Origin of the sequence: Pseudomonas abietaniphila (genome assembly GCF_039697315.1) — a bacterium.
Classification (GTDB): domain Bacteria; phylum Pseudomonadota; class Gammaproteobacteria; order Pseudomonadales; family Pseudomonadaceae; genus Aquipseudomonas; species Aquipseudomonas abietaniphila_B.
The window spans coordinates 4,247,509-4,305,179 of the sequence record NZ_CP155619.1; the positions used below are offsets into that span (position 1 = coordinate 4,247,509).

Sequence of the window (57,671 nt, forward strand, 5' to 3'; positions counted from 1 at the left end):
GGGTGATCCCGGCGAGCATCGTTGGCGGTGCGCTGACCGGCGCGCTGTCGATGTTTTTCGGCTGCAAACTCATGGCGCCCCACGGCGGCTTGTTCGTGTTGCTGATCCCGAACGCGATCAACCATGCGCTGCTGTACCTGCTGGCGATCATCGTGGGCAGCGTGGTGACTGGCGTGTTGTATGCCGTGTTGAAGCGGCCGGAAGCGGTGGAGCTGGACGCAGTGCCCGCTGGCGCTTGATTCACCGACGCTGAAAACCCTGTGTGAGTGAGCTTGCTCACGAAAGCCGATGTTCAGGCGCTGCATGTGCGGCGGATGTACTGGCCCCTTCGTGAGCAAGCTCACTCACACAGGGACCGCGTGATTCCGTTTGCCTTGCTGACTGTCACATTCCTCCAACAATCCATTGTTAGGTTCCTTTCTTTGGCATTCGCTTGAGGGGGAAACAATGACTCAGTTCGACCTGACACGCCGTCGCATCATTCAGGCCGCTGGCGCCGGATTACTTTTGCCGGGTCTGGCGCCCGCCGTAATCGCCTCGGTCAAGGACCGTCCGAAAATGACCGACGGCGTGCAGTCAGGCGACCTGCAGGGGGATCGCGCGATGGTCTGGAGCCGCAGTGATCGGCCCTCGCGCATGGTCGTCGAGTGGGACACCCGCAGCATGTTCACTAACCCGCGCCGCACGGTTTCTTTGCTGGCCGATCAGCGCACCGATTTCACTGCACGCGTCGAGCTCACCGGGCTGCCAACCGACCAGGCCATCTTCTATCGCGTGTTCTTCGAAGACGCTCAGACCGGCGTTGCCAGCGAGCCGTGGTTCGGGCATCTGCGCAGCGTGCCTCAGGCCCGTCGCGACATCCGTTTCGTCTGGAGCGGCGACACCGTTGGCCAGGGTTTCGGCATCAACCCGGACATCGGCGGTATGCGCATCTACGAAGCCATGCGACTGCGTCTGCCGGACTTCTTCATTCACAGCGGCGACACCATTTACGCCGACGGTCCGGTGCCTGCCGAAGTGGTCACCGAAGGCGGACGGATCTGGCGCAACATCACCACCGAAGAGAAGAGCAAAGTCGCCGAAACGCTCGATGAATACCGTGGCGCTTACCGCTACAACCTGATGGACGAAAACCTGCGTCGCTTCAACGCTGAAGTCCCGCAGATCTGGCAGTGGGACGACCACGAAGTGAGCAATAACTGGTCGCCGAGCAAGCAGCTGGACGACCGCTACAAAGTGAAGGACATCCAGCTGCTGGCGTCGCGCGGACGTCAGGCGTTTCTGGAGTACGCGCCGATGCGTCTGCAATCTGCCGATAACGGCGGTCGGGTGTACCGCAAGCTCAGTTACGGTCCGATGCTGGACGTGTTCGTGCTCGACATGCGCAGTTACCGCGACGGTAACGACGCCAACCTGGCCGACAAGCCCGGTCCGACCACGGCCTTTCTCGGGCGTCAGCAACTGGACTGGCTCAAGCGCGAACTGCAGGCGTCCGGCGCGCAATGGAAGGTGATCGCTGCCGACATGCCCATCGGTCTGGGTGTGCCGGATGGCGAAATCAGCCCGGGCGTCATGCGTTGGGAAGCGATCGCCAATACCGACAACGGCGCGCCAAAGGGGCGTGAGCTGGAAGTCGCCGAGCTGCTCGGTTTCCTGCGTCAGCAGAAAATTCGCGACACGGTGTGGCTGACGGCCGACGTGCATTACTGCGCCGCGCATCACTATCACCCGGACCAGGCAGTGTTCCAGGATTTCGACCCGTTCTGGGAGTTCGTCGCCGGGCCGCTGAACGCCGGCAGCTATGGACCGAACACGCTGGACAAGACCTTCGGCCCTGAACTGGTGTTCCAGAAAGCCCCGCCTGCGCAGAACACTTCGCCGTTTGCCGGGTTTCAGTTTTTTGGCGAGGTGAACATCGATGGGCAGAGCGGCGAGATGACCGTGACCCTGCGCGATCTGGATGGGGTTTCGGTGTTCGAGAAGAAGCTGGCGCCTGCTCAGGTTTGATCAAAAATTGAATGAATAGCACCGTGTAATTCTGTGGGAGCGAATTCATTCGCGATTGGCCCTTGCATGTGCCACATCTGTGTTGCATGTACCACCGCATCGCGAATGAATTCGCTCCCACAGAGAAGCTGGTCACCTTCAATGACTGCGGTTGTACGATCACTGCGCAATTCCCGGTAACACTCTCCGTCCCGCTGGCCTATCATTAGGCACCTAACGACGGCTCAGGGTTTGGCGTGCATGCTGGCAATATTTCTGGAAACCCTGAACATCACGGCACCGGTGTTCGCCATGTTGTTTCTGGGCGTGGTGCTTAAACGCGTTGGCTGGATCAACGACAGCTTCATTCACACCGCGTCCTCGCTGGTGTTCAACTGCACGATGCCGGCGCTGCTGTTTCTCGGCATCATTCACGCCGACCTGCACGCGGCCCTGCAACCGGGCGTGCTCATTTACTTCATCGTTGCGACCCTGGCGGGCTTTGCCCTCGTCTGGGGCTGGGCGATTTATCGCGTGCCGTTCGTGGAACGTGGCATCTATGTTCAGGGTGCGTTTCGTGGCAACAACGGCGTGATCGGTCTTGCGTTGGCCGCGAGCATGTACGGCGACTACGGCATTTCCCTCGGCGCCATTCTCGCGGCGCTGGTGATCCTGTTCTACAACACGCTTTCCACCGTGGTTCTTGCGGTCTACAGCCCGGTGATCAAGTCGGACCCGTGGAGCATCTGCAAAAGCGTCTTGGCCAACCCCTTGATCATCAGCATTGTCGCCGCGACGCCATTCGCGTACTTCGGCATCGGCCTGCCGAAATGGCTCGACACTTCGGGCAGTTACCTCGCACAAATGACATTGCCGCTGGCTCTGATGTGTATCGGCGGCACGCTGTCGCTGAAATCGCTGCGCGAAAGCGGCGGACTGGCGGTCAGCGCGAGTCTGATGAAGATGGTCTGGCTGCCGCTGATCTGCACCATCGGCGCGTGGCTGCTGGGCTTCCGGCATGCGGAGCTGGGGATTCTGTTTCTGTACTTCGGCGCACCGACCGCCTCAGCGAGTTTCGTCATGGCGCGGGCGGCGGAAGGCAATCACGAATTGGCGGCCTCGATCATCGTCATGACCACGCTCGCCGCGGCGGTGACCACCAATATCGGGATTTTCATTCTGCAGTGGGGCGGCTGGATTTAGATCCTGAGGGCGCATCAAGCTGTAGGAGCGCGCTTGCCCGCGATGGGGGGGGCAGCACCGCATTTGTTGGCTGACATGATGCAACCGCGGGCAAGCGCGCTCCTACCGATCACAAAATCCTGGCAGATTTTGAATCAATGCTGCCGACGCCACGTCCTGACTGTCCCGATCAGAACGCACACCCCCAACACTGGCAGCGCGTAATGAGTCATCAGCCGTTCCAGCCGTCCCGCCAGCGGCATGCCCGTGGTGAACGAGACGATATGCAGGCCGTACACCGCATACAGTCCCAACAGCAGCAACCCTTCCACTCGGGTAATCCGATAACCCGAATAGAACAGCGGCAGGCACAACACCGCGACGCCCAGCATCACCGGCAAGTCGAAATCCAGCGCGTTGGGTGAGATCGACAGCGGCCCGGAGGCGATCAGCGACGTGATGCCCAGCACGCCCAGCAGGTTGAACAGGTTGCTGCCAATGATGTTGCCGACCGCAATGTCCCGCTCCCCGCGCAGGGCGGCGACCAGCGAGGTCATCAAGGCGGGCAGGGAGGTCGCGACCGCGATCACGGTCAGGCCGATCACCCGTTCCGACAAGCCAAGGTCCTGAGCGACGACCACAGCCGCGCCGACGAGCAAATGGCTGCCCAGAATCAGCAGCGTCAGCCCACACGCCATCAGCGTCAGCTTGCCCAGAATCGGCCACACCTTGCGCTTGGGTACGGCGTCGGTGACCTGGAAATGCCGTGCACCGTGGGCAAACTGGCGGATCACGACCGCGAGATAAACGGCCATCGCGATTAACAGAATCACGCCGTCCAGACCGCTCAGGACACCGTTCCACGCCAGCGCGGCCACCAACGCCGTGGCGCCGATCATCAAGGGCAGGTCGACCCTGACCATCTGCCGCGCCACGCGCAGCGGAATGATCAACGCCGACAGTCCGAGCGTGACGAGAATGTTGAAGATGTTGCTGCCGATCACGCTGCCCACGGCGATGTCCGTGCTGTCGGTCAGCGCCGCTTGCAAGCCGACCGCCATTTGCGGCGCACTGCTGCCTAGCGCGACAACGGTCAGACCGAGGAACAGTGGACGTGTTTTGAGCAGGGCAGCCAGAACCACGGCGGCACGCACCGACAGTTCGGCACCGATGATCATCATCAGCAGCCCGCCGATCAGTTCGATCAGCGTGGGCAGCGAAAGGGTAGAGAAGGCGAGAATTCAGGGCACCTTTCGGTCAGGGTCAGTCGTCAAGGGCTTGCACCCGGACTTGGGCGGTTCCGCTGCGCAGCATACCCAATTGTTCGGCGGCTGCACGCGATACGTCGATCAGCCGGCCGCGAGTGTGTGGACCACGGTCGTTGATGCGGACCACGACCTTGCGATCATTGTCCAGGTTGGTGACCTGCACGCGGGTGCCGAACGGCAGTTGGCGATGCGCGGCGGTCAGGGAGTTCTGGTCGAAACGTTCACCGCTGGCGGTGCGCTTGCCTTGATGTTGGGCGCCGTAATAGGAGGCGCCGCCTGTTGCGTTGTAGCCGTGTGGATCGATGATGCCTTCACTGGCGCAACCGGCCAGCAGAGAAAACAGGGCGCAAGCGCCGAGGAACCGCCACATGGGTCACCGTCCTTTGGAAAATTTTGCACATGACCTGTAGGAGCGTGGCTTGTCCCGCGATCGGCTGCGAAGCAGTCGTCAAATCGGTAAATGCGGTACATCAGGACCCTTTGCATTTGCTGATCTGCTGCCGCTTCGCGCCAGATCGCGGGACAAGCCACGCTCCTACAGTTCAGACCGATGCTGACTGGATCAACCTTCCAGCTTGCGCTTCAACAGTTCGTTGACCTGCCCCGGGTTGGCCTTGCCTTTGGACGCTTTCATGGCCTGCCCGACGAAGAAGCCGAACATCTTGCCGCGTTTGGCTTCATCGGCAGCGCGGTACTGTTCGACCTGCTCGGCGTTGGCAGCCAGCATGTCATCCAGAATCGACTCGATGGCGCCGCTGTCGGTTACTTGCTTCAGGCCGCGTTTCTCGATGATCTCATCAGCGCTGCCTTCGCCGTTGGCCATCGCCTCGAAAACCATTTTGGCGATCTTGCCGGAGATGGTGTTGTCGGTGATGCGTTGCAGCATGCCGCCCAGTTGCTCGGCGCTGACCGGCGATTCGTCGATTTCCACGCCTTGCTTGTTCAGCAACGAACCCAGCTCGACCATGACCCAGTTGGCGGCCAGCTTGGCGTCGCCCGCAATGCCGACCACCTTCTCGAAGTAATCCGCCTGTTCGCGGCTGGAAGCCAGCACGCTGGCGTCGTATAGCGACAGGCCGAACTGCGACTGGAAGCGCTCGCGTTTCTGTGGCGGCAGTTCCGGCAGCAGGGCGCGGGTTTTTTCCAGGAACGCGTCCTCGATGATCACCGGCAGCAGGTCAGGATCGGGGAAGTAACGGTAGTCGTTGGCTTCTTCCTTGCTGCGCATGGCGCGGGTTTCGTTGGTGTTCGGGTCGTACAGGCGGGTTTGCTGGATGACCTTGCCACCGTCTTCGATCAGGTCGATCTGACGTTGAATCTCGCTGTTGATCGCTTTCTCGATGAAACGGAACGAGTTGACGTTCTTGATCTCGCAGCGGGTGCCGAACTCGACCTGGCCTTTCGGGCGAACCGACACGTTGCAGTCGCAACGCAGGGAGCCTTCGGCCATGTTGCCGTCGCAGATGCCCAGGTAGCGGACCAGCGCGTGCATCGCCTTGACGTAGGCAACCGCTTCCTTGGCCGAACGCATGTCCGGTTCGGACACGATTTCCAACAGCGGCGTGCCGGCACGGTTCAAGTCGATACCGGTCATGCCGCTGTAGTCTTCGTGCAGGCTCTTGCCGGCGTCTTCCTCAAGGTGGGCACGGGTGACGCCGATGCGCTTGATGGTGCCGTCTTCAAGGGTGATGTCCAGATGACCCTTGCCGACAATCGGCAATTCCATCTGGCTGATCTGGTAACCCTTCGGCAGGTCCGGGTAGAAGTAGTTCTTGCGGGCGAACACGTTGTGCTGACCGATCTCGGCATCGATCGCCAGGCCGAACTTGACCGCCATCTGCACGGCTTCCTTGTTCAGCACCGGCAACGTGCCGGGCATGCCCAGGTCGACGAGGCTGGCCTGGGTGTTCGGCTCGGAGCCGAACGTGGTGGCGCTACCGGAGAAAATCTTCGATTGGGTCGTGAGCTGGGTGTGAATCTCCAGCCCGATGACGACTTCCCATTGCATGCGTTTTCTCCTTAGAAGCCTTCAGGCGAGCGAGTGTGCCAGTCGGTAACCAGTTGATATTGGTGAGCGACGTTGAGCAGGCGACCTTCCTGGAAGTACGGCGCCAGCAATTGCACGCCCACCGGCAGACCGTCGGCAAAACCGGCCGGCATCGACAGGCCCGGCAGGCCCGCGAGGTTGGCGGTGATGGTGTAGAAGTCTTCCAGGTACTCGGCGATCGGGTCGGCGTTCTTGGCGCCGATCTTCCAGGCCGGGTTCGGCGTGGTAGGGCCCAGGATCACGTCGACTTCGGTGAAGGCGTTCATGAAGTCGTTCTTGATCAGACGACGAATCTTCTGCGCTTGCAGGTAGTAGGCGTCGTAGTAACCGGCGGACAGCGCGTAGGCACCGACCATGATCCGGCGCTGCACTTCAGGCCCGAAGCCTTCGCCGCGCGAGCGCTTGTACAGGTCGGTCAGGTCTTTCGGGTCTTCGCAGCGATAGCCGAAGCGCACACCGTCGAAACGCGACAGGTTGGAAGAGGCCTCTGCCGGCGCGATCACGTAATAAGCAGGGATCGCGTGCTGCAGGTTCGGCAGGCTGACTTCCTTGACCACGGCGCCGAGCTTTTTCAGCTCTTCGACGCTGGCCATGACCAGATCGGCGATGCGCGGGTCGAGACCGGCACTGAAGTATTCCTTCGGCACACCGATGCGCAGACCTTGCAGCGAGGCGTTAAGGCTGGCGCTGTAATCCGGGACAGGCTCGTCAATGCTCGTGGAGTCATTGATGTCGAAACCGGCCATGCCTTGCAGCAGCAGGGCGCAGTCTTCGGCGGTGCGCGCCATCGGGCCCGCCTGATCGAGGCTGGACGCGTAGGCGATCATGCCCCAGCGCGACACACGACCGTAGGTCGGTTTCAGGCCGGTCAGGTTAGTCAGCGCCGCAGGTTGGCGAATCGAACCGCCGGTATCGGTGCCTGTCGCGGCAGGTAACAGACGAGCGGCAACCGCCGCCGCCGAACCACCCGACGAGCCGCCCGGCACGTGAGCCAGGTTCCACGGGTTTTTCACCGCGCCGTAGTGGCTGGACTCGTTGGCCGACCCCATGGCGAATTCGTCCATGTTGGTCTTGCCCAGCGTCACGGTGCCCGCCGCTGCCAGCTTGGCAACGACGGTCGCGTCGTAGGGCGCCTTGAAGTTGTCGAGCATCTTCGAGGCACAGCTGGTGCGGATGCCCTTGGTGCAGAACAGGTCCTTGTGCGCCAGCGGGGCGCCCAGCAGGGCACCGGTTTCGCCCGCCGCACGACGGGCGTCCGCGGCCTGGGCCTGAGTGATGGCCAGGTCTTCGGTGACGGAAATGAAGCTATTAAGCTGCGGGTCCAGCTGGGCGATGCGCGCCAGCAGGTTGCGGGTCAATTCTTCGGAAGAAAACTTTTTATCGGCAAGTCCGCGAGCGATCTCTGCCAGAGTCATTTGATGCATTGCAGGCTCATTCCCTTAGTCGATGACTTTCGGAACCAGATAAAGGCCGTCTTCGACCGCTGGTGCGATGGCTTGATAGGAATCGCGATGATTGGCTTCGCTGACCACGTCTTCACGCAGCCTTTGCGAGGCTTCAAGCGGGTGTGCGAGGGGTTCGATACCGGTGGTGTCGACCGCCTGCATCTGGTCAACCAGCCCTAGAATGCTGTTCAGTGCTTCGGTAGTACGCGGGATATCGGCGTCATTGAGCCCCAGTCGGGCCAGATGAGCGATTTTTTCCACGTCGGAGCGATCAAGCGCCATGGGGTTCTCCAGTGGAATGCGTACGGGATGGACCGTACGTCAGATTGCGGAACACTACGCTCTTTAAACGGTCATAAGGCCGCGATCGTCGAGGGTAGCGCTCGGAAAAACAGCCAATTTAGCATATTGGCTCCTTGCCCAAAATCCCTGTCGTTGTTAGAGTTTGCCGCACTTTTTTACCCACGCGTTCCCTAGGGTCCCTTTCCCATGTTCAAGAAACTGCGTGGCATGTTTTCCAGCGATCTTTCCATCGACCTGGGCACTGCCAACACCCTTATTTACGTGCGTGAGCGCGGTATTGTCCTGAACGAGCCATCGGTTGTGGCCATTCGGACCCACGGAAATCAGAAAAGCGTCGTTGCTGTCGGGATGGAAGCCAAGCGTATGCTGGGCCGTACTCCGGGCAACATCGCTGCCATTCGTCCGATGAAAGACGGCGTCATCGCCGATTTCAGCGTGTGCGAAAAGATGCTCCAGTATTTCATCAATAAAGTGCACGAAAACAGCTTCCTGCAGCCAAGCCCTCGCGTGCTGATCTGCGTACCGTGCAAGTCGACCCAGGTAGAGCGTCGCGCCATTCGCGAATCGGCCCTGGGTGCCGGCGCACGTGAAGTGTTCCTGATCGAAGAGCCAATGGCCGCCGCCATCGGTGCCGGTCTGCCGGTCGAGGAAGCACGCGGGTCGATGGTCGTCGACATCGGTGGTGGTACTACCGAAATCGCCTTGATCTCCCTGAACGGTGTGGTTTACGCCGAATCCGTGCGCGTCGGCGGCGACCGTTTCGACGAAGCGATCATCACCTACGTGCGTCGTAACTACGGCAGCCTGATCGGTGAATCCACCGCTGAACGCATCAAGCAGGAAATCGGTACTGCCTACCCGGGCGGCGAAGTGCGTGAAGTCGACGTACGCGGCCGTAACCTGGCCGAAGGTGTTCCACGTGCCTTCACCCTGAACTCCAACGAAGTGCTGGAAGCGTTGCAGGAATCCCTGGCAACCATCGTTCAGGCCGTCAAGAGCGCGCTGGAGCAGTCTCCGCCAGAGCTGGCATCGGACATCGCCGAGCGCGGTCTGGTCCTGACCGGTGGTGGCGCCTTGCTGCGTGACCTCGACAAACTGCTGGCTCAGGAAACCGGTCTGCCGGTGATCGTCGCCGAAGACCCGCTGACCTGCGTGGCACGCGGCGGTGGCCGTGCGCTGGAAATGATGGACAAGCACACCATGGACCTGCTCTCCAGCGAATAACTCGCCGGAGCGCTACCCTGATGAGCTCGACAGGCAGCATCTCCCGGTGCTGCCTGTGCGTGTTTGATTTGTTGACGTCCTGCTGTTGTATTGAAAGCCTGATGCTGCAAATCTGACGCCCCTGTATTTCCATCAATCCGCACCAGGCCGGTTTCATGTCGCATGAATAAGCACAGCCAAACACAAGCATCCCTGGAAGGAGCGGCCCATTAAACCGCTTTTCTCAAAGGGCCCGTCGCTGGGCGTTCGTCTGTTGGTGCTGGTCGTCCTGTCTGTGGCCGTCATGGTCGTGGACGCGCGCTTCACGCTGCTCAAGCCTGTTCGCAGTCAGATGTCGCTGGTCCTGATGCAGTCGTACTGGATCGCCGACTTGCCTGAACGTTTGTATCAGGGCGTTGCCAGCCAGTTTGGCAGTCGCACCGAACTCGCCGCCGAAAACGAAAAACTCAAGACCGAAAACCTGCTGTTGCAAGGCCGCCTGCAGAAGCTCGCCGCCCTGACCGAGCAAAACGTTCGCCTGCGCGAGTTGCTGAACTCTTCGGCGCTGGTCAACGAGAAGGTCGAAGTCGCCGAGCTGATCGGCATGGACCCCAACCCGTTCACGCACCGCATTATCATCAACAAAGGTGAGCGTGACGGCGTGGTGCTGGGCCAGCCGGTGCTCGATGCACGTGGCCTGATGGGCCAGGTGGTCGAACTGATGCCGTACACCTCGCGCGTACTGCTGCTGACCGACACGACCCACAGCATCCCGGTCCAGGTGAACCGTAACGGTTTGCGCGCCATCGCCAGCGGCACCGGCAACCCTGAGCGTCTGGAGCTGCGCCACGTGGCCGACACCGCCGACATCAAGGAAGGCGACCTGCTGGTGAGTTCCGGTCTTGGGCAGCGTTTCCCGGCGGGCTATCCGGTGGCGACGGTCAAGGAAGTGATCCACGACTCCGGCCAGCCCTTTGCGATCGTTCGCGCGGTGCCGACGGCCGCCCTGAACCGCAGTCGTTATCTGTTGCTGGTGTTTTCTGACGGTCGTTCTCCTGAAGAACGCGCCGCCGACGCCGCGCAACAGCAGGAGTCGCTTGACCGTCAGGCCGCCGACCCTGCCGCCGTGCCTTCGGCCACCGTGCCGGGCGCCGCGCCAACGGCGACACCGAACAAACCGGTCGTGCCGGCCACGGTGCCCAAGCCTGCAGCGACGGGCCACAGCGCTTCGCCAACGCCGGCAGCAACAACGCCTGCCGCAGCCCCTGCGTCTGCCGCGACGCCTGCCAAGCCTGCTGCGAGCAAACCGGCCGCCAAGCCGGCCGCGAAGCCCGCCGCACCTAAACCGGCCACGCCGGCTGCCACTCCGGCAGCGCCGCGCGAGAGGGAAGAATAATGGCTCGTCACGCTCCCGCACGAAACGGCTGGGTGGTCTGGCTGACCTTTGCCATCGGTCTGCTGCTCAGCGTCTCGCCGCTCCCGCAATTCATGGAAATCTTTCGCCCGCTCTGGCTGGCGCTGCTGTTGGCGTTCTGGGCACTGGCCTTGCCACACAAGATCGGCATGGTCACCGCCTGGATGCTGGGCTTGGCCGAAGACGTCTTGTATGGGACGTTACTGGGACAGAACGCGTTGATCCTGACGCTGATCACCTTCCTGGTCCTGTCGTTGCAGCAACGCTTGCGCATGTTCCCGATGTGGCAGCAATGCCTGGTGATTCTGGTGATTTTCGGCCTCGCGCAGCTGGTCCAGCTGTGGCTCAGCGCGCTGACCGGCAACCGCCAGCCGACCCTTGCGCTGGTACTGCCCGCGTTGGTCAGTGCCTTGCTCTGGCCGTGGGTCAGCTACGGACTGCGCGGCCTGCGCCTGCGTTTGAAGATCAATTGACGTGCAGATCATCTGATTGACCTGTGGGAGCGAATTCATTCGCGAGATGTCGGTGCAGCCGATGGAGAGATATCGCCTGACACGACGTCTCGCGAATGAATTCGCTCCCACGGGATATGGCTCGGGCAATGTCTGGCAGATGTCTTGTGAAAAACCGGATCGATCTGAACACCGACGTGCTCTTCGCCAGTTCTCACGCAACGCCTAAGCTGAAAGTCAATGACACGGAGACGTCCCCATGCCACAACTGCTTCTCGCCTCCGGCTCCCCGCGCCGTCGTGAACTGCTGACGCAAATCGGTGTGCCGTTCACCACGCTCAGCGCGGACATCGACGAAACCCCGCTCCCTGACGAAACCCCTGCCGCTTATGTCGAACGTCTGGCCCGTGGCAAGGCCGACGCCGGTCTGCTGCAGCTCGCCAACGACCCTGCCTATTCCGTCGCCTGCGTGCTGGGCGCCGACACCGCCGTGGTGCTCGATGGCCGCATTCTCGGCAAACCCGCCGATGAAGCCGAGGCATTGGCCATGCTGGCCGGGCTGTCGAACCGTGAGCACGAGGTGCTGACCGCCATCGCCGTGGTCGATGAACAGCATTGCGAAACCCGCGTCGTCAGCAGCCGTGTGCGTTTTCGTTCCATCTCCACCGAAGAAGCCCGCGCCTATTGGGCCAGCGGCGAGCCCCGCGACAAGGCGGGCAGCTACGGCATCCAGGGACTGGGCGCGGTGTTCGTGGAGCACCTCAGCGGCAGCTATTCTGCGGTCGTTGGCTTGCCGTTGTGCGAAACCGCAGAAATCCTGCAGCGTTTCGGCATACCCTGTTGGCAATGCCTGGAAGGTGACAAGCCATGAGTGAAGAGATTCTGATCAACATCACGCCGATGGAGTCGCGCGTGGCCGTCGTTGAGAACGGGGTTTTGCAAGAGGTTCATGTCGAGCGGACCCAGCGTCGCGGGATCGTCGGCAACATCTACAAGGGCAAGGTGGTACGCGTGCTGCCGGGGATGCAGGCCGCATTCATCGACATCGGTCTGGACCGCGCCGCGTTCATTCACGCCTCGGAAATCTCCATGCGTGAAGGCCCGGCCGTCGAAACCATCAGCTCGCTGGTCCATGAAGGCCAGAGCCTGGTGGTGCAGGTCACCAAAGACCCGATTGGCAGCAAAGGCGCACGCCTGACCACTCAACTGTCCATTCCGTCGCGCTATCTGGTGTACATGCCGCGCACGGCGCATGTCGGTATTTCCCTGAAGATCGAGGACGAAACCGAACGCGAACGCCTGAAACAGGTGGTCAGCGATTGCGTGGCCAAGGAAGGGATCAAAGAGAAGGGCGGTTTCATCCTGCGCACGGCAGCCGAAGGCGCCGGGGCGGATGAGATCATGATGGACATCCGTTACCTGCGGCGGCTGTGGGATCAGATCGGCGAACAGATCAAGACCATCAACCCGGCCAGTGTGATCTACGAAGACCTCGGTCTGGCGCTGCGGACCTTGCGTGACCTGGTCAGCCCGCGTATCGAAAAAATACGCATCGACTCCCGTGAAACCTTTCAGAAAACCACGCAGTTCGTGGCCGAACTGATGCCGGAAATTGCCGATCGTCTCGAACACTACCCGGGCGAGCGGCCGATTTTCGACCTGTATGGCGTTGAAGACGAAATCCAGAAGGCGCTGGAGCGCAAGGTTCCGCTGAAGTCCGGCGGTTATCTGGTGATCGACCCGGCGGAAGCGATGACCACCATCGACGTCAACACCGGCGCGTTCGTCGGTCACCGGAATCTTGAAGAAACCATCTTCAAAACCAACCTGGAAGCCGCCACCGCGATTGCCCGCCAGCTGCGTCTGCGCAACATCGGCGGGATCATCATCATCGACTTCATCGACATGGAAGACGGCGAGCACCAGCGTCAGGTCCTGCGCACACTGGAAAAGCAGCTGGAGCGCGACCACGCCAAGACCAACATCATCGGGATCACCGAGCTGGGTTTGGTGCAGATGACCCGCAAGCGTACCCGTGAGAGCCTTGAGCAAGTGCTGTGCGAGCCGTGCAGCAGTTGCCAGGGTCGTGGCAAACTGAAAACCCCGGAAACCATCTGTTACGAGATCTTTCGCGAGATCCTGCGTGAAGCCCGCGCCTATCAGGCGTTGGGGTATCGGGTGCTGGCCAACCAGAAAGTCGTGGATCGATTGCTTGATGAGGAGTCGGGAAACGTGGCCGAACTCGAGGTGTTCATCGGCAGAACCATTCGCTTCCAGGTCGAAACCATGTATTCCCAGGAACAATATGACGTTGTGCTGCTCTGAGAGTGCTTGAAAGCAGTGGAGCGGGCTGGGGAAGCCCGTCCTCGTGCCGCTGTTGAAATCATAAAACCGAACCCGAGCGGCCGTTGGCAAGGATGCCCTTCAAAGAGAACGATGCGTGGCGAATGAGTTTTTTCCGGACGAACACACACCTGCACGATTGAGCCGGATGCCTTGTGCAGGCTCTCTGCACGGAGGTTCGGCGACATGGAGCGTCTGACCCGTTTCCTGGCAGCTCTGACGCGTTGGGGCCTGAGCCTGTGCGCGCTGGTTTTGGTTCTGGTGGCGTTGTACGTCAGCGTGGGCCGTGAACTCGTGCCCATGGTCGCCGAATACCGCGCCGACGTTGAAAGCAAGGCCGAGGCGGCGGTCGGCATGCCCGTCAGCATCGGGCGCCTGGAAGGCAGCTGGAGCGGATTTTCACCGATCTTCGTCGCGCGGGATGTGATGGTCGGCCAGGGTGCCAACACCGTGCGGCTGGACCATGTGAGGGCAGTGCCTGACCTGTGGGCGAGTGCCAAAGCGCGTCAGGTGCGCATCGCCCGGCTTGAACTCGACGGCCTGCAACTAGGGCTCAAGGAGGACAAGGACGGTCATTGGGCGCTCCAGGGCCTTCCGGTTCAGGATGACAAGCCTTTCGACCCGGAACAGGCGTTGAAGCAAATGCAGATGATCTCGCAGCTGTCGGTGTTCGACAGTCAGATCACCCTGCAACCTTATGAGCAATCCCCGCTCACCCTGACCTACGTCAGCATGACCCTGAAGACCGGAAGCTTTCACCAGCGTCTGGATGCGCGCGTCACCTTGCCTGACGGTCAACCGTTGTCGCTCAACGTGCGTTCAAAAGTGCGCGCCAGCGAGTGGCGAGACGGCGAGGCCGAGGCGTACCTGAGCCTCCCGCAGAGCGACTGGGCGAAATGGTTGCCGAAGAGCCTGACCCGTGACTGGAAGATCAAGAACCTCAAGGCCGGTGGTGAGTTCTGGCTGACGTGGGGCAAAGGTACGTTGCAGACCGCTGCTGCGCGGTTCAACGCGCCACAGTTCAAGGGCGCCTATGCCGACCGCAAGGCCTCGAAGATCGACAACCTGGCGCTCAACGCGTGGTTTCAGCGCAACGACAAAGGTTTTACGGTCGCGGCCAATTCGCTGGCCATGGACATTGCCGGCAAGCGCTGGGAAAGCCGGGTTGATCTGACACAGACCGCAGCCACGTCCGACAACGAAGAGTTGTGGCACGTCCAGGCCGACCGGATGGACCTGACGCCGGTCACGCCGTTGCTGGACTCGCTCGCACCGCTCCCGGACAAGTTGATGGTGGTGCTCGATCACCTGAATTTCACGGGCGGCGTGCGCAATCTGCTGCTCGACTATCGCCCGCAGGCAGAAGGGCCCAAGCGCGTCAGCTTTGCGGCGAATCTGGACAAGCTGGGCTTCGACGCCTATCACGGCGCGCCGGCAGCCGGAAACGTCAGCGGTTCGATCAGTGGTGATCTGGGGCAGGGCGAACTGCGCCTGAACACCGATGACTTCATGCTTCATCTGGCGCCGATCTTCAACAACGAATGGAAGTACCGGCATGCCGAGGCACGCCTGACCTACGCGCTGGACGATCAGGGCTTCACGCTGATCGCGCCGTACATCAAGGTCCTCGGCGACGAAGGCAAGATCGCCAGTGACTTCCTGATCCGTCTGCATTTCAACCACGATCAGGAAGACTACATGGACCTGCGCGTGGGCATGGTCGATGGCGACGGCAAATACACGTCCAAGTACCTCCCCGCGATGCTCAACCCCGGCGTCGATCAATGGCTGCGCACGGCCGTGCTGAGCGGCAACGTCAAAGAAGGTTTCTTCCAGTATCAAGGTTCGATCAACCACGATGCACCGGACGTGGCGCGCGTCATCACGCTGTTTTTCAACGTACAGAACGCGAATCTGGCGTTCCAGCCAGGCTGGCCGCAGCTGACCGGCGTGGACGGCAACGTGTTCGTCGAAAACAGCGGTGTGCGGATCCGTGCCAGCAAAGGCCAACTGCTGGGCACCCAGGTCAGCAACGTCGCCGTGGATGTTCCCCACACCCCGGCTGGCCAGCCGGGCCATCTGCTGGTGGACGGCGACTTCAACGGTAGCCTTCAGGACGGCATGAAGATTCTGCAGGAGGCGCCCATCGGCACCGGCCAGACGTTTGCCGGATGGCAGGCGGAAGGTCCGCTGCAGGGCCATATCAATCTCGATGTGCCACTGGTCAAAGGACAAGAGCCCAAGGTCGCCGTGGACTTCAACACTGACAGCGCTCACTTGAGGCTGGCAGACCCCGTGCTCGATCTGACGCAGCTCAAGGGAAATTTCCGCTTTGACTACGCCAAAGGTCTGAGCGGCAAGAACATCAAGGCGATGGCGTTCGACAAACCGCTCAGCGCCGACATCTTTGCCGAGGGCAAACCCGGCGCCCCGGTGACGCGTATTGCCGCCAGCAGTCAGATCACCATCAAGCGTCTGACCGACTGGCTGAATGTCACGCAACCCCTGCCGGTCTCGGGTGACCTTCCGTACCAGGTGCAGGTCACGCTCAGCGGTGCCGACAGCCAGTTGCTGATCAATTCCAATCTCAAAGGGGTGACGGTCGATCTGCCTGCGCCGTTCGGCAAGGCTGCCGATGAAACCCGCGACACCGATTTCCGGATGAATCTGCAAGGCCCGGAACGGCGCGTCGGCGTGGGGTACGGCAATCTCGCCAACTTCGCGTTCGCGGCGCCGGCGGGCAAGTTCGCGGACGGGCGGGGCGAGTTGTTCCTGGGCCAGGGCGGTGCGATTGTTCCGGATGCCAAGGGCCTGCGGGTTCGGGGATCGTTGTCCGAGCTGGACATCGCGCCGTGGCAGGCGATTGCCGAGCGTTATGCCGGCAATGATCCGGGCGGCAGCGCCAAACAGCTGCTGAACAGCGTTGACCTGCAAATCGGCAAGCTTACGGCCATGGGCACGACACTCGATCAGGCCGACGTGCAGCTCAAGCGCAGTGACGCGAGTTGGGGCCTGTCGCTGGACAGTTCGAAAATCAAAGGTTCAGCCACGCTGCCGGATAACAAGGCAACGCCTGCTGACATCAATCTTCTTTACGTGAAATTGCCTGCGCCGGACCCGAATGCGGCAGTGGTCGAAAACGCGCCGGACCCATTGGCCGATGTCGATCCCCATAACATCCCGGCGCTGAACATCAAGATCACCCAGCTGTTCCAAGGTGATCAACTGGTCGGTGCCTGGTCGCTGAAGGTCAGGCCGACACCGAACGGTATTCAACTGAGTGATCTGAACCTGGGCCTCAAAGGCATCAACCTGTTGGGCAATGGCGGCTGGGAAGGCACGCCGGGTGCGACCAGCAGTTGGTTCAAGGGTCAGGTGGAGGGCAAGAATCTGGCCGACGTGCTGAAAGCGTGGGGTTTTGCGCCGACGGTGACCAGCCAGGAGTTCGAAATGAATGCCGATGGCCGCTGGCCGGGCTCGCCTGCGTGGGTCGGGCTCAAGCGTTACTCCGGCACTCTCGATGCGACGCTCAAGAACGGACAGTTCGTCGAGGTTGAAGGTGGCGCTCAGGCGCTCCGAGTGTTCGGTCTGCTTAACTTCAACTCCATCGGGCGTCGTTTGCGCCTCGACTTTTCGGACTTGCTGGGCAAAGGATTGAGTTATGACCGTGTGAAAGGCCTGCTGGTAGCCAGCGACGGCGTCTATGTCACCCGCGACCCGATCACCATGATCGGCCCGTCGAGCAACCTGGAGCTCAATGGCACGCTGGACATGGTGCGGGACCGCGTCGACGCCAAGCTGCTGGTGACATTGCCGGTCACCAACAACCTGCCTATCGCCGCGCTGATCGTTGGCGCTCCGGCCATCGGTGGTGCGTTGTTCCTGGTCGACAAATTGCTGGGTGATCGCGTCGCGCGGTTCGCCAGTGTCCAGTACAAGGTCGAAGGTCCTTGGAAAGAGCCTAAGATCACGTTCGACAAGCCGTTTGAAAAGCCGCAATAGTCAGAAGCCATTGGCGCTCGATGGCAATCGGGGTCAATAAAGGTGGTGCGGTTCTATCAATCAAGGAGCAACCATGTCCTTTGCAGTGATTCAGATGGTCAGCCAGAGCGATGTCGAGGGCAATCTGGCTCAGGCGCGCGCGCTGCTTGAGCAGGCCGCGGCGTCGGGGGCGAAGCTGGCCGTGCTGCCGGAAAACTTCGCCGCCATGGGCCGTCGGGACGTCGCTGCCATCGGTCGGGCCGAAGCGTTGGGCGAAGGTCCGATCCTGCCATGGTTGAAACTTGCCGCTCGCGACCTCAAGTTATGGATTGTCGCCGGGACAGTGCCGCTGCCGCCCGAAGGTCGGCCGCAGAGCAAAGTCACGGCGTGTTCGCTGTTGATCGACGATCAGGGTCAACAGGTGGCGCGATACGACAAGCTGCACCTGTTTGACGTGGACGTGACGGACAACCGTGGTCGGTACCGCGAGTCGGACGACTATGCTCATGGCAGCAATGTGGTGGTTGTCGATACGCCGGTGGGCCGGTTGGGACTGACCGTGTGTTACGACCTGCGCTTTCCTGAGCTGTACACCGCCCTGCGTGAAGCAGGGGCTGAATTGATTACCGCGCCGTCGGCCTTTACCGCCGTGACCGGCGCGGCGCACTGGGAAATCCTGCTGCGCGCACGTGCCATCGAAACCCAGTGCTACGTGCTGGCGGCTGCGCAGGGCGGGATTCACCCGGGCCCGAGGGAAACATTTGGGCACGCGGCGATCATCGATCCATGGGGCCGCGTGCTGGCCGAGCAGGCACAGGGTGAAGCCGTGCTGCTGGCGGAGCGAGACAGTCAAGAACAAGCGTCCATACGGGCGCGAATGCCGGTATCGAATCACCGGCGATTTTTTTCGCAGGACGCCTTGCGGCCTGCCAACACCCCGGAGTGAATATGAGCAACGTGTCCTCTGTCAGCGAACACCTACTGGCGCCAGGCGGCCTGAGCATCGACAGCCTGCAATCGGTGCTGGGAGAGCTTGCCGGTCCCGGGATCGACGCTGCCGACCTGTATTTCCAGGGGCAGATTTCCGAGTCCTGGGCTCTGGAAGACGGCATCGTCAAGGAAGGCAGTTTCAACCTCGATCAGGGTGTCGGCGTGCGTGCGCAATCGGGTGAGAAAACCGGGTTCGCCTACAGCAACGCGATCACCCCGGAGGCCCTGAGCCAAGCGGCCCGCGCCGCGCGCTCGATCTCCCGCGCCGGGCAGAACGGTCGTGTACAGGCCTTCACTACGCAGGACGTCGCTCAGCTGTACGCGCCGGACAACCCGCTGGAAGTCATGACCCGCGCCGAGAAAGTCGAGCTGCTCAAGCGCGTCGACGCTGCCACCCGAGCCCTTGATCCGCGCATTCAGCAGGTCACGGTGAGCATGGCCGGTGTCTGGGAGCGCATTCTCGTGGCATCGACCGATGGTGGTCTGGCGGCCGACGTGCGTCCGCTTGTGCGCTTCAACGTCAGCGTGATCGTCGAGCAGAACGGTCGTCGCGAGCGTGGCGGCCACGGCGGCGGCGGGCGTACCGATTACCGTTATTTCCTCGCTGAAGACCGCGCCATGGGCTATGCCCGTGAAGCGCTGCGTCAAGCGCTGGTCAACCTGGAAGCGATTCCGGCGCCGGCCGGTACACTGCCTGTCGTCTTGGGCTCGGGCTGGTCCGGCGTGCTGCTGCACGAAGCGGTCGGTCATGGGCTGGAAGGCGATTTCAACCGCAAGGGCAGCTCAGCCTACAGCGGTCGCATGGGCGAAATGGTCGCGTCCAAACTCTGCACCATCGTCGACGACGGCACACTGGCCGGTCGTCGTGGCTCGCTGAGTGTCGATGACGAGGGCGTTCAGACCGAGTGCACCACCCTCATCGAGAACGGCGTGCTCAAGGGCTACATGCAGGACAAACTCAACGCCCGCCTGATGGGCGTCGCGCGCACCGGTAACGGCCGTCGTGAGTCCTACGCCCACCTGCCGATGCCGCGCATGACCAACACCTACATGCTGGGTGGTCAGAGTGATCCTGAGGAAATCATCAAGTCGGTGAAGAAAGGCATTTATTGCGCCAACCTTGGTGGCGGTCAGGTCGACATCACCAGCGGCAAATTCGTGTTCTCCACCAGCGAAGCCTATTTGATCGAGGACGGCAAAATCACCGCACCCGTCAAAGGCGCCACGTTGATCGGTAACGGTCCTGAGTGCATGAGCCGGGTGTCGATGGTCGGCAACGACCTGTCGCTGGACAGCGGTGTGGGAACCTGTGGCAAAGATGGGCAGTCGGTGCCGGTGGGCGTGGGTCAGCCAACGCTGAAGATCGATGCGATCACGGTTGGCGGGACAGGCGGGTAAGGAGCGACATTGCACCTGTAGGAGCGCGCTTGCTCGCGACGGCGGTGTGTCAGTCGACATCAAGGTGTCTGGCCTGACGCTATCGCGGGCAAGCGCGCTCCTACAGGGGCGCGGCAGATTTAACGCAATCCGCGTTTGGTTTCGTCCAGTTCGCGGATGTATTTGAAGATTTTGCGGGTCGCGGTCGGGGCCTTGTTTTGCTTGGCCTCGTGCTGGGCCTGACGGATCAGCGAACGCAGTTGCTGACGGTCGGCGTCCGGGTATTCGTTGACGAACTGTTCCAGCACGTCATCGGTACCGGTCACCAGGCGATCGCGCCAGCGTTCAAGGTTATGAAAGCGCTCGTTGTACTGGCGCGTGGAGGCATCGAGTTGATCGAGCAGGACCAGGATTTCATCCAGGTTCTGATCGCGCATCAGCCGGCCAATGAAGGAAATGTGGCGTTTGCGCGCAATGTGCGCGGTGTGCTTGGGAGCATCGGCCAATGCCCGACGCAACTCATCGGTCAGCGGCAGCTTGGCAAGCACATCGGGTTTGAATGTCGTCAAGCGTTCGCCCAGGTCCACCAGAGCGTGCAGCTCTTTTTTGATCTGGGTTTTGCTTTTCTCTCCGTCAAAGGAGTCGTCGTAAGAATCAACCATGGGGGCCGTCCGCAAATAAACGCCGCCATGATAACGAGTCAGGGGCCAATTGTCCGGCCCAGTGGGCACTTGGTCAGTGCCGAAACCGGAATTTGATGGAGAAAGTCATGAGTGCATCAGAAAGCGTCGGCCCGCAGGCCTTGCCGGCACTGCAACAACAGGTCGAACAGATCGTCGCCGAAGCCAAGCGTCAGGGCGCGACCGCCTGTGAAGTCGCGGTGTCGCTGGAGCAGGGACTGTCGACATCAGTTCGCCAGCGCGAAGTCGAAACCGTCGAGTTCAACCGTGACCAGGGTTTTGGCATCACCTTGTACGTCGGCCATCGCAAGGGTTCAGCCAGCACCTCGGCCAGCGGGCCGGATGCGATCCGCGAAACCGTGGCCGCTGCGTTAGCCATCGCCAAGCACACTTCCGAAGACGAAAGTTCAGGTCTGGCGGATGCCGCGTTGATGGCCAAGGAACAGCCGGATTTCGACCTGTTCCACCCTTGGAACATCAGCCCGGAGGAAGCCATCGAGCGCGCGTTGATCTGTGAAGCCGCTGCGTTTGATGCGGACAGCCGGATCAAAAACGCCGACGGCACGACGCTCAACGTGCATCAGGGCTGCCGCGTGTATGGCAACAGCCACGGCTTCATTGGCGGTTACGCCTCGACCCGCCACAGCCTGAGCTGCGTGATGATCGCCGAAGGCGAAGGCCAGATGCAGCGCGACTACTGGTACGACGTCAATCGTCAGGGCGAGCTGCTGATGGACGCAAAACTCATCGGCAAAAAAGCCGCCGAGCGTGCCGCAAGCCGCCTGGGCGCGCGCCCGGTGCCGACCTGCGAAGTGCCGGTGTTGTTCTCGGCGGAACTGGCGGGCGGTCTGTTCGGCAGCTTTTTGGGCGCCATTTCCGGCGGCAATTTGTACCGCAAGTCGTCGTTCCTGGAAGGCGCCATCGGTCAGCGCCTGTTCCCTGAATGGATGACCATCGACGAGCGCCCGCACTTGATGCGCGCAATGGGCAGCTCGGCATTCGACGGTGACGGCCTGGCCACCTACGCCAAACCCTTCGTCGAGAATGGCGATCTGGTGTCCTACATCCTGAGCACCTACTCGGGCCGCAAACTGGGCCTGCCAAGCACCGCCAACGCGGGGGGCGTGCACAACCTGTTCGTCTCCCATGGCACTGAAGACCAGGCGGCGTTGATCCGTCGCATGGGCCGCGGCCTGTTGGTCACCGAATTGATGGGCAGCGGTTTGAACATGGTCACCGGCGACTATTCACGTGGCGCGGCGGGTTTCTGGGTCGAGAACGGCGAAATTCAGTTCCCGGTTCAGGAAGTGACCATCGCCGGCAACATGAAGGACATGTTCAAGCAGATCGTCGCCGTGGGCAGCGATCTCGAAATGCGCAGCAACATCCGCACGGGTTCCGTGTTGATCGAGAAGATGATGGTGGCCGGGAGCTGATTGCGTCCTTCGCCCAGCATCACCAAGGCCTGCCTCGTGCAGGCCTTTTTTATGCGCGCGCGCTCGCTGTTTCCGCTGAAACCTGTGGGAGCTGCCGGAGGTTACGACCATGGCGAAGCGGTCTTCTGACGCACCACATTCCCCCTCGTCCCTGAGCCTGTAGGAGCTGCCGGAGGTTACGACGGTGGCGAAGCGGTCTTCCGACACCCCACATTCCCGTCGTCCCTGAGCCAGTGGGAGCTGCCGGAGGTTACGACGGTGGCGAAGCGGTCTTCTGGCACACCACATTCCCCGTCGTCCCTGAGCCAGTGGGAGCTGCCGTAGGTTACAACGGTGGCGAAGCGGTCCTTCTGACACACCGCGTTCCCCGTAGTGCCTGAGCATGTAGGAGCTGCCGGAGGTTACGACGGTGGCGAAGCGGTCTTCTGACACACCACATTCCCCGTCGTCCCTGAGCCAGTGGGAGCTGCCGGAGGTTACGACGGTGGCGAATCGGTACTTCTGACACCCCACGTTCGCCCCCGTCGTAAGTCCCGGCAGCTCTCACCGAGAGAGCGGGCAGGCATTGAATGCGCATTCTCGCACCGGTGTCATGCCAATGTCGGGGTTGTTTTGATTATTAAACTCATTTAATAATGAATATCATTCGCTAGGTTTGAAGCTTTGTCGCCAAGCCCTGCCGATCATCGACGTCGCCTGAAACACTCGGCGCTGGCGCTACCCGATCTGTCGCTGCGGTCGCATCCTGTCCTTCGGAGTCCATTGACATGCCGTACACCTTGCCTGCCTTACCCTATGCCTACGATGCCCTTGAGCCGCACATCGATGCGCAAACCATGGAAATCCATTACACCAAGCACCACCAGACCTACATCAACAACCTCAATGCCGCCGTCGATGGCACCGAATACGCCGAATGGCCGATTGAAAAACTGGTCGCCAGCGTCGCTCAGTTGCCTGAAAAACTGCGCCCGGCCGTGATCAACCAAGGTGGCGGTCACGCCAATCACTCGTTGTTCTGGGACGTCATGAGCCCCAAGGGCGGCGGTCTGCCAACCGGGCCGCTGGCCAAGGCCATTGACGAGCAACTGGGCGGTGTAGAGGCCTTCAAGGACGCGTTCACCAAAGCCGCGCTGACCCGTTTCGGCAGCGGCTGGGCCTGGCTGAGCGTAACCCCGGAAAAGACACTGGTCGTGGAAAGCAGCGGCAATCAGGACAGCCCGTTGATGAACGGCAACACGCCGATCCTCGGTCTGGACGTCTGGGAGCATGCGTACTACTTGCGCTATCAGAACCGTCGCCCGGAATACATCGCTGCGTTTTATAACGTCGTGAACTGGGACGAAGTCGCCAAGCGCTATAACGACGCGCTGGCTTAAATCCCCTGACGAGAAGTAGACGCTCTATGCCTTCGGATTTGCTCACCCTTAGCAGCGCACGCCTGTTTCGTCTGGCCATCGGTTCGATCCTGTTGCTGGTGGGCACGGGGCTGCTCATCGCCCAGGGGCTCTCATGGTTGACCCTTGAACCCCGGATGCTGAGGGCGCTGGAAGGCGGAGCGTTGTGCGCCTTGGGGACCGCCCTTGGTGCTGTTCCGGTGTTGGTCATTCGCCGGATGCCGGTGGCGGTTTCCGACGGGCTGCTCGGCTTCGGCGCGGGCATCATGCTCGCCGCCACGGCGTTTTCTCTGATCGTGCCGGGATTGAGCGCTGCTCAAGGCCTGGGTTTCTCACCATGGGGCGCGGGTGCGCTGATCAGTCTCGGGATTCTCGCGGGCGCCGCAGGGCTGTTTATTGTCGACACGTTGGTTTCCCAAGGCTCGCATGGGTCCAGCGCCGGGGAAAAACCGGCGATCCCGTCGAACATCTGGCTGTTCGTCATCGCGATCATCGCCCACAACATTCCGGAAGGCATGGCGGTGGGCGTCTCGGCGGGCGGCGGTCTGGCGCATGCCGACAGTCTGGCCATGGGCATCGCGTTGCAAGACGTGCCGGAAGGCCTGGTGATCGCGCTGGTGCTGGCGGCTGCGGGCATGCCACGGCTGAATGCCTTTTTGATCGGTGCGGCATCGGGTCTGGTCGAGCCGGTGTTCGCCGTACTCTGCGCCTGGCTGGTTGAGGTCGCCGCGCTGCTGTTACCGCTCGGCCTGGCGCTTGCAGCCGGGGCGATGCTGTTGGTCGTGACCCACGAGATCATCCCGGAGTCACGCCGTAACGGCCACGGCAAAATCGCCAGTTTCGGGCTGCTGGCGGGCTTCTGCCTGATGATGGTGATGGACACGGCGTTGGCGTGATTGTCAGCCGCAACGTGATCTCTCGCGATAAAAACCCTTATAATCCTGCGCCTATTCATCCTGATGCGAGATCCGCCGTGAGCTTACCGCCGTGCCCAAAATGCAGTTCCGAGTACACCTACGAAGACGGCGCCCAGTTCGTCTGTCCGGAATGCGCCCACGAGTGGTCCGCTGACAGCGGCGCCGACGCTGGCGATGACGTCAAGGTCATCAAGGATGCCGTCGGCAATACCCTGCAGGACGGCGATACCGTCACCGTGATCAAGGACCTCAAAGTCAAAGGCTCTTCGCTGGTGGTCAAGGTCGGCACCAAGGTCAAGAACATCCGCCTGGTCGATGGCGATCACGACATCGACTGCAAAATCGACGGCATCGGCGCCATGAAGCTGAAGTCGGAGTTTGTGAAGAAGGGGTGATGATCGTTTGATCACCGCATAACCCCTTGTAGGAGCGTGGCTTGTCCCGCGATCTGGCGCGAAGCGGCAGCAAACCCGGCTAACCCGGTGCCTCAGATACAACCAAGGCGCCTGATTTTACTGGCGGTGCCCGCCAGATCGCGGGACAAGCCACGCTCCTACAAGGTTGTTGCGATATCGCAGTCAGCTCAATGACACAGATATGGCTGACAAGGCGGAGCGCCACCCCGGCAAGCTCCCACATGATCGTGGTGTAACCGCGGCCTCAACTCGGCAAATTGATCCCGAACGTGTTCTCCCCGTGCTCGCTGCGCGCAAACACGGTTCCGCCATGCATCAACGCAATCGCTTTGACGATGGCCAGCCCCAGGCCATGATTGGCGCCGCTGTTGCTGCGCGACGCATCCACCCGATAAAAGCGCTCGAAGAGCTTGGGCAGGTGTTCGCCCGAAATCTGCGCACCGGGGTTGGTCACGCTGATGCTGACGTGATCGCGTTCATCCTTGATGTCCACATGAATGACTTGCCCCGGCGAGGTGTGCTGAACCGCGTTGTGCAGCAGGTTGATCAACGCGCGCCGCAGGTGAGCCTTCTCGAACGGGACATGCGCGTCGCCACGTACCTGAACCTGAACCTGCGCGTCCTCCAGAATGAAATCCAGATAATCCAGCGTCGTCGCCACTTCCTCGGCCAGCGATGACTGAGTCAGCTCGGTGGCCTTGCTGCCCTGATCGGCGCTGGCCAGAAACAGCATGTCGTTGATGATGGAGCGCAGCCGCTCGAGCTCTTCCAGGTTCGACTGCAGGACCTCGAAGTAATGCTCAGCAGAACGTCCACGGGTCAGCGCCACCTGCGTCTGACCGATCAGGTTGGTCAGCGGCGAGCGCAGCTCATGGGCCACGTCGGCATTGAACGACTCCAGGCGGGAATAGGCCTGCTCGACGCGCTCCAGCGTGGAGTTGAACGAGGTCACGAACTGATCCAGTTCCGGCGGCAGCGGCGACAACTGCAAACGCCCGGACAAACGTGGGGGCGCCAGTTTTTGCGCCTCCAGCGAGAGGTCGAACAACGGCTTGAGGCCGATGCGCGCGACCCAGTAACCCAGTGCCGAGGCCAACGCGATACCGATCGCCGCCAGGCTGATCAACGCGATCAGCAACGAATGCTGGGTCTGCCAGAACGTCTCGGTGTCGATAGCGGTCAGGAAACGCAGCGGCGGGCGTTGGTCCTTGGCCGGGAACTGGCTGACCAGCACTTTGAACGGATAATCGTGACCGTTCAGGTTCAAATCGCGCATGCCCAACGGGCCATTGGCGAACGCGCGAATCTGCGCATCGGGATTGCCGAATTCATAGGTCGGGTTATCGCTGACGACCCAGAAGCGCAGCCGTTTGTCTTCTTCGCTGAGCAGCTTGAGCTTGGCGTTGATCTTCGCCCAGTGCTCCGGCGTGCCGTAACGCTGCACGGCGGATTCAAGCACGCTGTAGCGCGCGTCCACCTCGGCTTCCGGCAACAGACCCAGCCCCTTGTCCACTTGCAGGTACAAGGCCCAGCCGATCAGCAGGAACACCAACAGCGCCACGAGCGCGAACATGCCGCTCAGGCGCAGGGCGATGGAGTTACTCGACACGGCGGCTCTCCAGCACGTACCCCATGCCACGAATTGTGTGCAGCAGTTTCTGTTCGAACGGGCCATCGAGCTTGGCGCGCAGGCGCTTGATCGCGACCTCGACGACGTTCGCGTCGCTGTCGAAGTTGATGTCCCACACCATCTCGGCAATCGAGGTCTTGGAGAGGATTTCGCCCTGACGTCGGGCCAGGACGCTGAGCAGCGAAAACTCCTTGGCCGTCAGGTCCAGGCGAGCGCCGGAACGGGTCGCCTTGCGGCTGATCAGGTCGATCCACAGGTCGGCGACGCTGATCTGCACCGGCTCATGACCGCCGCTGCGGCGGGTTAGTGCCTGCAAGCGGGCGACCAGCTCCAGGAACGAAAACGGTTTGCCCAGATAATCGTCGGCCCCCTCACGCAGCCCACGGATGCGGTCGTCTACGTTTTCCCGGGCGGTGAGCATGATCACCGGCGTCTGCTTGCGCGCCCGCAAAGCGCGCAACACCCCGTAGCCATCCAGGCCCGGCAGCATGACGTCGAGAATGATCACGGCGTATTCGCTTTCCAGCGCCATGTGCAGCCCTTCGATGCCATCCCGGGCAACGTCCGTGGTGTAACCCTGTTCGGTGAGACCGCGATGCAGATAATCGGCGGTCTTTTCTTCGTCTTCGATAATCAGGACACGCATCGGTCCACTCTCACTTATTCGATTCTTGCCGTCGGGTGCTTCGTGTCAGTGTTTACTTTTCAGCCACCAGCATGGGCGTCGGTTTCTTCTCCGTTGGCGGAGGCGTCGGGGTGGTGGTCGGGTGCCTGCGGTGGAAGATTCGCTCCAGTTGCAGGTAAATCACTGGCGTGGTGAACAGCGTCAGCGCCTGACTCACCAGCAAACCGCCGACGACCGCGATGCCCAGCGGTTGACGCAGTTCAGCCCCGACACCATAGCCGAGCATCAGTGGCAGTGCGCCAAGCAGCGCCGCCAGGGTGGTCATGATGATCGGCCGGAAGCGGGTCACGCACGCCTCATAAATGGCGTCCTGCGGCGACAGGCCGCGATGCCGCTGCCCCTCGAGGGCGAAGTCCACCAGCAGGATGCCGTTCTTCTTGACGATACCGATCAACAACACAATACCGATCAAACCCATGATCGAGAAATCCTGCCCCATCAACCACAGCATCAACAGTGCGCCGATGCCGGCGGAGGGCAGGGTGGAGATGATGGTCAGCGGATGCACGAAGCTTTCGTATAGCACGCCGAGAATGATGTACACCGCCACCAGCGCGGCCAGGATCAACCAGGGTTGGTTGGCGAGCGAACTCTGAAACGCCTGAGCGGCGCCCTGGAAGTTGCCGATGATCGAGGCCGGCATGCCGATCTCGTTCTTGGCCTGATCGAGCAGCACGACGGCATCACCCAACGCTACGCCCGCCGACAGGTTGAACGACAGGTTGGCGGCCGGGAACATGCCGTCGTGAGCGATCGACAGCGGCCCCATTTTCGGTGCGCCGACTTTGGCGAGCGCCGACAGCGGCACCATTTCGTTGGTCAGCGGTGAGCGCAGATAGAAGTAATTCAGGCTTTCGGCTTTGCCGCGTTGCTGCGGTTCGAGTTCCAGAATCACTTTGTACTGGTTGATGTCGGTCTGGTATTCGTTGATCTGACGCTGCCCGAACGCGTCGTACAGCGCCTGATCGACATCCGCCGTGGTCAGCCCGAAGCGGGCGGCGGCGCTGCGGTCGATGTCCAGATGCGTCACGCTTCCGCCCAGTTGCAGGTCGTTGGACAGGTCGCGGAAGGCAGGAATCGAACGCAGCTTTTCAGTCAGCTTCTGCGTCCATTCGTTGAGCAGCGCGCCATTGTTGCTCTTGAGCACGTATTGATACTGCGCGCGGCTCGGGCCGGAACTCAGGTTGATGTCCTGGCCCGCACGCAGGTACAGGACGATACCCGGAATCTTCGCCAGCTTGGGCCGGATGCGATCAATGAACTCACTGGCCGACACGTCGCGGTCACCGCGATCTTTCAACGCAATCCAGACACGGCCGTTGGCGATGGTCTGGTTGCTGCCGCTGACGCCCACCGAGTGAGAGAAGGCTTTTACGGCCGGGTCGGCAGCGATGATTTTCGCCAGTTGTTTGTGTTTCTCGACCATGTCGGGGTAGGAAATGTCCGCGGCCGCTTCACTCGTGCCGAGCACCATGCCGGTGTCCTGAACCGGGAAGAAGCCTTTGGGGATCAACACATACCCAGCCACCGCGAGGACCAGCGTCACGCCGAAAATACCCAGCATCATGCGCTGATGGGCGAGGGCGAAACGCACGCCACGGGCATAGCGCGCCACCAGGCGTTCGCCGAAACCCGGATTGGCATGGGCATCATGTTTCGGCGCACGCATGAACAACGCGGCCAAGGTCGGCGCCAGCGTCAGCGAAACCACTACGGAAATCAGAATTGTCGAGGTTGCGGTCAGGGCAAATTCCTTGAACAGCCGACCCACCACGCCGCCCATGAACAGCAGCGGAATGAACGCGGCAATCAGCGAGAAGCTGATGGACACGACAGTGAAGCCGATCTCGCCTGCGCCCTTGATCGCCGCACCACGCATGCTTTCGCCGGCTTCCAGGTGTCGATGGATGTTCTCCACCACAACGATTGCGTCGTCCACCACAAAGCCGACGGCCACCACGATCGCCACCAGCGTCAGGTTGTTCAGGCTGAAACCCATGACGTACATCAGCGCGAAACTGGCGACCAGCGACACGCCCAGCACGGCCGTCACGATCAGCGTCGCGGAGAGCTGACGAAGGAAAATGGCCATCACCGCAATCACCAGCACGATGGCGATCAAAAGCGTCATTTCCACTTCGTGCAAGGACGCGCGAATGGTTTTGGTCCGATCGCTGAGCACCGTGACATCGACCGAGGCCGGCAGCATTTCCTGCAACCGGGGCAGTTCACCCAGTACGCGATCCACGGTCTCGACGATGTTCGCGCCAGGCTGGCGGAACACCACGATGTTGACCCCTTGCTGATCGCCGGACCAAGCGTTGACGTAGGCGTTTTCCGAGCCGTCGACCACCCGCGCTACGTCACGCAGATGAACCGGGGCGCCATCCTTGTAGGAAACGATCAGTTGGTCATAGTCCTTGGCCTGAAAAAGCTGGTCGTTGGAGGCCAGGGTGGAAACACTGTTCTGGCCGTACAGCGCACCTTTGGCCAGGTTCAGGCTTGTCTGCTGCAACGCGGTGCGCAGGTCGCCAAGGGTCAGGCCAATGGACGCGAGCTTTTCCGGCGCCGCTTGCACACGAATCGCCGGGCGTCGCTGGCCGGTGATCGAGACCTGGCCAACGCCGTTGATCTGGCTCAGTTGTCGGGCCAACAGCGATTCGGTGACGTCGCTCAGCTCGGTCGCGGGCATCAGGTTGGAGCTGACGCTGAGAATCAGAACCGGGCTGTCGGCGGGGTTGACCTTGCGCCAGGTTGGCGCAGTCGGCAGATCGGCAGGCAGACGGCCCGAGGCCGTGTTGATTGCGGCCTGCACTTCCTGCGCGGCCGTGTCGATGCTCTTGTTCAGCACGAACTGGAGGGTCAGGTTGGTCGAGCCGAGCGCGCTGCTCGACGTCATCTGGGTCATGCCGGGAATGGCACTGAACTGCACTTCAAGGGGCGTGGCCACCGAAGACGCCATGGTTTCCGGGCTGGCGCCGGGCAAGGTCGCCGAGACCTGAATGGTCGGAAATTCCGCTTCCGGCAACGGCGCGACCGGCAGGCGAGGGAACGCGATACACCCCAACAGCACCAACGCAAAGGTCAGCAAAACCGTGGCAATCGGATGATTCACGCACCAGGCGGAGATCGAACCGTGGCCTTTCATTTCGCCGCCCCTTTTGCGCTGCTGGCAGCGGCCAGCGTATCAACGCCCTGCGCCTTGACCACTTCGATGCGTGAACCGTCCTTAAGGCGTGACTGGCCGTCGCTGACCAGTACGTCGTTGACGTTGACCCCTTTGATCAGCATCAGGTCGCTGTCCTGGTACTCGACTTTGACGGGGACGACTTCGACCTTGTCGCCTTTGACGCGGTACACGTAATGCTGATCGATGCCGCGCTGCACCACTTGCGGCGGCACCTTCAGCGCATTGCGATCCAGCGCGGTCTGGATACGCACCGTCACCAACTGACCGGGCCAGAGTTTTTCGGCGGCGTTGTCGAACGTGGCCTTAGCGCGGATGGTGCCAGTGGTCGCCGCGACCTGGTTGTCGATCAGCGTCAGTTTGCCTTCGCCGAGCAGGGTGCCTGTCGCGCCTTCGCCGAGGTAGGCGTTGACCGCGGCTGGCGTTGTGGAAGCGAGCAGGTCGTGCAGGGTAGGGAGCATCTGTTGCGGAAGGGAAAACTCGACCGAGACCGGATCGATCTGCGTCACCGAGAACAGACCGGTGGCATCGCTGACCCGCAGGAAGTTGCCTTCGTCGACGTTGCGAATCCCGACACGACCGGTCACCGGAGAGCGGATCTGGGTGTAGGAAAGCTGCACTTGTGCCGCATTGATCGAGGCTTGATTGCCTTGCGCGGTGGCCTTGAGCTGATTGACCAGGGCTTGCTGCTGGTCGTATTGCTGCTTGGAAATGCTGTTGTCGACGGTCAGCAACTTATAGCGTTTGAGGTCCACCTGGGCCATATCGAGTTGCGCCTGGCTCTGACTCAGTTGCGCCTTGGCCTGCTCCAGCGCAGCGCGAATGGAACGGTCGTCGATGGTCGCCAGTAGATCGCCCTGTTTGACCTGCTGCCCTTCCTTGACCATCAAACGGGTCAGGATGCCGTCCACTTGCGGACGAATCACCACGCTTTGCAGCGACAACACCGACCCGATGCCGGTGACATAGCGCGGCACGTCCTCTTCAACCACGTTGATCACCTGAACCGGCACGGCCGCAGGGGCACTGACTTTCTTTTCGGTGGGGCGAGTGGAGAACCAGACACCGACCGCAATAAGCACCGCCAGTCCGGCAACGGCAATCAAAGAGTTTTTCTTCTTGTGCATACAGAGATAACGCCAGCGAAAGTGTGGAGGCAGGTAATCGAGAGCCTCCTTTATAACCCTTCGACCCGGTCAGCAAAATGACTGCTACCTGTCAATATTGTCAGCTGGAATAGGGCGGAGCATGAAGTGGCGTAAAGAAACGGCGCAACAGGGCGATAGCCAGAGAGAGGGCACGATTTTCGAGCAACGGGATCTAGCTTAATAACGACAATTCCTAAAGCGACGTTCGTGTTTTTTCTGGTTGGCTGTCCCTGGCTCGACTTCTACAAGCGGGCCTTCACGGCGGAGTATGGCGATGAACAGTAAAAAGACAGTCTCGGTGTTTTTTTCGATCGCGTTAGTGGGGGCCTGGGTTCTGGCCGGACCCGTCGCTTCGGCGGCAGAGAGCACACTGAGGTTTCACGGCCGGATTGTGAATGCCGGTTGTGATGCGAGGGTTCTCGATGCTGCCCGGCAGGCGGACACGGTCAAAGTGCTGAAGGTCAGCGAGAACCTGACAGTGGAACTCGCCCCGCGCGACGATGCGTGTGGTGGGGCATTGACCCCGGTGTCCGCCGTCTATGTCGAACGCTCATCGGTTATCGCGGGTGAGCGGATTGGCGTTGTGACGTTGAATTACCAGTAAGGGCGGTGAGTCTGACGCATGGATCATTCTCACAATCCACGTGGGAATGCCCGCCAAGACGCTCCGCGTCTACGTTGACGCAGAGCGTTGATCGCTGCGTTACCACGCAGAGCGTGGGAACGATCAAAAATGACTTGAGAAGCGACACGGTTGCTCACTCCGGCGACGCTCCGTGGGCCCGCGCCGAACGGACATCCCTGTCCTGACGGCGCTCTCGCGGCATCCATGCCGCTCGGCCCACTGCGCGCCACCTGCGTTCAGCCTGCACCCAAGTCGCGTTTTGTGGTGTCTGGCCTAGCGCGTATAGGAGCAACACGGGCTGGAGCTAACGCTCATCGCATTTTTGATTGTCCATCAATCTCCCTTAATCCACTCTCAACTGTAGGAGCGTGGCTTGTCCCGCGATCTGCCGGGAACCGGCAGCGAGACCTCTACATGCGGAGTTTCAGGCATAACCGAGTCGCCTGGTTTTGCTACCGCTACGCGGCAGATCGCGGGACAAGCCACGCTCCTACAGGGACTGCGTCAGCCTGATATTTCAGCTTCAGCTCCTGCTGTTGATTTTGCTCTTCGACATCAATCGTACAGACACCACAAAATGCGACTTGGGTGCAGGCTGAACGCAGGTGGCGCGGAGTGGGCCGAGCGGCATGGATGCCGCGAGAGCGCCGTCAGGACATGGATCGTGATCATTCCCACGCTCCGTGTGGGAATGCCTGCCAAGACGCTCCGCGTCTACGTTGACGCAGAGCGTTGATCGCTGCGTTACCACGCAGAGCGTGGGAATGATCAAAAAACGTCAGCGCCACCCGAACTAACCAACAGATCGCACTCCCGCGCCAAGGCTTCCAGAACGCCATCCTCGCGCCCGCCCAACGCCAATCCTTACAAATCACCTGCAAAGGTCCGCCCGACCTTTTTTCCGGCGATTACCCTGCAGGCCACGCCATCCGCCAGATGTACGCCTGCTCTACCGGATCCTACGGAAACGTCTGTCACGGCCCACTGTCGATTCTGCACGTTCAAGGTAGAAAGCCTGACAGCCGCAAATCACCCGTCCGCTTATAGTTCTCGCCGTCCTCTGGGCACACACGAATTGACACAAGGAACGTCGTTAACATGAAAAAGGTTTCTCTTTCTCTGGCTATCGTGGCCGCAATGGGTTTCAGCGTATCGGGTACGGCCCACGCTGCAAACAACGGCAAGCTCGTATTTAACGGCACCCTCACCAACATCACCTGCGACATCGGTGCCGGCACTGGCGCAAGCCCAGGCAACAACCCGGGCGAAATCAACGTCGATCTGGGCAACGTTTCTTTCTCCGACATCGGCCGCTTCGCCGACAACAAACTGGAAACCGCCTCGCCGATTCAACTGTTGGTCAACTGCACCGGCGGTGCCTCGCAGTACAACACCGTCAACATGCGTTTCATCGCACGTCAGGGCAGTGGCCTCGATAATCTGGACCAAAAACTGCTGCGCACCACCGGGGCTGCCGACGGTGTGGGCATCGGCCTGCTCAACGCCTCCAATCAGTTGATGGACTTGAGCGGTAACGAAACCATCGACACTCCGCTGATCAAGGATGGCGCTGACGGTGCCACCGCTGAAATCAACTTCGGCGCGGTGTATGTGCTCAACGGCGCCGCGACCAATCCTGGCAATGCCGACGGCTTCCTGCCGTTCGTGATGGACTATCAGTGATGCAACAGGCGGGGTGAGCAGTGCTCGCTCCGCCTACCTCTGAACCTGAGACCATTCCATCATGTTTTCTACTCTTTTTCGTTGCTCCGCCTTCTGGATCTGCTCTGGCCTGGCGATGGGGCTGGCCGCGCAGGCACACGCGGGCATCGTGCTGAACACGACCCGGTTGATTTACCCGGCCAGCAACAAGGAAGTCAGTCTGATCGTTCACAACACCGGGACGAGCGACATCCTTGCGCAATCCTGGCTTGAAGGCGGCCCCGACAGCGCCTCCCCGGACGCGCCACCGTTTGCCGTGACCCCGCCGCTGGTACGAATGACGGGGGATGCCAGACAGCTGATCAGGGTGATGTATTCAGGCGAGGGTCTGGCAACCGACCGTGAGTCCGTGCTTTGGCTCAACGTTCAGGAGATCCCTCAGGCCGCCAGCGAAAACGAGCTGCAGGTCGCGGTCCGGCAGCGCATCAAAGTGTTTTATCGGCCGCAGGGTTTGGTTGAAGACCCGCTGAAAGCGGCGCAAGCGCTGCAGTGGCGCGTGTCCGGCGGCTCCATTGAGGTCATCAATCCCGGGCCTTATCACGTGTCGATGATCAAGCTTGAGGCTCGGAAAAACGGACACGTGATGTTTCAAGAGGACAGTCGGATGCTCGCCCCTCGGCAGCGAATCCAGTTGTCTTTGAGCCCTTCGGCGCCGGGTGGACCGGTGGAATTGTCCTTCATCAGCATCAACGACTTCGGCGCTCAGGAGCCCTATCACGCCAGGGTGTCCAGTGAACGAGTGACCCAGGCCAGTAAGGCCGAGCCTCATCCCGACTAGCAGCGACACGCTGGTCGGGATTTTTTCGTTGACCCATTTTTCGGGCCGGACCTGTTTTCCGGCTTCAGCTTCACGCGCCTGCGAGAAAGGAATCAGCGGCGCATCGAGACTCAGAACACGAGTGAAACCAGCTAATGGAACGGCGAGACAAGCACAACAAGGAATGTCCCTCGACAGCGGTAGCGCCCGGCACTCGGACGTGCACGGCAAACCCTCCCCGGACGCTCAAACGTCATGCCCTGCCTACCTGTATCGCCACCGCAGCCTGGATGGTCAGCAGCGGGTCGATGGCGATGACCGACGCGGGCAGCAAGGGAGCCGCCCCTGTGAAATTCAACACGGCGTTCATTCAAGGCACGGACCAGCCGGCAGACCTCAACACCTTTCTGCAAGGCAACAGCGTCGTGCCCGGCACGTATCGCGTGGACGTCTACGTCAACCGGGCATTGACCGGGCGACGTGACATCCATTTTGTCGCCAACCCGGTCAGTGGTGCGATCGAAGCCTGTCTGACGCTGGAGATGCTGCGCCAGTTCGGCATGAACATCGACGCCATGAACGGCTCAGCCGCAGCGCCCGGCGCGTGCTTTGATCTGCCAGCAAACGTCGAGTTCGCGCACGTCGAGTACCAGCCTGCGAGCTTGCGCCTGAGCATCAGCATCCCTCAGTCATTGATGTCCCGCAGCGCGCGTGGCTACGTGCCACCGGAAGTGTGGGACGAAGGCGAAACAGTGGGCTTCGTCAATTACAGCTTCAGCGGTGCACGGCGCACGCGGGGCAATCAGACGCAGGATCAGTATTACCTGGGGCTGCGAAACGGTTTCAACCTGGGGGCGTGGCGACTGCGCAATGAATCCTCGCTGGTCTATGGAGATGCGCAGCCTTACCGGTTTCGCAGCAACCGGACCTTTGTTCAGCGCGACATCAGCGCCCTCAAGAGCCAACTGACGCTGGGTGAAACCTTCACCGATTCACAGGTGTTCGACAGTGTTCGATTCATCGGCGCAACCCTGGCGTCCGACGATGGAATGGTGCCTGACAGCGAGCGTGTTTATGCGCCGGTCATTCGGGGCATCGCCGAAACCAACGCGACGGTAGAGGTCCGCCAGAACGGCTTCATGCTCTACAGCGGCAATGTGTCGCCCGGCCCATTCGAAATTTCCGATATCTACCCCAGCGGTTCCAACGGCGATCTTGAAATTACCGTGGTCGAGGCGGACGGTCGTAAGCGGGTGTTCGTGCAGGCCTATGCGTCACTTCCGATCATGGTGCCCAAGGGCGCGTTGCGTTACAGCGTCGCGGCAGGGCAGTACGACAGCAACGACGGTGGCCAGGCGCCAAACTTCGCCAGCACGACGTTGATCTACGGCTTGACTGAACAGGTGACGACGGCCGGAGGCCTTCAGGTTGCCGAGGATTATCAGGCGGGCAACCTCGGCGCTGGCGTCAACACCGGCGTGGGCGCTGTGTCGCTGGACCTCACGCAGTCACTCAGTCAGCAGCGGCGTGAACGCTACAGCGGGCAAAGCCTGCGCGTGCGGTATGCCAACACGCTGGACCTGACCAACACCACATTGGCAGTGGCGGGTTATCGCTACTCGACCGACCGATACCGAACCCTCGATGAGCACGTCGAAGCCCTGCAAGCCCGCAACGGCGCGGCGTCGGCGCGGGCCAAGGATCGTGTCGAGTTCAACCTGACCCAGGCGTTGCCCGAACAGTCCGGCTCACTGAGCTTCATCGGCTCCGAACAACGCTACTGGGACAGAGCCGGCAAGACACGGCAGTTCTATCTGTCCTGGAACGCCGCGTGGCGAAGCCTGAGTTACAGCCTATCGGTGGAGCGCAACCAGACGTTCGAGCGTGAGGGCGGCAGTCAGACCGACAACCGTATTGCGCTGACGCTAAGCCTTCCACTGGGCGACAGTCCTGGCGCGTCGCGTGCTTTCTTGAATGCGGTGCGTGACAGTGCCGGCGATTACGACATGCAGGCCGGCCTCAACGGACAGGTTTTCGATGACCGCAATACCTTTTATTCGGTGCAGGCCGGTCACGACAACCGCTCGGGCTCGGCGGGGTTCGGCAAACTGAGCACGACGACGCCCTACGGTCGATTCGATACGGGATACGGCCAGGGTCGTGACTATCGTGCCCTGAGTGTCGGCGCATCCGGTTCGGTGGTCGCCCATGCGGGCGGCATGAACGTCGGCCAGCCGCTGGGCGACACCTTTGCCTTGGTTGAGGTCAAGGATGTCAGTGGCGCAAAGCTCTCCAATTTCAGCCAGGTTGAAACGGGCGGTAACGGCTACGCGATTCTGCCGTACGCCCAACCCTATCGCGCCAACTGGGTCAGCCTCGACACCCGTGCATTGGGTGCGGATGTCGAACTGGACAATGCGGTGGCTCAAGTGGTGCCGCGTCGCGGTGCGGTGCCACGGGTCTCCTTCAAGACATCGGTCGGTCGTCGGGTGCAGTTCGAATTGCTGCGCGCCGACGGCAGCGCCATACCGCTCGGCGCTGTTGTGGAGGACGAGAATGGAAAGCTCTTGGCCGCTGTCGATCCCGGCAGCCGGGCCTTGGTCTTGAGCGAGCAGGACAGTGGCGAATTACGCGTCAGATGGGGCGATCAGCACTGTAGGGCGCGTTTTGATCTGCCCGCCCGAAACCCGCAACGCACCTACGATCGCGTCAAGGTGGTGTGCCAATGAAATGGGCGTGCCGGTTGTGGGCTGCGTCGGCGTTTTTCAGCACCGCCGTGGAAGCCGCGGTATCACTGGCGGGGACGCGCCTGGTGTTCGATGGCCGGTTCCGTGAATCGAGCATCGAGGTCAGCAATCCGGGAACCACCAGCACTCTGATTCAAGCCTGGCTGAGCACACCTGATGCCGAGCCGTCTGTAACGTCCGACCTGCCGTTCGTGGTGACACCGCATCTCGCGCAACTGCCCGCGCAAGGCAAACAGACGTTGCGCCTCCTTTACGAGGGCGTCGGCATGCCGGGTGATCGTGAATCACTGCTGCACTTATACGTGCTGGAGGTGCCGCGTCGCAGTGAAGCCGCCCAGCAGTTGAGCATCGCAATACGGCAACGAATCAACGTGTTTTACCGCCCTGATTCGTTGCCGGGTGATCCCGCCGAGGCCGCGATGAACCTCGAGTGGCAGCGCTCGGCAACAGGCGATCACGCGCTCCGGGTGCGTAACCCGACGCCGTTCTACGTGGCGTTGCAGGACCTCGTATTCGAGGGCAGAGAAGTCAGCGAATACCTGCTGATCGAGCCGCTGTCCGAGCGTTCGCTGACGTGGCCATCGACCCCGAACAGCCGCTCCGTCCGGGGACGCCTGACGTTCAAAGCGCTGACCGATTACGGCGGTCAACGCGCTTTCTGCGCGCAAGCACCAGGCGACACACCCTTCAACGCACGACTGAACGCGGCCGGTGCCGAGTCGCCCGCAGCCCTTACCGCACCTCCCACCGCACCTCCCACCGCACCTCCCCGCGCAGTGCTTGCCGCCGATTCAACGATGGAGAAATGCTGACCATGACGAAGTTTTCTTTTACCCGATGGTGTCCGACCTTTCTTCTGAGCCTCGCGCTGCCCGCGACCGGAATGGCCATGACCTGTAAAACCCAGGGAGCAGGCGAAGCGGTGATTCGCGCGGACTTGAGCAGCAGCGTTGCGATTCCGGCGACCTTGCCCGATGGCAGTGTCGTCTGGCGTTCCGAGCGACTGAATGTTGCCGTCGAATGCGCAAGGGACCAGCCGGGTGGCGCCGAAGAGGTATTCCTTTACCTGAATCCGGAAAACCTGCAGATCGGTCAGGGTATTCGCGCCGGGCTTACCCTCAATGGCATTGATTACCTGCAAAGCAACGGGCGAATTCCTGCACAGCAGACACTGCCGGGATGCAGCGAAGCGTCCGGGCGCATTTCAGCCTGTCCAACCGTCAGCTTCAACCTGCCGTTCTCGGTGTTCATCCAGAAGTACGGGCCGACGCCGCCCTCGGGCGTGGCCAGCGATGTGCTGAACTACCGTGTGTTTCAGGTCGACAGTGGCAGCGGGATGAATCCGGTGCCGGACAACAACCTCAATTACGTCATCAACGACCTGAGGGGACTGCGTTTTGTCGCGTGTAACGCCGAGTTGCGGGTCATGCCGGAAACGGTCGAGTTTGGTGATGTGGCGATCAGAAATGTGCGCGTGGGCGAAGTGGCGACCTTTCAGCGATTTGCCCTGGCGACCAGCCGAATCTGCGATTCGCCGTTCAGCCTCAATGCGCGTTTTACCCCGGTGTCGGGCACGCTGTCTGGCGATGTACTGGTGCCGACGAACAACGACAGCATTGGCATCCGCATTACGAATGCACGCAACAACAACCCGGTGCGTTACAACGAGCCGTTTCACGCCACCCATTTGCTCGGTGACGACTATTCGGCCACGGCCGACTTCAATGCCGAGCTGCTGTGGCAAACCAACGCGCCGACCCCAGGGCCGTTCTCGGCTGAGGTGATGGTCGATCTGTTCTACAAATAGGCCGTTGCTCGGTTGTCACAGGCAGTTGCACGATGATTCAGGTATGCTGCGCGCCTTCCGGGCACTGCCTGTTCATCCTAAGACCGTTTTGCGATTCTGGAGCTTTCATGACCACCCCCGAACACACCCCAGCTCCTGACGTTGACGTCGAATCGGTCGAGGCGGGCGCCGAAACACAGGCACAGAAAACCGAGATTCCGGCTTTCAGCTTTCCGTTCAAACCGGGCGAGCTGTTGCAGGCCAAGAAAAATCCGTCGCACTACAAGGGGTCGGGTAAATCCAACCACGACAAGCGCCCAGGTGCAGCACCGTCCGGCACTCGTCGCTCGATGGGCAAGCGCTGATCCACAGGTCGATGGCTCAAAATCGGCATCGACGATTCAGCCTTCCTTGCGAAAACTGTCCCGGTACTGCGTCGGCGTCACGCCCAGACGCTGGCTGAAGATCAAGCGCATCCGCGCCGCGCTGCCGAAACCGCAGTGATACGCCACGGCCTTGATCGCCATTTCGCTGCCCTCCAGCAAATGGCGGGCGGCGTCGATTCGCGCGCGCTGCACGAACTCGGCAGGCGTAACTTTCGCATCGCGTGCAAACACCCGGGCAAAGCTGCGCGGGCTCATCGCCACGACCTCGGCCAGACGTTCCACTGAAAACGGTTCGGCAATGTGCTCCATGACGTAGCGCTGGATCTTCGCCACGGGCGAGTCGTCGTCCACCGATGCCGTGAGATAAGGGCTGAACTGCGACTGTCCGCCTTGACGTTGAGCGACCACCAACAAACGCTTGGCCACCGCCAGGGCAATCGCCGGCCCGTGATCTTCGCTGACCAGCGCCAGCGCCATGTCGATCCCCGCGGTCACGCCCGCTGAGGTCATCAGCGTGCCGTCGCGTACGTAAATGCGATCCGCCTCGACCCGCGCGTTCGGGAACAAATCAGCCAGTTGCTGCGCGTGACTCCAGTGCGTGGCGACCTGTTTGCCATCCAGCAATCCGGCGTGCCCGAGAATGAAGGCGCCGGTACAGATCGAACCGTATCGACCCGCCAGCGGCGTGGCCTCTCGCAGCCACGCGGTAATGTTGGGCATTTCGATGCCTTCGTGCAGGCGCGGCCCGCCCGGCAGCAACAGGATGTCGAACTGTTTCGGCGCGTTTTCAAGCGTGTATTCGGCACCGAGCGGCATGCCGTTCGAGGCCAGGATCGGATAAGGCGCGGCACCGATGGTGGTGATCTGATAACCATCGCCTTCGGCGACGAAACGGTTGGCCTCGGCAAACACATCCAGCGGACCCGCGACGTCCAGTGACTGGACGTGTGGAAACAGCACGATCGCAACGCTTCTCATCGAAAAGTCTCAGGCGCTCTGCAAAGGGATGAACATATAGCTCATCGACTCTGCTGTCTCCAGTCGTGCGCCGGCTCGCGCCAATGCCTGTGTGGCGGCTTCACCGGCAACGCGAAATCGCCAGCCTTCATCGGGGGCTGTCGGCAACTCGCCGGTGATCAATCGCGCGACAGCAGCGGAAAAGGCGTTCATGTCGGGCAGGTAGGCGACGAACCCGTTGCCCTTGAGGGCGGTGATATTGATTCCCAGCGCCATGCAGATGGCCTGCTTGCGGGCGATGTCATCGCGGTCTGCCTGCCGGGAGGCTTCGATCAGCGCCATCAACTGATGATCCACTAACTGACCGCCGACGATCAGGTCCGGGCCCTGTTCCCAGGATTCGGGTGGGCAGTCCTTGGCCTCTGGGCGCAGGGGAATGTGCGGATTGATCTCCATCGGATAAATCCGGCACACCAACGGCCGGCGGTCGTAAATGCGGCAGAGGTTCTCCGCGTCAAGATTTCGGCATCGACCGGCGTTGTAGGCGGCAAAGGTGATCGCGACCATCGCCTGAGCGGTTCCACTGTTGACCGGATGCGAGCGTCGGGTAGCGTGCGTGAGCTGCTCGGCAGGCACACCGTAGCCATCAGCGAGAAAGGCCTCGGTGAGGATGATCACCGAACCGCCGTCAGCCGCCCACTGCGCGGCTTCCGACAAGGTGAGCGGGACATGGTGGTCGGTGCAGCACTTGCCGCAACCGACACAGGAAAACTGAGTGTTCATCGAAAAAGATAACCCGCCGATTCGGAGGAAAGACGCCCGACCCGCGTTGGCAATCTGTCATCGCGGGTGTGTTTTTCACGTTGGCGGGAATTGCAGCAAGTTATGCGCCAGCGCCCATTCTTCATGGGTACCGCACACGGCTGTGGGTGTGGGCACGTTATTTCTTGGGCAGCGTGGTGGCGTTGTCCCACTCGGTGATCAGCGCTTTCTTGTTCTTGCGGTCGTAGAGGCACAGTTCGGTGCCGGTTTTATTCTTCATGAACGCCTGTTTGTACTGACCTTTGATCAGCAGCGCGCTGTAGCCGACGCTGTCATCGAACATGGCCGGAGTGCCCGCAGGCTTGGCGTTTTTCAGTGAGCTTGCGGCAACGCAGCTGTCGACCAACGTTTTGTCGAATGCTTTCCATGCGTCCGGGCTGGAGGCGCTGGCTTGACCCGCAACAGCGGTCAGCGCCAGCAACATCAGGGTGGTGGTCTTCATGCAAATCTCCATCGTCGTCGTTATGAGCGTGTGTGACGGCGCATTAGAGTGGCTTAGCGTGATTCCAGTTCGCGGCGCTGCACATATTGCATGCCGACACGTTCGTAGAGGCGTCGGGCCGTCAGGTTGCTTTCCATGACCTTCAGATCGACATGACCCTCGTTGCGCTGAGTGAACGCCTCGAACACGCGGGCCAACAGCGCCGAGCCCACGCCTCGACCATGCATGCGAGGGTGGACGACCAGATTGCGAATGAAGGCGCTGGTCCAGCACTGCGCAACGGCGACCACGCCGAGCGGGTCTTCCACGACGAAACACAGTGCCGGATCGAATTCAGGGTCGCTTTCGAACCCGTTCAACCAGGTGGTGAAGTCGGCGACCCGTCCGCCGCCATGCTGCGTGCCCAAGGCAAGCAAACGGTGAACCGCCGCCGCATTCTCGGCACTGAACGGCACCTCGTGCAGCGTTTCTGGCCAAGCCACCGGACGCCGTGGAAGTGTGAGATCCCGACGCATCAACCAGTAATGACCGGTGGACGCGTCAGTGGGGCCGGGCCTCAGATCCCTTGGGCTTCGACTGTGCGGGCGGCTTCGATCAAGCATCGTGTCAGCTCGGGCGAGGAGAATTTGGTCAGTACGGCGTTAGCGCCAGCGGCCTTGGCCTTTTCGGCATTCATCGCGCTGTCCAGTGAGGTGTGCAACAGCACATACAGCTCCTGAAAGTCAGGCGTTTCACGCAGGGTGCGGGTGAAGGCATAGCCATCCATTTCGGACATTTCGATGTCGGACACCACTACGTTGATCTGCTGCGCCGTGCCTTGCAAATCAAGCAGATGATCGATGGCTTCCCGCGCGCTGCGAGCGGTGTGGCATTCGATCCCCAGATTGCGCAGGGTAATGACCGACTGTTGCAGTGCCACCTGGCTGTCATCGACTACCAGAATTCGCGCTTTGGTCAATACTTCAACCTCTTCAGGGCTGAGCTCGGTCGGTTCGACAGCGATCCGCGCCGGGGCGATGCCATGGATGACTTTCTCGATGTCCAGCACCTGAACCAGCGTGCCATCCACTTGGGTGACGCCCGTGATGAACGATTTGTTGCCCGAACCAAACGGCGGTGGGCGGATATCGGTGGTCAGGCAGTGGACGATCTTGCTCACCGCCTGCACGTGCAGACCCTGTTTGGAGCGGCTGACGTCGGTGACGATCAGGCAGCCGCCGTCCGGGTCGAGCAAAGGACGTTCACCAATCGCGCGACTCAGGTCGATCACCGACAGGGAATTCCCACGCAAGGTGGCGACACCTTTGACGTGCGGGTGCGACTCCGGCAAGCGGGTGAGGGGAGGGCAAGGGATGATTTCACTGACCTTGAGCAGGTTGATCGCCATCAGCTTTCCGCTGCGTAACGTGAACAGCAGAAGCGAGAGTGAATCTGCACGGACGTTTTTGGACATATGAACCTTCTGTCATGCGGTGTCTGATCGTCTCTTATGCGAGCAATCAGCTGTCGATGACGGTTTATCGACCCCACGCGGGCAGGCTTTAACCCTTTTGGCAAAGACCTGAGTAGCTGCGTTCACCACACCGTGTAGTCGAAATAACCTGTCGGATGTCGTTATGACCATCGGCTAGATCTGGTCATATTGACCACCTCTCAATAAGTGATTGACTTATAAGGAAATAATTTATGGCACGCTTCCTGATATATCCAAGGTAGTTCTTACTAACCGAGTCTCAGGAGTCAATCATGTTGAATGCTTCGGATCGTGCCATCGTCAAATCGACCGTGCCCCTGCTGGAAAGCGGCGGTGAAGCCCTGACCACTTACTTCTACAAGAAATTGCTCACCCGATACCCTCAGGTTCAGCCACTGTTCAACCAGGCGCACCAGGCGAGCGGCGATCAGCCCCGCGCGTTGGCCAACGGCGTGCTGATGTACGCCCGCCACATTGATCAGCTCGAGCAGTTGGGCGATCTGGTTGCCAAGATCATCAACAAGCACGTCGCACTGCAAATTCTGCCGGAACACTATCCGCTGGTGGGCGAATGCCTGCTTGAGGCCATCCGCGAGGTGCTCGGCGCCGAGATCGCGACCGATGAAGTCATCAACGCCTGGGGCAATGCCTACGGGCAACTGGCTGACATTCTGATCGGGGCAGAGAAGACCATCTACGACGAGAAGGCGGCAGCGCCTGGCGGCTGGCGCGGTGCTCGCGAATTCAAGGTCGCGGCCAAGGTGCCGGAAAGCGCCGAGATCACTTCGTTCTACTTCGAGCCTGCCGACGGTCAGCCGATTCTGGCGTTCACTGCCGGTCAGTACATCGGCATGCAGCTGTTTCTGAATGGCGAAGAAATCCGCCGCAACTACTCGCTGTCAGCGCTGGCGGGCAACAACCAGTACCGCATCAGCGTCAAGCGGGAGCCGGGCGGCCGAGCTTCCAACTACCTGCACGACCAGTTGAACGTGGGTGACAGCATCAACCTGTTCACGCCATCGGGCGAGTTCACCCTGGCGCACAATGACAAGCCGCTGGTGCTGATCAGTGGTGGTGTGGGGATTACCCCGACGCTGGCGATGCTGGAAGCGGCCCTGAAGACACAGCGCCCGATCCACTTCATCCACTGCGCGCGCAACGGTTCGGTTCATGCCTTCCGTGACTGGATCGAAGAGCTGGCGGGCAAACACCCGCAGCTCAAGCGCTTCTACTGCTACAGCGAAGACGACGGCGTCAGCCCGGCCGCTCATGCGGTTGGCTTGCTGGATCAGGCACGTCTGGAGCAGTGGCTTCCTGTCGACCGCGATGTCGATGCGTACTTCCTGGGGCCGAAGGGTTTCATGGCCGCGATGAAGCGCCAACTCAAAGCCGCAGGCGTGCCTGAAAAACAGGCGCGTTACGAGTTCTTCGGTCCGGCCTCGGCGCTGGAGTGATTCGGCGGTGCGACATAAAGCCGCATCCTTCTATATATAAGGAAGGGGTGCGGCGATCGGTCCCTGCGGCAAAGCGTCGCATGCTTCTATATATATAGAAGGGGTTGTGTTGGGTGTCGGTCGATTGTTACGTGTCACGCTTAATGTTCGGGTAATTCCGGCATGTTCACCATCTGCGCCAGCGTGTGGCTGAGACGATGGTAGAATTGCCGGCTTTCCCGACTGGCCGGGGCACGTAACAACGCAGATCGTTGATCTGGATGGACACCAATTCAAAGGGTATGTGAATGACTGACGAGATGTTTTACCTGCGACGCGAGAAGCAGTTCCTGGTGCTGCTGGGCATCATCTGCCTGGCGCTGATCGGCGGAGCCCTGTACATGCAGGTCGTATTGGGTGAGGCACCTTGCCCGCTGTGCATCCTGCAGCGGTACGCGTTGCTGTTCATCGCGGTCTTCGCCTTCATCGGTGCAGCCATGCCGGGCCGACTAAGCCTGAGCATCTGCGAAGGGCTTGTCACATTGAGTGCGGTCGGCGGGATTGTTGCAGCAGGGCGTCATGTCTACATTCAGACCCACCCGACCGAGAGCTGCGGCATCGACGTCCTGCAACCGATTGTCGATGGCTTGCCACTGGCGTCGCTGTTTCCGCTCGGTTTTCAGGTCGGCGGCTTTTGCGAGACGCCATATCCGCCAGTCCTCGGACTGTCGCTGGCCCAGTGGGCTTTGATCGCTTTTGTTCTGACTGTAATTCTGGTACCGCTGGGTATCATTCGGAACCGAATGAAAGCGCGTTAATTACAAAGTGTTGCGTAAAAAACCGCCCCGAATTCCTTAACAAATTTGGGGCTATCCAGGGTTTTTGAGGTGCGACAAATGATCGCATTCTTACAGAATCGGAAATTAACTGTTGCGCAATAACTCATAGTCAATAAAACTTTACGTATCTACAATCGCCCCCACTTAACGCCCCCTTCACATGATGGTCGGCGGAAATCGAGGTCAGAAAGCGTTTTTACGCCTTTGTAGACGCCGTTTGGATGGCCTCCTGCGTTACGTTCAGAATGTCTGCGCCAAAGGATTTGGTCCGCATAGGCGGGTGCCACCATTCGAATAAGAAACCACAGCTAAACCCGGATTTGTTACGAGGCCACACGCTTCCTGACAGGCCCCTGTTCAATCCAAAAATTTGCCAGCACCTGGCAGGGTGAAGTGTTGGCGGTCGAAACCCAACTGCGATGCGAAAGCTGCTTTTAGAGGTCGTGAGATGAGTAAAAAAAGGTACCCCAGGTTTTTTGGCTTCTTGGCCCTTTTCAGCATGCTCCTGCTCAGCGGGTGCGATTACACCCTGCTGGATCCCAAGGGCCATGTCGGCGTGCAAGAGCGTGATCTGATCATCACCGCTACTCTGCTCATGCTGCTGGTGGTGGTGCCGGTCATTTTCATGACCATCATCTTCGCCTGGAAGTATCGCGCCTCGAACAAGAGCGCGACCTATACGCCTGACTGGGCGCATTCGACCAAGATTGAACTGGTTGTCTGGCTGGTTCCGCTGGCCATCATCATCGTGCTCGGCTATGTGACCTACAAGTCGACCCACGCGCTGGACCCTTACCGTCCGCTTGAATCTGACGTGAAGCCGCTGACCATCGAAGTGGTCGCGCTGGACTGGAAATGGCTGTTCATCTACCCAGACCAAGGCATTGCCACCGTCAACAAGATCGTGTTCCCGGCGCACACCCCGATCAATTTCCGCATCACCTCTGATTCGGTCATGAACTCGTTCTTCATCCCTGCACTGGGCGGCCAGATCTACGCCATGGCCGGCATGCAGACCAAGTTGCACTTGATCGCCAACGAAAACGGCGAGTTCGATGGCATCTCCGCCAACTACAGCGGCGCAGGTTTCACCGGCATGAAATTCAAGGCAACCGCAACCGATCAGGCTGGTTTCGACGCCTGGGTTGCCGAGGTCAAGAATTCACCTAAACAGCTGGCATCGGCTGAGTACACCGCTCTGGCCAAACCTAGCGAACGTAACCCCGTTGAACTCTACTCCACGGTCACTCCCAACCTGTTCCAGATCATCATCGACAAGTATGAAGGTATGAAGCCGGGCAAGATTGAGCACGAGAAGAAAGAAGTGGCCGGTATGGAAGGGATGGACATAGGTAAGCATTCAGCTGCTGAGGCAGAGGAGTAAACGATGTTTGGTAAATTAAGTCTGGACGCGATTCCGTTCCACGAACCGATAGTCATGATCACGATTGCCATGATCGCTATCGGCGGTGCGGCGGTACTCGGTCTTGTCACGTATTTCAAAAAGTGGACCTACCTGTGGACCGAGTGGCTGACGTCGGTCGACCACAAGAAAATCGGCGTGATGTACATCATCATCGCCATGGTCATGCTGCTGCGCGGCTTTGCCGACGCCATCATGATGCGTTCCCAGCTGGCCCTGGCCACTGAAGGTTCGCCTGGCTATCTGCCGCCTGAACACTATGACCAGATCTTCACCGCTCACGGTGTGATCATGATCATCTTCATGGCGATGCCGTTCTTCACCGGTCTGATGAACATCGTTCTGCCTCTGCAGATCGGCGCTCGCGACGTTGCCTTCCCGTTCCTGAACTCGCTGTCCCTGTACCTGCTGATCTCCGGTGTGGTGCTGGTCAACGTGTCCCTGGGTGTCGGCGAATTCGCACGTACCGGCTGGGTTGCCTATCCACCGCTGTCCGAGCTGGGCTACAGCCCGGGCGTGGGTGTTGACTACTACATCTGGGCACTGCAGCTATCGGGTCTTGGTACAACGCTAACGGGCGTGAACTTCCTGGTCACCGTCCTGAAGATGCGTACACCTGGCATGAAGCTGATGGACATGCCGATCTTCACCTGGACCTGCACCTGGGCTAACGTCCTGATCGTGGCTTCGTTCCCGATCCTGACCGGTACCCTGGCGTTCCTGACCCTCGACCGTTACCTGGACTTCCACATTTTCACGAACGAATTGGGTGGTAACCCGATGATGTACGTGAACCTGTTCTGGGCATGGGGTCACCCTGAGGTTTACATCCTGATTCTGCCGGCGTTCGGCGTCTTCTCCGAAGTCATCTCGACGTTCACCGGCAAGCGCCTGTTCGGCCACCACTCGATGATCTACGCTTCCGGCGCGATCTCGGTACTGGGCTTCATGGTCTGGCTGCACCACTTCTTCACCATGGGTTCGGGTGCAAGCGTCAACGCCTTCTTCGGTCTGGCGACGATGCTGATTTCCATCCCGACGGGTGTGAAGCTGTTCAACTGGCTGTTCACGATCTATCAGGGCCGCCTGCGCTTCACCGCGCCAGTGTGCTGGACCCTGGGCTTCATGATTACCTTCTCCATCGGTGGTATGACCGGCGTTCTGCTGGCTATCCCGGGTGCTGACTTCGTGCTGCACAACAGCCTGTTCGTGATCGCGCACTTCCACAACGTGATCATCGGTGGTGCGGTATTCGGTTACATCGCCGGTTTCGCGTTCTGGTTCCCTAAAGCGTTCGGCTTCAAGCTGAACGAGAAGTGGGGCAAGGCAGCGTTCTGGTTCTGGATCTCGGGCTTCTACGTGGCCTTCATGCCGCTGTACGCGCTGGGCTTCATGGGCATGACCCGTCGTCTGAACACCACTGACAATCCGGACTGGACTCCGTATCTGCACGTTGCCTTCTGGGGCGCGGCGCTGATCATGGTCGGTATCGCCTGCCAGCTGATTCAGATCTACGTGAGTATCCGTGACCGCGAGCAGAACCGCGATCTGACCGGTGACCCATGGAATGGCCACACCCTGGAATGGTCCACTTCGTCGCCACCTCCGTTCTACAACTTCGCAGAACTGCCGAAGGCGGAAGAGATCGACGCGTTCTACGCGGCCAAGCGTGATGGCGAAGCGTATGCGGTTCCGGCCAAGTACTCCGACATCCACATGCCGAACAACACGGCAACCGGTCTGGTGATGGGCGCACTGCTCACCGTCTTCGGTTTCGCGATGATCTGGCACATCTTCTGGCTGGCGGGCGTGAGCCTGGTAGGCACCATCGTTTACTTCGTCATCCACGCGGCACGTGACGATCAGGGCTACATGGTTCCTGCTTCGGAAGTGGCACGTATCGAAGGCGAGCAACACAAGATCCTGGCCTCGGTGCGTAACGCCCAGGCGAACACTCCTGTCAACAAGCTGGAGCAGGCATAAACAATGTCGAACTTAGTATTTGAAGGTGCGAAGGGTCACGACCACGGTCATGACCATGAGCATGACCACGGTCACCATGACGCCGGCGAGATGAAGATCTACGGCTTCTGGATCTACCTGATGACCGACTGCATCCTGTTTGCGTCGATCTTCGCAATCTATGCAGTGCTGGTGAACAACGTTGCCGGTGGTCCTTCGGGCCACGACATCTTCGAACTGCCATACGTGTTGGGTGAAACCGCCTGCCTGTTGCTCAGCTCGATCACCTACGGTTTCGCCATGCTGGCGATGCACAAGGGTAACAAGGCTGGCGTTCTGGGCTGGTTGTTCGTGACCTTCCTGTTCGGCCTGGGCTTCATCGGCATGGAAGTCAACGAGTTCCACATGCTGATCTCCGAAGGCTACGGCCCGAACCGCAGCGGCTTCCTGTCGGCGTTCTTCACGCTGGTCGGTACCCACGGTCTGCACGTGACCAGCGGTCTGATCTGGATGGCGATCATGATGTATCAGGTCAGCAAGAACGGCCTGACGTCGACCAACCAAACCCGTCTGAGCATGCTCAGCCTGTTCTGGCACTTCCTGGACGTGGTCTGGATCTGCGTGTTCACCGTTGTCTACCTGATGGGGACCATTTAAATGGCTAATTCACATCATTCTCATGACGATGCCAGCCACGGCAGCTTCAAGTCGTACATGGTCGGTTTCGTCCTGTCGATCATCCTGACCGCGATTCCTTTCGGTCTGGTGATGTTCCCGACGATCTCGAAGGTTGCGACCCTGTGGGTCGTGCTGATCTTCGCAGTCGTGCAGGTTCTGGTTCACCTGGTGTACTTCCTGCACCTGGATCGTTCCGCGGCCCAGCGCAACAACGTGATTGCGTTTGCATTCGCCACGTTGGTGATCTTGCTGCTGGTGGGTCTGAGTGTCTGGATCATGTTCAGCATTCACACCTTCATGATGGCGAAGTGAGGAAAACCTGATGTCACTGAAGCACTTTATCCAAATCACCAAACCGGGGATCATTTTCGGTAACGTGCTTTCGGTGGCTGGTGGCTTTTTCCTCGCATCCAAGGGACATGTCGATTTCGGCCTGTTCCTGATCGCGATGATCGGTACTTCGCTGGTGGTCGCCTCCGGTTGTGTTTTCAACAACTGCATCGACCGCGATATCGACCTGAAGATGGAACGCACCAAGAACCGTGTTCTGGTTCAGGGGCTGGTTTCGGTGAAACTGGCCCTGGCCTACGCCACGGTTCTGGGTGTTGTCGGTGTTGGCCTGCTGTACTTCAAGGCCAATCCACTGGCGGCCTTGTTCGCAGTGATCGGTTTTGTGATTTACGTCGGCTTCTACAGCCTGTACCTGAAACGCAAATCCGTTCACGGCACCCTGGTCGGCAGTCTGTCGGGTGCGATGCCTCCGGTCATCGGCTACGTTGCCGTCAGCAACAGCTTCGACCTCGCAGCGCTGACCTTGCTCGTCATGTTCAGCCTGTGGCAGATGCCGCACTCGTACGCCATCGCGATCTTCCGTTTCAATGACTACCTGGCTGCTTCGATTCCGGTTCTGCCGGTCAAGCGCGGTATCCGGGTGGCCAAGCGGCATATCCTGATCTACATCCTGGCGTTCCTGCTGGCGACCTTGATGCTGACCTTCGGCGGTTACGCCGGGCTCAACTATCTGGCCGTTGCGGCTGCCATGGGCATGTACTGGTTGTACATGGCCTGGACAGGGTACAAAGCCAAAGATGACACCGTTTGGGCACGCAAGCTGTTTGTGTTCTCCATCTTCACCATCACGGCGTTGAGCGTGGCGATGTCGCTGGACTTTCAGGTAACTAAAGAGCTGCTGGTCACTTACGCAGCCCCTTGATTGCCTGAACTGAAACACAGGAAACCCCGTGACGCTTTCGAGCCACGGGGTTTTTTGTTGGGTGCGAGTTAACGGCTCGTAGGAATATTCGCTTAGTGGAGGAAGTAAAATCCGCAATTTGGGCTTTTCAGGCTCTAATCAGCCCATGACAAAGCCTACTGCTTTGCCGCATCATGTATCTGTTTTGTACAAGGATCGTCGCGAAATGCATCCGATCCAGTCGTAGAGATACAAAAAACAGAATTATGACTGAGCAAATGACTCCAGACATTCGGCCCAAAAATGATTCGATGCCTCTCGTATCGATCATTGCGCCCTGCTACAACGCAGAAAAGTATCTGGACGTTGCCTTGGCGAGCATATTCGCCCAGGACTATCCGAACGTTGAAGTCATCATCGTCGACGACGGGTCCACCGATAACAGCGTGCCGATGCTTCGGGCACTGCAAGGTCAGTACGACTTCCAGCTTTATTCCCAGGCCAATCAAGGCGTCAGTGCTGCCCTGAATCACGGGCTGCGGTATGCCAAGGGCGAGTACGTGTGCACGCCTGATCTGGACGACATCATGTTGCCGTCGTCGGTACGTCTGCGTGCCGATTACCTGAGTCAGCACCCGGAAGTGGGCTGTGTCGGCGCGCTGATCATTTACATGGACTCAGAGGGCAACGACACCAAGTCGCAGAAGCTGGCCGGCATTCAGAAACTCAGCTTCGACGAAATCCTGGGTGAGGCGCTCGTCGTAGGCGCCCCCGTTTCGCTGTACCGGATGGACGCATTGAAGACCGTGGACTTCTACGATCCCGAGATCAAGGTCCAGGATTTTCAGATGACCCTGAAAATCGCCAGCAAGGGTTATGAGGTGCACGTGTTGCCGGTGAGCGTCACCCGGTATCGACGCCACCCGAACAACCTGTCGCGCCGCTACAAAGTCCTGTTTGACGCGGACATGCGCACCATCGCGCCTTATCGCTCGCATCCGGCCTATAACCGGGGACTGACCGCGATCATCAACAAGGCACTGAAATATGCCGTGGTCAGCGACAAGAAGTACGCCTGGACGCTGCTTCGCTCGATTCCGTTGAGGCAGTTCAACCGGACCACTTTTCGTCGCTTCAAGCGTCTTCTGTTGCATCGCCAGAGCAGTTGATCCGCCCTTGTCGTGCCCGCTTCAGCTCACGGACCCCGCATGAAATTCTTCGAACTCCTGAAAACCCGCAAAACCAGAAAGCACCTGCGCAGCCTCGACAAACTCGAGCGCGCCCCGGAAAAGATCCGCCTGCGTTATCCGCACTATGTGGTGGGCACGGGCACCTACGGCATTCCGGAAGTCTTCGAGTTCGGCGACGACACTATCCTGCGGATCGGTTCCTACACCTCGATCGCGGCGGGCGTGAAGATTCTGCTGGGTGGTGAACACCGCACCGACTGGCTGACCACCTATCCATTCCCGGCCATGATGAAGGGTCTCGAAGACATCAAGGATTACGCCCCAAGCAAAGGTGATGTCGTCATCGGCAGTGATTGCTGGATCTGCGCCGACGCCACGATTCTGTCCGGTGTGACCGTTGGACACGGCGCGATCGTTGCCGCCGGCGCAGTGGTCACCCGCGACGTGCCGCCATTCGCCGTTGTAGGCGGTAATCCCTGCAAGTTCATTCGCTGGCGTTTCGAAGAAGACGTGCGTGAACAACTGCTCGAAGCCGCTTGGTGGGACTGGCCGATGGAAGAAGTGAAGTCGGTTGCCCGAAACCTGTGCGGACCCGATCTGGATGCCTTCCTCTCGTACGTCAGGGCGCGCAAGGCGGCATGACCCGCTGATTGTAGAAATAGGACAAACCCTCGCAAATCATCATTGCGACGGCTCTAAATCGGGTATTTCAAGAGAGTGACATCATTTTGGAATCGTTTTTTTGCATAATGGCTGAAACGTTTCTCCAACATGCTGGTTATTGACTCAAAGGAATGCCCCATGAACCTCAGATCCCTCAATATTGCGCCACGGGCGTTGCTCTGTTTCGGCTTCTTCGCACTGTTGGTCACCGTGCAAGGTGTGTTTTCGCTGTGGCAATCGGCCGCCTTGAAGCAGGCTCAGGAAGTCGTCGAGACGACCGTGCTGCCTACCGTGCAGCGCATTGGTGACATTGGTAACAACCTGACCTCCATCCGCCTGTGGAACTCGGTTGCGCGGACCGCGCCGGATGCCGAGACCGAAAAGCAGGCCAGGCAGCGTGTCAGTCAGGCGCGTGATGACTTGCAGGGCAACGTCAACAAGCTGAAAGCGTTGTTGCCATCGGCTGAGGGGCAGAAGATTTACGCGGACCTGCAGGCAGCGTTGGCCAGCTACCTGAGCGTGCATGGGCGTTTTCTCGATGCGGTCGAGCAAAAGCGCAATGACGTCGTCAACTCGCTGGTGTCTGCCAGTGGTGAAATGACCCAGGCGGCCGATTCACTGAACAAGATCATCGCTCAAGCAAGCCAGTTGACCGACCAGAAAGTGACCGCAACCGCTCTGGCCGCGAACGCGACCTACGTGCAGGCGCGTAACGTCACCCTCGCCACGATTGTTGTCGCCTTGCTGGCAACCCTCACACTGGCGGGCCTGTTCACCCGCAGCCTGAGTGCCCCGATCGCCAAAGCGTTGAGTGTGGCCGAGCGTATCGCCAGTAATGACTTCAGTCATCCCGTTGAAACGGACGGTCGGGATGAACCTGGTCGTTTGCTCAAAGCGCTGTCCATCATGCAGGACAACCTGCGGCGTACGGTCATGCAGCTGAGTGATTCCTCCAACCAGCTCGCGTCGACCTCCGAAGAAATGTCGGCCGTGACCCACGACGCCATGCAGGGCGTTCAACGGCAGAACGATGAGATCAATCAGGCTGCGACCGCGATCAACCAGATGAGTGCGGCAGTGGAGGAGGTGGCGCGCAATGCTGCGCAGGCGTCGGTGGCGGCGCGTGATTCCAGTCAGTCGGCCGAGAATGGTCGCCGTCGTGTCGAAGAAACGGTCACTGCGATCACCGAGCTGCACGGTGCAGTAGGTTTCACGGCGACCGAGATTGACGGTCTGGCGGGTCAGGTCAAAGGCATCAGCGGCGTACTGGACGTCATTCGTGGCATCGCTGAACAGACCAATCTGCTGGCGCTCAATGCCGCGATCGAGGCTGCACGGGCCGGGGAAGCCGGGCGTGGATTCGCCGTGGTCGCCGATGAAGTACGCGCCCTGGCGCACAGCACTCAGCAATCGACGGCCGAGATCGAGCAAATGATCACTTCGATTCAAAGCGGCGCGGGCAAGGCCGTCACCGCGATGAGCAACAGCAGCGACCGGGCGCAGGCCAGCTTGAAAGTGGCAGAAGCTGCGGGTCAGGCGCTGGCCGAGATCACCGCAGCCATCGTGCAGATCAACGAACGTAACCTGGGCATCGCCGCAGCGACCGAAGAACAGGCCCAGGTCGCTCGCGAAGTGGATCGCAGCCTGACGAGCATCCGGGATCTGTCGAACCAGACCGCCGCCGCAGCCAGTCAGACGTCAGGCGCGAGCGGCGAGTTGTCGCAACTGGCGGTTGGCCTGAACGGGATGGTGCAGGTGTTCCGGGTTTAAGGTTTCGGCACCGGATCGCCCTGAGAACCGGTGTCATCCTTTATGTTTGGGGTCGCTTCCTTGGCTGGCCCCAGCACGATCGCCAGGTGCCTCAAGTCGTCGATTTCCACGCTGACGCTTTTGCCCGACGGGCTGGCTGCCAGCGTTCCCAAGGCGAACACAGTAAAAAACCGCACCTCGTCCGAGTGGCTGAGCAACTCGCTGATGTAGCGACTGGAGCGGTACGCCTGCATCTGGGCGGGCGAAACGTACAACGTCACCGGCTTGCCCTGTAGCCGATCAAAGAATTTGAACTTGAACCCCGTGCCATATCGCTCCACCAGACCGCCGCCGTACAGCACGCGTCGCTCATCCTCCAGCCTGGCAAACTTGATGTGGCGGAACCAGGAACGCAGCGTCACCTCACCCTGACCCGGAATGCGCAGCGTCAGCAAGGCGAACTCTTCCTTGCTGAGGGTGGCCTGTGCCTGTCGGAAACTGTCGACCAGGCGCTCCAGGTTGTTGGTGCGGGTTTCGGTGGGCTGTTTGGTGTTCGAGGTGGTTGAAGACGGAGTCGTGCTCGCGGGTTTTTCTTCGGGCGATGGTTCGGATGTGTCAGTGGAGGAGGCAGGCCGGGTTCTTTCCTTCAGCGCTGGGTCGAACACATCGATGTAATCGTCCAGCTTGCGCTTGACCTTGCGCAGGGCGGTTTCCGCCTCGGTCTTCTCAGGGCCGGGCTTGTCCTCGGCCACTTCAGCCTCGTCGACCCACTCGCAATCGGCATGGTGCTCGTAATTGGGGTTGGCGCGAAAGTGCGCCGCCACAAAAGTCGGATGCTCCTGTGGCTTCACGTCATAGCGCACACCCGTGATCTTCACGCCCTGCGCACGACACGGCTCGGACGAACACAGGAAGTTGAACCGCGCGCGGGGTGGCTCTTGGGAGAAGTATTCACGACGCGCCGCCACGATCGACAGCTCCTGCTGCAACTCGACACAGAACGCGCGGGTGATGCTTTTGCGGGTCTTCATGACAGCGGCCGGGTCCTGTGCCGAGGGATCATGCCGGGATGATGCTGAATCGCCAGTGATTAGCACAACCCCAACACAACATTACTCAGCCGGAACCGCCAGCCATTCGCCCACCACCTTCTGATACGCGCCGGTTGCCTTGCTCAGATGTAACCACTGATCGACGTAGCTCTTCCAGGCGACATCGTCACGCGGCAGCAGATACGCCTTTTCGCCATATTGCATATAACGGGAAGGGTTGACCGTGCACAGCCCCGGCATGCGCTTCTGCTGGTAGAGCGCTTCCGACGCATCGGTGATCATCACGTCGGCCTTCTTGTCCAGCAACTGCTGGAAGATGGTTTTGTTGTCATGAAAAGACAGCGACGCCTTGGGCAAGTACGCCTTGGCAAACGCCTCGTTCGTGCCGCCCTGAGGTTCAATCAAACGGACCTCGGGCTGGTTGATCTGCTCGACAGTCTGGTACTTCGGCTCGTCTTCACAGCGCACCAGCGGCACCTTGCCGTCGATGTCCAGCGTGCTGCTGAAGAGGGCCTTTTTCTGCCGTTCCAGCGTCACCGAAATACCACCGACCGCGATGTCACACTTGCCCGCCGTGAAGTCCGGCATCAGGTTTTTCCAGGTCGTCGGCACCCACTGCACCTTTACGCCAAGGCTCTGGGCCAGCGATTGCGCCAGTTCGATATCGATGCCTTCGTATTGCCCATCCGGTTTGAGGAACGAATACGGCTTGTAATCGCCGGTGGTACAGACCGCGAGCTCACCCTTCTGCTGGACCGCGTCCAGATGCGACGCCGTCTCGGCGGCCTGCGCGTGAGTGACGCTGGCCAATCCCAACAACAGGCTGGCGGTTAAGCATGTCTTCATCGTGTCGATCCCTGTGAGTCGGTTGTGCGTATCGTCGTTATAGAGGGGCTTCCGGCGGGTGGGAAGCGTAGAAGCGGTCCGCTTTATATACAACCCGGGTAGTAAATATGTAGTGCCATAGCTTGGCGGGCGTTCAGTACGATTGCGCTTTGTCTTCGATCGGATACACTCATTTATGTACACCGTTCTGCAAACCGAGGCGTTTGTGAGTTGGCACACCGGGTTGCGCAATACTCAGGCGAAGCTTGCCATCGTCCGTCGTATAGACCGGATTTCCACAGGAAATCTTGGGGACGTCAAATCAGTTGGGGGCGGCGTCTCGGCAATACGTTTGAACATCGGGAGTGGCTACCGGGTTTACTTTACGTTCCGAGACGGCGTCTGCATCGTTTTGTTGGCCGGTGGTGACAAAGCCAGCCAGTCTGCAGATATTCGTTACGCCCGAATACTGGCAAAGAGGTTAGAGCATGAGTAATAAACTGATTCCCTTCGATGTCGCGTCATTTCTGGAAACGGACGAAGCGATTGGTGAATACCTGACCCAGGTGCTGTCCGACGGAGACAGCGAAGAGTTCGTCAGAGCGATCGGTTATGTGGCCAAGGCACGTGGCATGTCGAATGTCGCGCAGGCTACGGGGTTGGGGCGCGCAAGTCTGTACAAAGCGTTGTCGCCAGGTGCTAAACCGCGCTTTGACACCGTCGTGAAGGTCATGCACGCCCTCGGGGTCGAGCTTCGTGCAAGCGCGACCGGTAGAGGCAGCGTGTAGTCCCGTACGCGCAATGAGCGTCAGTTTCCAAGGGAGCGCGCGGCTTTGACTTTAGCCCGATGATGCCGATAAAGCGCCACCCCGGCCGCCAATACAACCACACCGATGAAAATCGGCAAACGGTAAGGCTTCAGGTTCCCCAGCAGATGCTGCAACGCCTCGCCGGCCCAGTAACCCGCCATCACAAACAGCGTCGCCCACACGGCGGCGCCCAGTAGATTGATCAGCGCGAAGCGAATGGGCGAGAGACGACTCGCGCCGATCACCAACGGCCCGACGAGACGCATACCATAGAGAAACCGCACGGAGAAAACCGACGCGGTAGGGTAGCGCTTGATCAAGTCGGAAACCCGGTCGATGGCCGATTGCTGTCGGTGCAGCTTAGGCAGGATCCGCGGGCCGAAGTAACGCCCGATCCAAAACAGAATCTGGTCCCCCAGCATCCCGCCCAGGGTCGCGATGAGGATGACGTCCAGCAGGTGGAGGGACGTCTGGTGAGCCGCCAACCCTCCCAGGATCAGAATGGTTTCGCCTTCCAGCAGGCAGCCAATAAATACGGCCCAGTATCCGTAGTTGACCAGCAGATAATTAACGTCGACGTGTTCGAACATGAGCTCCAGCGGCCTCGGAAAGGGGTTAGCCGCAGGGTCATCCGGCGGAAGGCATGCCGTT

The 57,671-nt window shown here is 60.2% G+C and carries 52 protein-coding genes (1 of these 52 running past the window's edge); 34 read left to right on the plus strand and 18 right to left on the minus strand.

Features of this window, described 5'->3' with window-relative positions; genetic code table 11:
• The 3 genes from ABDX87_RS18725 to ABDX87_RS18735 form a co-directional block, all read left to right on the plus strand.
• On the plus strand, positions 1–239 hold the 3' end of the coding sequence (locus tag ABDX87_RS18725) for a PTS fructose-like transporter subunit IIB (protein ID WP_346829223.1). 1,501 nt of this gene lie to the left of the window's left edge; only the last 239 of its 1,740 coding nucleotides appear in the window; its start codon lies off the left edge, out of view; it ends in the stop codon at positions 237–239.
• Between the two features lie 208 nt (positions 240–447).
• On the plus strand, positions 448–2,007 hold the full coding sequence (locus ABDX87_RS18730; RefSeq protein ID WP_346829224.1) for an alkaline phosphatase D family protein: 1,560 nt from the start codon (positions 448–450) through the stop codon (positions 2,005–2,007).
• A 240-nt stretch (positions 2,008–2,247) separates the two neighbouring features.
• Entirely contained in the window at positions 2,248–3,189 is a 942-nt protein-coding gene (locus ABDX87_RS18735; RefSeq protein WP_346829225.1) for an AEC family transporter, read from the plus strand.
• 134 nt (positions 3,190–3,323) lie between these two features.
• On the opposite strand, the gene ABDX87_RS18740 is transcribed toward ABDX87_RS18735, so the two are convergent.
• The 5 genes from ABDX87_RS18740 to gatC all read right to left on the minus strand — a co-directional run bounded on the left by ABDX87_RS18740 (position 3,324) and on the right by gatC (position 8,210).
• Positions 3,324–4,376 (minus strand): calcium/sodium antiporter, encoded by a 1,053-nt coding sequence (locus ABDX87_RS18740; RefSeq protein WP_346833562.1) that lies wholly within the window; start codon positions 4,374–4,376, stop codon positions 3,324–3,326.
• 55 nt (positions 4,377–4,431) lie between these two features.
• Complete coding sequence (locus ABDX87_RS18745; protein WP_346829226.1) at positions 4,432–4,806, minus strand: septal ring lytic transglycosylase RlpA family protein; 375 nt, start codon at positions 4,804–4,806, stop codon at positions 4,432–4,434.
• A gap of 192 nt (positions 4,807–4,998) precedes the next feature.
• A complete protein-coding gene (gatB, locus tag ABDX87_RS18750) occupies positions 4,999–6,444 on the minus strand; it encodes an Asp-tRNA(Asn)/Glu-tRNA(Gln) amidotransferase subunit GatB (RefSeq protein ID WP_346829227.1) in 1,446 nt (481 codons plus the stop codon).
• An 11-nt stretch (positions 6,445–6,455) separates the two neighbouring features.
• Positions 6,456–7,907: an Asp-tRNA(Asn)/Glu-tRNA(Gln) amidotransferase subunit GatA gene (gene gatA / locus ABDX87_RS18755; protein WP_346829228.1), complete on the minus strand. Its 1,452-nt coding sequence runs from the start codon at positions 7,905–7,907 to the stop codon at positions 6,456–6,458.
• Positions 7,908–7,922: 15 nt separating this feature from the next.
• On the minus strand, positions 7,923–8,210 hold the full coding sequence (gene gatC, locus ABDX87_RS18760) for an Asp-tRNA(Asn)/Glu-tRNA(Gln) amidotransferase subunit GatC (RefSeq protein WP_074755999.1): 288 nt from the start codon (positions 8,208–8,210) through the stop codon (positions 7,923–7,925).
• A gap of 207 nt (positions 8,211–8,417) precedes the next feature.
• Here gatC and mreB point away from each other — a divergent pair, with 207 nt between their 5' ends.
• The 8 genes from mreB (at position 8,418) to tldD (ending at position 20,012) form a co-directional block, all read left to right on the plus strand.
• Positions 8,418–9,455, plus strand: a complete 1,038-nt coding sequence (gene mreB / locus ABDX87_RS18765; protein WP_020292894.1) for a rod shape-determining protein MreB — start codon at positions 8,418–8,420, stop codon at positions 9,453–9,455.
• A gap of 256 nt (positions 9,456–9,711) precedes the next feature.
• Entirely contained in the window at positions 9,712–10,830 is a 1,119-nt protein-coding gene (mreC, locus tag ABDX87_RS18770) for a rod shape-determining protein MreC (protein ID WP_431061263.1), read from the plus strand.
• Positions 10,830–11,321: a rod shape-determining protein MreD gene (mreD, locus tag ABDX87_RS18775; protein WP_065990112.1), complete on the plus strand. Its 492-nt coding sequence runs from the start codon at positions 10,830–10,832 to the stop codon at positions 11,319–11,321. The genes mreC and mreD overlap by 1 nt, the downstream gene beginning before the upstream one ends.
• Before the next feature lie 238 nt (positions 11,322–11,559).
• Positions 11,560–12,171 carry a Maf family protein gene (locus tag ABDX87_RS18780; RefSeq protein WP_346829229.1) on the plus strand — a complete coding sequence of 204 codons (612 nt, stop codon included), beginning with the start codon at positions 11,560–11,562 and terminating at the stop codon, positions 12,169–12,171.
• Entirely contained in the window at positions 12,168–13,625 is a 1,458-nt protein-coding gene (gene rng / locus ABDX87_RS18785; RefSeq protein WP_346829230.1) for a ribonuclease G, read from the plus strand. The genes ABDX87_RS18780 and rng overlap by 4 nt, the downstream gene beginning before the upstream one ends.
• Before the next feature lie 204 nt (positions 13,626–13,829).
• Positions 13,830–17,645 (plus strand): YhdP family protein, encoded by a 3,816-nt coding sequence (locus tag ABDX87_RS18790; RefSeq protein ID WP_346829231.1) that lies wholly within the window; start codon positions 13,830–13,832, stop codon positions 17,643–17,645.
• Between the two features lie 73 nt (positions 17,646–17,718).
• Positions 17,719–18,570, plus strand: coding sequence for a carbon-nitrogen hydrolase family protein (locus tag ABDX87_RS18795; protein ID WP_346829232.1), 852 nt, complete (start codon positions 17,719–17,721; stop codon positions 18,568–18,570).
• Between the two features lie 2 nt (positions 18,571–18,572).
• Positions 18,573–20,012: a metalloprotease TldD gene (gene tldD, locus ABDX87_RS18800; protein ID WP_346829233.1), complete on the plus strand. Its 1,440-nt coding sequence runs from the start codon at positions 18,573–18,575 to the stop codon at positions 20,010–20,012.
• A gap of 119 nt (positions 20,013–20,131) precedes the next feature.
• On the opposite strand, the gene yjgA is transcribed toward tldD, so the two are convergent.
• On the minus strand, positions 20,132–20,653 hold the full coding sequence (gene yjgA / locus ABDX87_RS18805; protein WP_314579968.1) for a ribosome biogenesis factor YjgA: 522 nt from the start codon (positions 20,651–20,653) through the stop codon (positions 20,132–20,134).
• Positions 20,654–20,760: 107 nt separating this feature from the next.
• Here yjgA and pmbA point away from each other — a divergent pair, with 107 nt between their 5' ends.
• From pmbA to ABDX87_RS18825, 4 genes are all read left to right on the plus strand, one after another.
• Positions 20,761–22,107: a metalloprotease PmbA gene (gene pmbA / locus ABDX87_RS18810; RefSeq protein WP_346829234.1), complete on the plus strand. Its 1,347-nt coding sequence runs from the start codon at positions 20,761–20,763 to the stop codon at positions 22,105–22,107.
• A gap of 767 nt (positions 22,108–22,874) precedes the next feature.
• On the plus strand, positions 22,875–23,486 hold the full coding sequence (locus ABDX87_RS18815) for a superoxide dismutase (RefSeq protein ID WP_346829235.1): 612 nt from the start codon (positions 22,875–22,877) through the stop codon (positions 23,484–23,486).
• 26 nt (positions 23,487–23,512) lie between these two features.
• Positions 23,513–24,400, plus strand: coding sequence for a ZIP family metal transporter (locus ABDX87_RS18820; protein WP_346829236.1), 888 nt, complete (start codon positions 23,513–23,515; stop codon positions 24,398–24,400).
• A 77-nt stretch (positions 24,401–24,477) separates the two neighbouring features.
• The gene (locus ABDX87_RS18825) at positions 24,478–24,816 is read left to right on the plus strand and encodes a zinc ribbon domain-containing protein YjdM (protein ID WP_346829237.1); all 339 of its coding nucleotides are present in this window, start codon (positions 24,478–24,480) and stop codon (positions 24,814–24,816) included.
• 265 nt (positions 24,817–25,081) lie between these two features.
• Here ABDX87_RS18825 and ABDX87_RS18830 read toward each other — a convergent pair whose 3' ends face one another.
• From ABDX87_RS18830 to ABDX87_RS18845, 4 genes are read right to left on the minus strand one after another with little or no spacing between them, the layout of a single operon-like run.
• On the minus strand, positions 25,082–26,446 hold the full coding sequence (locus tag ABDX87_RS18830; RefSeq protein ID WP_346829238.1) for a heavy metal sensor histidine kinase: 1,365 nt from the start codon (positions 26,444–26,446) through the stop codon (positions 25,082–25,084).
• On the minus strand, positions 26,436–27,113 hold the full coding sequence (locus ABDX87_RS18835; protein ID WP_346829239.1) for a heavy metal response regulator transcription factor: 678 nt from the start codon (positions 27,111–27,113) through the stop codon (positions 26,436–26,438). Before ABDX87_RS18835 ends, ABDX87_RS18830 begins: the two co-directional genes overlap by 11 nt.
• 52 nt (positions 27,114–27,165) lie before the next feature.
• Entirely contained in the window at positions 27,166–30,300 is a 3,135-nt protein-coding gene (locus ABDX87_RS18840) for a multidrug efflux RND transporter permease subunit (RefSeq protein WP_346829240.1), read from the minus strand.
• The gene (locus ABDX87_RS18845; protein ID WP_346829241.1) at positions 30,297–31,466 is read right to left on the minus strand and encodes an efflux RND transporter periplasmic adaptor subunit; all 1,170 of its coding nucleotides are present in this window, start codon (positions 31,464–31,466) and stop codon (positions 30,297–30,299) included. The genes ABDX87_RS18840 and ABDX87_RS18845 overlap by 4 nt, the downstream gene beginning before the upstream one ends.
• A 295-nt stretch (positions 31,467–31,761) precedes the next feature.
• Between ABDX87_RS18845 and ABDX87_RS18850 the strand changes: the two genes are divergently transcribed.
• The 7 genes from ABDX87_RS18850 (at position 31,762) to ABDX87_RS18880 (ending at position 39,489) form a co-directional block, all read left to right on the plus strand.
• The gene (locus tag ABDX87_RS18850; protein ID WP_346829242.1) at positions 31,762–32,091 is read left to right on the plus strand and encodes a hypothetical protein; all 330 of its coding nucleotides are present in this window, start codon (positions 31,762–31,764) and stop codon (positions 32,089–32,091) included.
• 1,119 nt (positions 32,092–33,210) lie between these two features.
• On the plus strand, positions 33,211–33,795 hold the full coding sequence (locus tag ABDX87_RS18855; protein ID WP_346829243.1) for a fimbrial protein: 585 nt from the start codon (positions 33,211–33,213) through the stop codon (positions 33,793–33,795).
• Between the two features lie 61 nt (positions 33,796–33,856).
• The gene (locus ABDX87_RS18860; RefSeq protein ID WP_346829244.1) at positions 33,857–34,612 is read left to right on the plus strand and encodes a fimbrial biogenesis chaperone; all 756 of its coding nucleotides are present in this window, start codon (positions 33,857–33,859) and stop codon (positions 34,610–34,612) included.
• Between the two features lie 269 nt (positions 34,613–34,881).
• Positions 34,882–37,320 (plus strand): fimbria/pilus outer membrane usher protein, encoded by a 2,439-nt coding sequence (locus ABDX87_RS18865; RefSeq protein ID WP_346829245.1) that lies wholly within the window; start codon positions 34,882–34,884, stop codon positions 37,318–37,320.
• Complete coding sequence (locus tag ABDX87_RS18870; RefSeq protein ID WP_346829246.1) at positions 37,317–38,150, plus strand: fimbrial biogenesis chaperone; 834 nt, start codon at positions 37,317–37,319, stop codon at positions 38,148–38,150. The genes ABDX87_RS18865 and ABDX87_RS18870 overlap by 4 nt, the downstream gene beginning before the upstream one ends.
• A 2-nt stretch (positions 38,151–38,152) precedes the next feature.
• A complete protein-coding gene (locus ABDX87_RS18875) occupies positions 38,153–39,145 on the plus strand; it encodes a fimbrial protein (RefSeq protein ID WP_431061162.1) in 993 nt (330 codons plus the stop codon).
• A gap of 107 nt (positions 39,146–39,252) precedes the next feature.
• A complete protein-coding gene (locus ABDX87_RS18880) occupies positions 39,253–39,489 on the plus strand; it encodes a hypothetical protein (RefSeq protein WP_346829247.1) in 237 nt (78 codons plus the stop codon).
• A gap of 36 nt (positions 39,490–39,525) precedes the next feature.
• Here the strand turns inward: ABDX87_RS18880 and ABDX87_RS18885 are convergent, their stop codons facing one another.
• From ABDX87_RS18885 to ABDX87_RS18905, 5 genes are all read right to left on the minus strand, one after another.
• Complete coding sequence (locus ABDX87_RS18885; protein ID WP_346829248.1) at positions 39,526–40,488, minus strand: GlxA family transcriptional regulator; 963 nt, start codon at positions 40,486–40,488, stop codon at positions 39,526–39,528.
• 9 nt (positions 40,489–40,497) lie between these two features.
• Positions 40,498–41,250: a YkgJ family cysteine cluster protein gene (locus tag ABDX87_RS18890; protein ID WP_346829249.1), complete on the minus strand. Its 753-nt coding sequence runs from the start codon at positions 41,248–41,250 to the stop codon at positions 40,498–40,500.
• 157 nt (positions 41,251–41,407) lie between these two features.
• On the minus strand, positions 41,408–41,731 hold the full coding sequence (locus ABDX87_RS18895) for a hypothetical protein (RefSeq protein WP_346829250.1): 324 nt from the start codon (positions 41,729–41,731) through the stop codon (positions 41,408–41,410).
• Between the two features lie 53 nt (positions 41,732–41,784).
• Positions 41,785–42,246 carry a GNAT family N-acetyltransferase gene (locus ABDX87_RS18900; RefSeq protein ID WP_431061163.1) on the minus strand — a complete coding sequence of 154 codons (462 nt, stop codon included), beginning with the start codon at positions 42,244–42,246 and terminating at the stop codon, positions 41,785–41,787.
• Positions 42,247–42,287: 41 nt separating this feature from the next.
• Positions 42,288–43,184 carry a chemotaxis protein CheV gene (locus ABDX87_RS18905; RefSeq protein ID WP_074755946.1) on the minus strand — a complete coding sequence of 299 codons (897 nt, stop codon included), beginning with the start codon at positions 43,182–43,184 and terminating at the stop codon, positions 42,288–42,290.
• A 293-nt stretch (positions 43,185–43,477) separates the two neighbouring features.
• On the opposite strand from ABDX87_RS18905, the gene hmpA reads away from it, so the two are divergent.
• The 10 genes from hmpA to ABDX87_RS18955 all read left to right on the plus strand — a co-directional run bounded on the left by hmpA (position 43,478) and on the right by ABDX87_RS18955 (position 54,355).
• Entirely contained in the window at positions 43,478–44,659 is a 1,182-nt protein-coding gene (gene hmpA, locus ABDX87_RS18910; protein ID WP_346829252.1) for an NO-inducible flavohemoprotein, read from the plus strand.
• Positions 44,660–44,946: 287 nt separating this feature from the next.
• Positions 44,947–45,456 carry a disulfide bond formation protein B gene (locus ABDX87_RS18915; RefSeq protein ID WP_346829253.1) on the plus strand — a complete coding sequence of 170 codons (510 nt, stop codon included), beginning with the start codon at positions 44,947–44,949 and terminating at the stop codon, positions 45,454–45,456.
• A 469-nt stretch (positions 45,457–45,925) separates the two neighbouring features.
• Positions 45,926–46,861 (plus strand): ubiquinol oxidase subunit II, encoded by a 936-nt coding sequence (gene cyoA / locus ABDX87_RS18920; protein WP_346829254.1) that lies wholly within the window; start codon positions 45,926–45,928, stop codon positions 46,859–46,861.
• A gap of 3 nt (positions 46,862–46,864) precedes the next feature.
• Entirely contained in the window at positions 46,865–48,883 is a 2,019-nt protein-coding gene (gene cyoB, locus ABDX87_RS18925; RefSeq protein ID WP_346829255.1) for a cytochrome o ubiquinol oxidase subunit I, read from the plus strand.
• Positions 48,884–48,886: 3 nt separating this feature from the next.
• On the plus strand, positions 48,887–49,519 hold the full coding sequence (locus ABDX87_RS18930; protein ID WP_074755936.1) for a cytochrome o ubiquinol oxidase subunit III: 633 nt from the start codon (positions 48,887–48,889) through the stop codon (positions 49,517–49,519).
• Positions 49,520–49,852 (plus strand): cytochrome o ubiquinol oxidase subunit IV, encoded by a 333-nt coding sequence (cyoD, locus tag ABDX87_RS18935; RefSeq protein ID WP_074755934.1) that lies wholly within the window; start codon positions 49,520–49,522, stop codon positions 49,850–49,852.
• A 10-nt stretch (positions 49,853–49,862) separates the two neighbouring features.
• Positions 49,863–50,753 carry a heme o synthase gene (cyoE, locus tag ABDX87_RS18940; protein ID WP_074755932.1) on the plus strand — a complete coding sequence of 297 codons (891 nt, stop codon included), beginning with the start codon at positions 49,863–49,865 and terminating at the stop codon, positions 50,751–50,753.
• Between the two features lie 245 nt (positions 50,754–50,998).
• Complete coding sequence (locus ABDX87_RS18945; RefSeq protein ID WP_431061164.1) at positions 50,999–51,901, plus strand: glycosyltransferase family 2 protein; 903 nt, start codon at positions 50,999–51,001, stop codon at positions 51,899–51,901.
• Positions 51,902–51,940: 39 nt separating this feature from the next.
• The gene (locus tag ABDX87_RS18950) at positions 51,941–52,564 is read left to right on the plus strand and encodes a CatB-related O-acetyltransferase (RefSeq protein WP_346829257.1); all 624 of its coding nucleotides are present in this window, start codon (positions 51,941–51,943) and stop codon (positions 52,562–52,564) included.
• 159 nt (positions 52,565–52,723) lie between these two features.
• Entirely contained in the window at positions 52,724–54,355 is a 1,632-nt protein-coding gene (locus ABDX87_RS18955) for a methyl-accepting chemotaxis protein (protein ID WP_346829258.1), read from the plus strand.
• On the opposite strand, the gene ABDX87_RS18960 is transcribed toward ABDX87_RS18955, so the two are convergent.
• Positions 54,352–55,365, minus strand: a complete 1,014-nt coding sequence (locus ABDX87_RS18960) for an ATPase (protein WP_346829259.1) — start codon at positions 55,363–55,365, stop codon at positions 54,352–54,354. The two genes, ABDX87_RS18955 and ABDX87_RS18960, sit on opposite strands and share 4 nt — an antisense overlap.
• Before the next feature lie 81 nt (positions 55,366–55,446).
• Positions 55,447–56,232, minus strand: a complete 786-nt coding sequence (locus ABDX87_RS18965; RefSeq protein ID WP_346829260.1) for a transporter substrate-binding domain-containing protein — start codon at positions 56,230–56,232, stop codon at positions 55,447–55,449.
• A gap of 175 nt (positions 56,233–56,407) precedes the next feature.
• Between ABDX87_RS18965 and ABDX87_RS18970 the strand changes: the two genes are divergently transcribed.
• Positions 56,408–56,707, plus strand: coding sequence for a type II toxin-antitoxin system RelE/ParE family toxin (locus tag ABDX87_RS18970; protein ID WP_346829261.1), 300 nt, complete (start codon positions 56,408–56,410; stop codon positions 56,705–56,707).
• On the plus strand, positions 56,700–56,999 hold the full coding sequence (locus ABDX87_RS18975; protein WP_346829262.1) for an addiction module antidote protein: 300 nt from the start codon (positions 56,700–56,702) through the stop codon (positions 56,997–56,999). Before ABDX87_RS18970 ends, ABDX87_RS18975 begins: the two co-directional genes overlap by 8 nt.
• Before the next feature lie 20 nt (positions 57,000–57,019).
• Here ABDX87_RS18975 and ABDX87_RS18980 read toward each other — a convergent pair whose 3' ends face one another.
• Complete coding sequence (locus ABDX87_RS18980) at positions 57,020–57,610, minus strand: DedA family protein (protein WP_346829263.1); 591 nt, start codon at positions 57,608–57,610, stop codon at positions 57,020–57,022.
• Positions 57,611–57,671 lie beyond the last annotated feature (61 nt).

Coding starts and splice junctions, on each gene's coding strand:
- hmpA (WP_346829252.1), top strand. CDS start 43,478: ATGTTGAATGCTTCGGATCGTGCCATCGTCAAATCGACCGTGCCCCTG.
- gatC (WP_074755999.1), bottom strand. CDS start 8,210: ATGGCGCTTGATCGCTCCGACGTGGAAAAAATCGCTCATCTGGCCCGA.
- ABDX87_RS18835 (WP_346829239.1), bottom strand. CDS start 27,113: ATGCGTGTCCTGATTATCGAAGACGAAGAAAAGACCGCCGATTATCTG.
- pmbA (WP_346829234.1), top strand. CDS start 20,761: ATGAGTGCATCAGAAAGCGTCGGCCCGCAGGCCTTGCCGGCACTGCAA.
- ABDX87_RS18730 (WP_346829224.1), top strand. CDS start 448: ATGACTCAGTTCGACCTGACACGCCGTCGCATCATTCAGGCCGCTGGC.
- cyoA (WP_346829254.1), top strand. CDS start 45,926: ATGAGTAAAAAAAGGTACCCCAGGTTTTTTGGCTTCTTGGCCCTTTTC.
- ABDX87_RS18840 (WP_346829240.1), bottom strand. CDS start 30,300: ATGAAAGGCCACGGTTCGATCTCCGCCTGGTGCGTGAATCATCCGATT.
- ABDX87_RS18980 (WP_346829263.1), bottom strand. CDS start 57,610: ATGTTCGAACACGTCGACGTTAATTATCTGCTGGTCAACTACGGATAC.
- ABDX87_RS18960 (WP_346829259.1), bottom strand. CDS start 55,365: ATGAAGACCCGCAAAAGCATCACCCGCGCGTTCTGTGTCGAGTTGCAG.
- ABDX87_RS18870 (WP_346829246.1), top strand. CDS start 37,317: ATGAAATGGGCGTGCCGGTTGTGGGCTGCGTCGGCGTTTTTCAGCACC.
- cyoB (WP_346829255.1), top strand. CDS start 46,865: ATGTTTGGTAAATTAAGTCTGGACGCGATTCCGTTCCACGAACCGATA.
- ABDX87_RS18845 (WP_346829241.1), bottom strand. CDS start 31,466: ATGCACAAGAAGAAAAACTCTTTGATTGCCGTTGCCGGACTGGCGGTG.
- ABDX87_RS18955 (WP_346829258.1), top strand. CDS start 52,724: ATGAACCTCAGATCCCTCAATATTGCGCCACGGGCGTTGCTCTGTTTC.
- ABDX87_RS18745 (WP_346829226.1), bottom strand. CDS start 4,806: ATGTGGCGGTTCCTCGGCGCTTGCGCCCTGTTTTCTCTGCTGGCCGGT.
- ABDX87_RS18875 (WP_431061162.1), top strand. CDS start 38,153: ATGACGAAGTTTTCTTTTACCCGATGGTGTCCGACCTTTCTTCTGAGC.
- ABDX87_RS18970 (WP_346829261.1), top strand. CDS start 56,408: ATGTACACCGTTCTGCAAACCGAGGCGTTTGTGAGTTGGCACACCGGG.
- ABDX87_RS18795 (WP_346829232.1), top strand. CDS start 17,719: ATGTCCTTTGCAGTGATTCAGATGGTCAGCCAGAGCGATGTCGAGGGC.
- ABDX87_RS18815 (WP_346829235.1), top strand. CDS start 22,875: ATGCCGTACACCTTGCCTGCCTTACCCTATGCCTACGATGCCCTTGAG.
- ABDX87_RS18850 (WP_346829242.1), top strand. CDS start 31,762: ATGAACAGTAAAAAGACAGTCTCGGTGTTTTTTTCGATCGCGTTAGTG.
- ABDX87_RS18945 (WP_431061164.1), top strand. CDS start 50,999: ATGACTGAGCAAATGACTCCAGACATTCGGCCCAAAAATGATTCGATG.
- ABDX87_RS18865 (WP_346829245.1), top strand. CDS start 34,882: ATGGTCAGCAGCGGGTCGATGGCGATGACCGACGCGGGCAGCAAGGGA.
- mreD (WP_065990112.1), top strand. CDS start 10,830: ATGGCTCGTCACGCTCCCGCACGAAACGGCTGGGTGGTCTGGCTGACC.
- ABDX87_RS18780 (WP_346829229.1), top strand. CDS start 11,560: ATGCCACAACTGCTTCTCGCCTCCGGCTCCCCGCGCCGTCGTGAACTG.
- mreB (WP_020292894.1), top strand. CDS start 8,418: ATGTTCAAGAAACTGCGTGGCATGTTTTCCAGCGATCTTTCCATCGAC.
- gatA (WP_346829228.1), bottom strand. CDS start 7,907: ATGCATCAAATGACTCTGGCAGAGATCGCTCGCGGACTTGCCGATAAA.
- ABDX87_RS18880 (WP_346829247.1), top strand. CDS start 39,253: ATGACCACCCCCGAACACACCCCAGCTCCTGACGTTGACGTCGAATCG.
- cyoD (WP_074755934.1), top strand. CDS start 49,520: ATGGCTAATTCACATCATTCTCATGACGATGCCAGCCACGGCAGCTTC.
- ABDX87_RS18930 (WP_074755936.1), top strand. CDS start 48,887: ATGTCGAACTTAGTATTTGAAGGTGCGAAGGGTCACGACCACGGTCAT.
- ABDX87_RS18890 (WP_346829249.1), bottom strand. CDS start 41,250: ATGAACACTCAGTTTTCCTGTGTCGGTTGCGGCAAGTGCTGCACCGAC.
- ABDX87_RS18915 (WP_346829253.1), top strand. CDS start 44,947: ATGACTGACGAGATGTTTTACCTGCGACGCGAGAAGCAGTTCCTGGTG.
- gatB (WP_346829227.1), bottom strand. CDS start 6,444: ATGCAATGGGAAGTCGTCATCGGGCTGGAGATTCACACCCAGCTCACG.
- ABDX87_RS18860 (WP_346829244.1), top strand. CDS start 33,857: ATGTTTTCTACTCTTTTTCGTTGCTCCGCCTTCTGGATCTGCTCTGGC.
- ABDX87_RS18905 (WP_074755946.1), bottom strand. CDS start 43,184: ATGTCCAAAAACGTCCGTGCAGATTCACTCTCGCTTCTGCTGTTCACG.
- yjgA (WP_314579968.1), bottom strand. CDS start 20,653: ATGGTTGATTCTTACGACGACTCCTTTGACGGAGAGAAAAGCAAAACC.
- ABDX87_RS18820 (WP_346829236.1), top strand. CDS start 23,513: ATGCCTTCGGATTTGCTCACCCTTAGCAGCGCACGCCTGTTTCGTCTG.
- ABDX87_RS18900 (WP_431061163.1), bottom strand. CDS start 42,246: ATGCGTCGGGATCTCACACTTCCACGGCGTCCGGTGGCTTGGCCAGAA.
- ABDX87_RS18950 (WP_346829257.1), top strand. CDS start 51,941: ATGAAATTCTTCGAACTCCTGAAAACCCGCAAAACCAGAAAGCACCTG.
- ABDX87_RS18885 (WP_346829248.1), bottom strand. CDS start 40,488: ATGAGAAGCGTTGCGATCGTGCTGTTTCCACACGTCCAGTCACTGGAC.
- cyoE (WP_074755932.1), top strand. CDS start 49,863: ATGTCACTGAAGCACTTTATCCAAATCACCAAACCGGGGATCATTTTC.
- ABDX87_RS18965 (WP_346829260.1), bottom strand. CDS start 56,232: ATGAAGACATGCTTAACCGCCAGCCTGTTGTTGGGATTGGCCAGCGTC.
- ABDX87_RS18855 (WP_346829243.1), top strand. CDS start 33,211: ATGAAAAAGGTTTCTCTTTCTCTGGCTATCGTGGCCGCAATGGGTTTC.
- ABDX87_RS18735 (WP_346829225.1), top strand. CDS start 2,248: ATGCTGGCAATATTTCTGGAAACCCTGAACATCACGGCACCGGTGTTC.
- tldD (WP_346829233.1), top strand. CDS start 18,573: ATGAGCAACGTGTCCTCTGTCAGCGAACACCTACTGGCGCCAGGCGGC.
- ABDX87_RS18975 (WP_346829262.1), top strand. CDS start 56,700: ATGAGTAATAAACTGATTCCCTTCGATGTCGCGTCATTTCTGGAAACG.
- rng (WP_346829230.1), top strand. CDS start 12,168: ATGAGTGAAGAGATTCTGATCAACATCACGCCGATGGAGTCGCGCGTG.
- ABDX87_RS18790 (WP_346829231.1), top strand. CDS start 13,830: ATGGAGCGTCTGACCCGTTTCCTGGCAGCTCTGACGCGTTGGGGCCTG.
- ABDX87_RS18895 (WP_346829250.1), bottom strand. CDS start 41,731: ATGAAGACCACCACCCTGATGTTGCTGGCGCTGACCGCTGTTGCGGGT.